This is a genomic window from Roseibium sp. HPY-6 (assembly GCF_040530035.1).
Taxonomy (GTDB): domain Bacteria; phylum Pseudomonadota; class Alphaproteobacteria; order Rhizobiales; family Stappiaceae; genus Roseibium.
The window spans coordinates 1,148,339-1,204,397 of the sequence record NZ_JBEWCD010000002.1 but is presented as its reverse complement, the minus strand read 5'-3'; the positions used below and the strand labels follow the sequence as shown (position 1 = coordinate 1,204,397).

The 56,059-nt window shown below is 56.9% G+C and carries 57 protein-coding genes and 1 riboswitch (2 of these 58 cut by a window edge); of the genes, 34 read left to right on the top strand and 23 right to left on the bottom strand.

From position 1 onward, the window contains the following. The 4 genes from ABVF61_RS16940 to ABVF61_RS16925 form a co-directional block, all read left to right on the top strand. On the top strand, window positions 1-1,214 hold the 3' portion of the coding sequence (locus ABVF61_RS16940) for a sensor domain-containing protein (RefSeq protein WP_353994711.1). 1,972 nt of this gene lie to the left of the window's left edge; the window shows 1,214 of its 3,186 coding nt (coding positions 1,973-3,186); its start codon lies off the left edge, out of view; the stop codon is at window positions 1,212-1,214. 125 nt (window positions 1,215-1,339) lie between these two features. Further along, on the top strand, window positions 1,340-2,206 hold the full coding sequence (locus ABVF61_RS16935) for a patatin-like phospholipase family protein (RefSeq protein ID WP_353994710.1): 867 nt from the start codon (window positions 1,340-1,342) through the stop codon (window positions 2,204-2,206). Between the two features lie 110 nt (window positions 2,207-2,316). Beyond that, on the top strand, window positions 2,317-2,655 hold the full coding sequence (locus tag ABVF61_RS16930) for a hypothetical protein (RefSeq protein ID WP_353994709.1): 339 nt from the start codon (window positions 2,317-2,319) through the stop codon (window positions 2,653-2,655). A 217-nt stretch (window positions 2,656-2,872) separates the two neighbouring features. After that, on the top strand, window positions 2,873-3,733 hold the full coding sequence (locus tag ABVF61_RS16925; protein WP_353994708.1) for an MBL fold metallo-hydrolase: 861 nt from the start codon (window positions 2,873-2,875) through the stop codon (window positions 3,731-3,733). A 16-nt stretch (window positions 3,734-3,749) separates the two neighbouring features. On the opposite strand, the gene rsmD is transcribed toward ABVF61_RS16925, so the two are convergent. Next, the gene (gene rsmD, locus ABVF61_RS16920) at window positions 3,750-4,310 is read right to left on the bottom strand and encodes a 16S rRNA (guanine(966)-N(2))-methyltransferase RsmD (RefSeq protein ID WP_353994707.1); all 561 of its coding nucleotides are present in this window, start codon (window positions 4,308-4,310) and stop codon (window positions 3,750-3,752) included. Beyond that, window positions 4,307-5,641, bottom strand: coding sequence for a pseudouridine synthase (locus tag ABVF61_RS16915; RefSeq protein WP_353994706.1), 1,335 nt, complete (start codon window positions 5,639-5,641; stop codon window positions 4,307-4,309). The genes rsmD and ABVF61_RS16915 overlap by 4 nt, the downstream gene beginning before the upstream one ends. 216 nt (window positions 5,642-5,857) lie before the next feature. Here ABVF61_RS16915 and ABVF61_RS16910 point away from each other — a divergent pair, with 216 nt between their 5' ends. Beyond that, a complete protein-coding gene (locus ABVF61_RS16910; protein WP_353994705.1) occupies window positions 5,858-6,286 on the top strand; it encodes a nucleoside deaminase in 429 nt (142 codons plus the stop codon). Between the two features lie 141 nt (window positions 6,287-6,427). Continuing rightward, window positions 6,428-7,612, top strand: a complete 1,185-nt coding sequence (locus ABVF61_RS16905) for a porin (protein ID WP_353994704.1) — start codon at window positions 6,428-6,430, stop codon at window positions 7,610-7,612. Between the two features lie 61 nt (window positions 7,613-7,673). On the opposite strand, the gene ABVF61_RS16900 is transcribed toward ABVF61_RS16905, so the two are convergent. Then, window positions 7,674-8,546 (bottom strand): alpha/beta hydrolase, encoded by an 873-nt coding sequence (locus ABVF61_RS16900; RefSeq protein ID WP_353994703.1) that lies wholly within the window; start codon window positions 8,544-8,546, stop codon window positions 7,674-7,676. 63 nt (window positions 8,547-8,609) lie between these two features. Next, complete coding sequence (gene mutL / locus ABVF61_RS16895) at window positions 8,610-10,517, bottom strand: DNA mismatch repair endonuclease MutL (protein ID WP_353994702.1); 1,908 nt, start codon at window positions 10,515-10,517, stop codon at window positions 8,610-8,612. 113 nt (window positions 10,518-10,630) lie between these two features. Here mutL and ABVF61_RS16890 point away from each other — a divergent pair, with 113 nt between their 5' ends. Then, window positions 10,631-11,506 (top strand): TIGR01459 family HAD-type hydrolase, encoded by an 876-nt coding sequence (locus ABVF61_RS16890; RefSeq protein WP_353994701.1) that lies wholly within the window; start codon window positions 10,631-10,633, stop codon window positions 11,504-11,506. A 52-nt stretch (window positions 11,507-11,558) separates the two neighbouring features. Here the strand turns inward: ABVF61_RS16890 and ABVF61_RS16885 are convergent, their stop codons facing one another. Together ABVF61_RS16885 and ABVF61_RS16880 are read right to left on the bottom strand one after the other, a co-directional pair. Next, window positions 11,559-12,233: a chemotaxis protein gene (locus ABVF61_RS16885; protein ID WP_353994700.1), complete on the bottom strand. Its 675-nt coding sequence runs from the start codon at window positions 12,231-12,233 to the stop codon at window positions 11,559-11,561. A gap of 174 nt (window positions 12,234-12,407) precedes the next feature. Beyond that, a complete protein-coding gene (locus ABVF61_RS16880) occupies window positions 12,408-12,791 on the bottom strand; it encodes a response regulator (RefSeq protein ID WP_029063701.1) in 384 nt (127 codons plus the stop codon). Window positions 12,792-13,041: 250 nt separating this feature from the next. Between ABVF61_RS16880 and ABVF61_RS16875 the strand changes: the two genes are divergently transcribed. Continuing rightward, entirely contained in the window at window positions 13,042-13,488 is a 447-nt protein-coding gene (locus tag ABVF61_RS16875) for a MaoC family dehydratase (RefSeq protein ID WP_353994699.1), read from the top strand. A gap of 50 nt (window positions 13,489-13,538) precedes the next feature. Here the strand turns inward: ABVF61_RS16875 and ABVF61_RS16870 are convergent, their stop codons facing one another. Next, window positions 13,539-13,661: a hypothetical protein gene (locus tag ABVF61_RS16870; protein ID WP_353994698.1), complete on the bottom strand. Its 123-nt coding sequence runs from the start codon at window positions 13,659-13,661 to the stop codon at window positions 13,539-13,541. Between ABVF61_RS16870 and ABVF61_RS16865 the strand changes: the two genes are divergently transcribed. After that, window positions 13,660-14,658 (top strand): bifunctional riboflavin kinase/FAD synthetase, encoded by a 999-nt coding sequence (locus ABVF61_RS16865; protein WP_353994697.1) that lies wholly within the window; start codon window positions 13,660-13,662, stop codon window positions 14,656-14,658. The two genes, ABVF61_RS16870 and ABVF61_RS16865, sit on opposite strands and share 2 nt — an antisense overlap. Continuing rightward, the gene (locus tag ABVF61_RS16860) at window positions 14,655-15,599 is read left to right on the top strand and encodes a DMT family transporter (protein WP_353994696.1); all 945 of its coding nucleotides are present in this window, start codon (window positions 14,655-14,657) and stop codon (window positions 15,597-15,599) included. Before ABVF61_RS16865 ends, ABVF61_RS16860 begins: the two co-directional genes overlap by 4 nt. Here the strand turns inward: ABVF61_RS16860 and ABVF61_RS16855 are convergent. Then, on the bottom strand, window positions 15,572-16,828 hold the full coding sequence (locus ABVF61_RS16855) for a glycosyltransferase family 87 protein (protein WP_353994695.1): 1,257 nt from the start codon (window positions 16,826-16,828) through the stop codon (window positions 15,572-15,574). The two genes, ABVF61_RS16860 and ABVF61_RS16855, sit on opposite strands and share 28 nt — an antisense overlap. Continuing rightward, on the bottom strand, window positions 16,825-18,021 hold the full coding sequence (locus ABVF61_RS16850) for a glycosyltransferase family 87 protein (RefSeq protein ID WP_353994694.1): 1,197 nt from the start codon (window positions 18,019-18,021) through the stop codon (window positions 16,825-16,827). The genes ABVF61_RS16855 and ABVF61_RS16850 overlap by 4 nt, the downstream gene beginning before the upstream one ends. A gap of 328 nt (window positions 18,022-18,349) precedes the next feature. On the opposite strand from ABVF61_RS16850, the gene ileS reads away from it, so the two are divergent. From ileS to ABVF61_RS16825, 5 genes are all read left to right on the top strand, one after another. Next, the gene (ileS, locus tag ABVF61_RS16845) at window positions 18,350-21,310 is read left to right on the top strand and encodes an isoleucine--tRNA ligase (protein ID WP_353994693.1); all 2,961 of its coding nucleotides are present in this window, start codon (window positions 18,350-18,352) and stop codon (window positions 21,308-21,310) included. A 19-nt stretch (window positions 21,311-21,329) separates the two neighbouring features. Continuing rightward, the gene (gene lspA / locus ABVF61_RS16840) at window positions 21,330-21,866 is read left to right on the top strand and encodes a signal peptidase II (protein WP_353994692.1); all 537 of its coding nucleotides are present in this window, start codon (window positions 21,330-21,332) and stop codon (window positions 21,864-21,866) included. Window positions 21,867-21,944: 78 nt separating this feature from the next. After that, the gene (locus ABVF61_RS16835; RefSeq protein WP_353994691.1) at window positions 21,945-22,655 is read left to right on the top strand and encodes a hypothetical protein; all 711 of its coding nucleotides are present in this window, start codon (window positions 21,945-21,947) and stop codon (window positions 22,653-22,655) included. Between the two features lie 263 nt (window positions 22,656-22,918). Next, window positions 22,919-24,238 carry a M16 family metallopeptidase gene (locus ABVF61_RS16830; protein ID WP_502950007.1) on the top strand — a complete coding sequence of 440 codons (1,320 nt, stop codon included), beginning with the start codon at window positions 22,919-22,921 and terminating at the stop codon, window positions 24,236-24,238. A gap of 3 nt (window positions 24,239-24,241) precedes the next feature. After that, entirely contained in the window at window positions 24,242-25,567 is a 1,326-nt protein-coding gene (locus ABVF61_RS16825) for a M16 family metallopeptidase (RefSeq protein WP_353994689.1), read from the top strand. A 168-nt stretch (window positions 25,568-25,735) separates the two neighbouring features. Here ABVF61_RS16825 and ABVF61_RS16820 read toward each other — a convergent pair whose 3' ends face one another. Then, window positions 25,736-26,323 (bottom strand): helix-turn-helix domain-containing protein, encoded by a 588-nt coding sequence (locus ABVF61_RS16820; protein ID WP_353994688.1) that lies wholly within the window; start codon window positions 26,321-26,323, stop codon window positions 25,736-25,738. 109 nt (window positions 26,324-26,432) lie between these two features. Between ABVF61_RS16820 and ABVF61_RS16815 the strand changes: the two genes are divergently transcribed. Beyond that, window positions 26,433-27,617, top strand: a complete 1,185-nt coding sequence (locus ABVF61_RS16815) for a benzoate/H(+) symporter BenE family transporter (protein ID WP_353994687.1) — start codon at window positions 26,433-26,435, stop codon at window positions 27,615-27,617. Window positions 27,618-27,699: 82 nt separating this feature from the next. Here the strand turns inward: ABVF61_RS16815 and ABVF61_RS16810 are convergent, their stop codons facing one another. Further along, window positions 27,700-29,322, bottom strand: coding sequence for an EAL domain-containing protein (locus ABVF61_RS16810; protein WP_353994686.1), 1,623 nt, complete (start codon window positions 29,320-29,322; stop codon window positions 27,700-27,702). A 522-nt stretch (window positions 29,323-29,844) separates the two neighbouring features. Between ABVF61_RS16810 and ABVF61_RS16805 the strand changes: the two genes are divergently transcribed. The 5 genes from ABVF61_RS16805 to groL all read left to right on the top strand — a co-directional run bounded on the left by ABVF61_RS16805 (window position 29,845) and on the right by groL (window position 35,101). Beyond that, window positions 29,845-30,504 (top strand): hypothetical protein, encoded by a 660-nt coding sequence (locus ABVF61_RS16805; RefSeq protein ID WP_353994685.1) that lies wholly within the window; start codon window positions 29,845-29,847, stop codon window positions 30,502-30,504. A 145-nt stretch (window positions 30,505-30,649) separates the two neighbouring features. Then, window positions 30,650-32,140, top strand: a complete 1,491-nt coding sequence (locus tag ABVF61_RS16800; RefSeq protein WP_353994684.1) for a sigma-54-dependent transcriptional regulator — start codon at window positions 30,650-30,652, stop codon at window positions 32,138-32,140. Between the two features lie 115 nt (window positions 32,141-32,255). Further along, on the top strand, window positions 32,256-32,825 hold the full coding sequence (locus tag ABVF61_RS16795) for a hypothetical protein (protein ID WP_353994683.1): 570 nt from the start codon (window positions 32,256-32,258) through the stop codon (window positions 32,823-32,825). Window positions 32,826-33,112: 287 nt separating this feature from the next. Continuing rightward, window positions 33,113-33,400, top strand: a complete 288-nt coding sequence (groES, locus tag ABVF61_RS16790; protein ID WP_353994682.1) for a co-chaperone GroES — start codon at window positions 33,113-33,115, stop codon at window positions 33,398-33,400. Window positions 33,401-33,457: 57 nt separating this feature from the next. Beyond that, complete coding sequence (groL, locus tag ABVF61_RS16785; RefSeq protein ID WP_353994681.1) at window positions 33,458-35,101, top strand: chaperonin GroEL; 1,644 nt, start codon at window positions 33,458-33,460, stop codon at window positions 35,099-35,101. 98 nt (window positions 35,102-35,199) lie between these two features. On the opposite strand, the gene ABVF61_RS16780 is transcribed toward groL, so the two are convergent. Further along, window positions 35,200-36,006 (bottom strand): helix-turn-helix transcriptional regulator, encoded by an 807-nt coding sequence (locus tag ABVF61_RS16780; protein WP_353994680.1) that lies wholly within the window; start codon window positions 36,004-36,006, stop codon window positions 35,200-35,202. Window positions 36,007-36,127: 121 nt separating this feature from the next. Between ABVF61_RS16780 and ABVF61_RS16775 the strand changes: the two genes are divergently transcribed. The 4 genes from ABVF61_RS16775 (at window position 36,128) to ABVF61_RS16760 (ending at window position 40,848) form a co-directional block, all read left to right on the top strand. Further along, the gene (locus ABVF61_RS16775) at window positions 36,128-37,729 is read left to right on the top strand and encodes an ABC transporter substrate-binding protein (protein WP_353994679.1); all 1,602 of its coding nucleotides are present in this window, start codon (window positions 36,128-36,130) and stop codon (window positions 37,727-37,729) included. A gap of 83 nt (window positions 37,730-37,812) precedes the next feature. Further along, on the top strand, window positions 37,813-39,366 hold the full coding sequence (locus ABVF61_RS16770) for a M81 family metallopeptidase (RefSeq protein WP_353994678.1): 1,554 nt from the start codon (window positions 37,813-37,815) through the stop codon (window positions 39,364-39,366). Window positions 39,367-39,527: 161 nt separating this feature from the next. Then, window positions 39,528-40,142, top strand: a complete 615-nt coding sequence (locus ABVF61_RS16765; protein WP_353994677.1) for a LysE family translocator — start codon at window positions 39,528-39,530, stop codon at window positions 40,140-40,142. A gap of 67 nt (window positions 40,143-40,209) precedes the next feature. Next, on the top strand, window positions 40,210-40,848 hold the full coding sequence (locus ABVF61_RS16760) for a 2-hydroxychromene-2-carboxylate isomerase (protein ID WP_353994676.1): 639 nt from the start codon (window positions 40,210-40,212) through the stop codon (window positions 40,846-40,848). Between the two features lie 4 nt (window positions 40,849-40,852). On the opposite strand, the gene ABVF61_RS16755 is transcribed toward ABVF61_RS16760, so the two are convergent. The 3 genes from ABVF61_RS16755 to ABVF61_RS16745 are packed head-to-tail and all read right to left on the bottom strand — an operon-like array spanning window position 40,853 to window position 42,937. Further along, a complete protein-coding gene (locus ABVF61_RS16755; protein WP_353994675.1) occupies window positions 40,853-42,046 on the bottom strand; it encodes an RNA polymerase sigma factor in 1,194 nt (397 codons plus the stop codon). Beyond that, window positions 42,043-42,396 (bottom strand): YciI family protein, encoded by a 354-nt coding sequence (locus ABVF61_RS16750; RefSeq protein ID WP_299484300.1) that lies wholly within the window; start codon window positions 42,394-42,396, stop codon window positions 42,043-42,045. Before ABVF61_RS16750 ends, ABVF61_RS16755 begins: the two co-directional genes overlap by 4 nt. 31 nt (window positions 42,397-42,427) lie before the next feature. Continuing rightward, entirely contained in the window at window positions 42,428-42,937 is a 510-nt protein-coding gene (locus ABVF61_RS16745; protein WP_353994674.1) for an SRPBCC family protein, read from the bottom strand. 144 nt (window positions 42,938-43,081) lie between these two features. Between ABVF61_RS16745 and ABVF61_RS16740 the strand changes: the two genes are divergently transcribed. Then, entirely contained in the window at window positions 43,082-44,008 is a 927-nt protein-coding gene (locus ABVF61_RS16740; RefSeq protein WP_353994673.1) for an NUDIX domain-containing protein, read from the top strand. Between the two features lie 21 nt (window positions 44,009-44,029). Here the strand turns inward: ABVF61_RS16740 and ABVF61_RS16735 are convergent, their stop codons facing one another. Further along, on the bottom strand, window positions 44,030-44,437 hold the full coding sequence (locus tag ABVF61_RS16735) for a hypothetical protein (RefSeq protein WP_353994672.1): 408 nt from the start codon (window positions 44,435-44,437) through the stop codon (window positions 44,030-44,032). A 136-nt stretch (window positions 44,438-44,573) separates the two neighbouring features. Between ABVF61_RS16735 and ABVF61_RS16730 the strand changes: the two genes are divergently transcribed. Further along, complete coding sequence (locus ABVF61_RS16730) at window positions 44,574-46,361, top strand: HTTM domain-containing protein (RefSeq protein WP_353994671.1); 1,788 nt, start codon at window positions 44,574-44,576, stop codon at window positions 46,359-46,361. 6 nt (window positions 46,362-46,367) lie between these two features. On the opposite strand, the gene ABVF61_RS16725 is transcribed toward ABVF61_RS16730, so the two are convergent. Further along, complete coding sequence (locus ABVF61_RS16725; protein WP_353994670.1) at window positions 46,368-46,880, bottom strand: GNAT family N-acetyltransferase; 513 nt, start codon at window positions 46,878-46,880, stop codon at window positions 46,368-46,370. Window positions 46,881-47,389: 509 nt separating this feature from the next. Here ABVF61_RS16725 and ABVF61_RS16720 point away from each other — a divergent pair. Continuing rightward, a complete protein-coding gene (locus ABVF61_RS16720; protein WP_353994669.1) occupies window positions 47,390-47,983 on the top strand; it encodes an N-acetylmuramoyl-L-alanine amidase in 594 nt (197 codons plus the stop codon). Window positions 47,984-48,115: 132 nt separating this feature from the next. On the opposite strand, the gene ABVF61_RS16715 is transcribed toward ABVF61_RS16720, so the two are convergent. Beyond that, window positions 48,116-48,820: a glutathione binding-like protein gene (locus ABVF61_RS16715; protein WP_353994668.1), complete on the bottom strand. Its 705-nt coding sequence runs from the start codon at window positions 48,818-48,820 to the stop codon at window positions 48,116-48,118. A gap of 167 nt (window positions 48,821-48,987) precedes the next feature. Here ABVF61_RS16715 and ABVF61_RS16710 point away from each other — a divergent pair, with 167 nt between their 5' ends. The 5 genes from ABVF61_RS16710 (at window position 48,988) to ABVF61_RS16690 (ending at window position 52,779) form a co-directional block, all read left to right on the top strand. Further along, window positions 48,988-49,200: a SlyX family protein gene (locus ABVF61_RS16710; protein ID WP_353994667.1), complete on the top strand. Its 213-nt coding sequence runs from the start codon at window positions 48,988-48,990 to the stop codon at window positions 49,198-49,200. 97 nt (window positions 49,201-49,297) lie between these two features. Further along, window positions 49,298-50,311, top strand: a complete 1,014-nt coding sequence (locus tag ABVF61_RS16705; protein ID WP_502950006.1) for an efflux RND transporter periplasmic adaptor subunit — start codon at window positions 49,298-49,300, stop codon at window positions 50,309-50,311. Continuing rightward, complete coding sequence (locus ABVF61_RS16700) at window positions 50,311-51,546, top strand: ABC transporter permease (RefSeq protein ID WP_502949975.1); 1,236 nt, start codon at window positions 50,311-50,313, stop codon at window positions 51,544-51,546. Before ABVF61_RS16705 ends, ABVF61_RS16700 begins: the two co-directional genes overlap by 1 nt. Beyond that, entirely contained in the window at window positions 51,543-52,265 is a 723-nt protein-coding gene (locus ABVF61_RS16695) for an ABC transporter ATP-binding protein (protein WP_353994665.1), read from the top strand. Before ABVF61_RS16700 ends, ABVF61_RS16695 begins: the two co-directional genes overlap by 4 nt. 58 nt (window positions 52,266-52,323) lie before the next feature. Further along, a riboswitch (SAM-I-IV-variant riboswitch) is annotated at window positions 52,324-52,447 on the top strand. A 44-nt stretch (window positions 52,448-52,491) separates the two neighbouring features. Next, entirely contained in the window at window positions 52,492-52,779 is a 288-nt protein-coding gene (locus tag ABVF61_RS16690; protein WP_353994664.1) for a hypothetical protein, read from the top strand. A 13-nt stretch (window positions 52,780-52,792) separates the two neighbouring features. On the opposite strand, the gene ABVF61_RS16685 is transcribed toward ABVF61_RS16690, so the two are convergent. The 3 genes from ABVF61_RS16685 to ABVF61_RS16675 form a co-directional block, all read right to left on the bottom strand. Further along, the gene (locus tag ABVF61_RS16685; protein ID WP_502950005.1) at window positions 52,793-53,131 is read right to left on the bottom strand and encodes an acyl-CoA thioesterase; all 339 of its coding nucleotides are present in this window, start codon (window positions 53,129-53,131) and stop codon (window positions 52,793-52,795) included. A 231-nt stretch (window positions 53,132-53,362) separates the two neighbouring features. Continuing rightward, window positions 53,363-53,584, bottom strand: a complete 222-nt coding sequence (locus ABVF61_RS16680; RefSeq protein WP_353994662.1) for a hypothetical protein — start codon at window positions 53,582-53,584, stop codon at window positions 53,363-53,365. Next, on the bottom strand, window positions 53,575-54,078 hold the full coding sequence (locus ABVF61_RS16675) for a group III truncated hemoglobin (protein WP_353994661.1): 504 nt from the start codon (window positions 54,076-54,078) through the stop codon (window positions 53,575-53,577). Before ABVF61_RS16675 ends, ABVF61_RS16680 begins: the two co-directional genes overlap by 10 nt. Before the next feature lie 97 nt (window positions 54,079-54,175). On the opposite strand from ABVF61_RS16675, the gene ABVF61_RS16670 reads away from it, so the two are divergent. Beyond that, on the top strand, window positions 54,176-54,598 hold the full coding sequence (locus ABVF61_RS16670; protein WP_353994660.1) for an RrF2 family transcriptional regulator: 423 nt from the start codon (window positions 54,176-54,178) through the stop codon (window positions 54,596-54,598). Between the two features lie 146 nt (window positions 54,599-54,744). On the opposite strand, the gene ABVF61_RS16665 is transcribed toward ABVF61_RS16670, so the two are convergent. After that, window positions 54,745-55,434: a Crp/Fnr family transcriptional regulator gene (locus ABVF61_RS16665; protein WP_353994659.1), complete on the bottom strand. Its 690-nt coding sequence runs from the start codon at window positions 55,432-55,434 to the stop codon at window positions 54,745-54,747. 217 nt (window positions 55,435-55,651) lie between these two features. Then, a protein-coding gene (locus ABVF61_RS16660; protein ID WP_353994658.1) for a ChbG/HpnK family deacetylase crosses the window boundary here: on the bottom strand, window positions 55,652-56,059 show its 3' portion. Its footprint extends 390 nt past the window's final position; only the last 408 of its 798 coding nucleotides appear in the window; its start codon lies beyond the right edge, outside the window; the stop codon is at window positions 55,652-55,654.

Here is a 56,059-nt window from a genome sequence, read left to right as displayed (position 1 = left end):
ACAAGCCGGCGTTTCTCGTGCATGTCGATATGGACAACTTCAAACGGGTGAACGACACGCTCGGTCACCTTGCGGGAGACTATTGCCTGGAAGAAACGGGACGCAGGTTGCGGGAAGTCTCGCGTGGTCTGGCAACAGCGTACCGCTGGGGCGGGGACGAATTCGTCGTCATCGCTGAAGCCAGCACCTCGGACCCTAACGAACTTTGCGAGCGCGCAAGGCGTCTCATGCGCCTGCCTATGGATTTCAACGGGCACAGGTTCTGGCCTACCGTCAGCATGGGAATTGCGCTGTGTCCCGACGACGCAACGAATTTCGAAGATCTTCTGTTCAACGCCGACCTTGCGCTTTACCAGTCGAAAGAAAACGGCAAGGACCGTTTCACGTTCTTCAGGCAAAGCATGAAGACGGAGAGTGAAACTGAAGCGAGGATCGAACGGGAACTCCAGAAGGCCGTGAAGGAAAACCAGTTCTTCATGGTCTATCAGCCACAGGTCAATCTGCGATCGCAAAGCATTACCGGCATTGAAGCGCTGATACGCTGGGACCACCCCGAACGGGGGATCCTGTCTCCTGGTGAATTCCTTCCGATCGTTGAGCGGACAAGTCTCGCGCCGCTCATGGGTGAAATCATCATCGATCGCGCACTTGCGGCAGCAAGATACTGGCTCGACACCGGCCTTGATTTCGGACGCATCTCTGTCAACGTATCGCCGTCGCACCTGGCTTCCGGTCTGCTCGTGGACCATTTCAAGGCCGGGATGAAGAAGTACAAGATCGAACCCAATCGGATCACCGCGGAGGTCCTTGAATCCGTTTTCCTTAGCGACAATCCGTCCGGTCATCTCGCCGCTCTTCGGGAATTGTTCGAACTCGGCGTTCATATCGAGCTCGACGATTTCGGCACCGGCTATGCGTCGCTCACGCATGTCGCCGACCTGCCGATCAACGGGCTCAAGATCGACAAATCGTTCACGAACCAGATGATCGACGACCCGAGAAAGGAAGCTGTGGTCAATCAGCTGGTTCATTTGGCGCGATCGCTCAACATTGCTGTCGTGTGCGAAGGCGTGGAAACGGAAGCGCAATACCACCGGCTGAGAATGATGGGTGACTTCTCGATCCAGGGATACCTGATCGCGGAACCGATGCCACTTGATCAAATGACCGAATGGATGACCGAAGCGTCCGACGACCTCTACTTTGTAATTTGAGTTTTCAGGGCTCCTGCCGTTCTGCCATTCCTCTGACAAAACCGGTTCGGATTTGGCAGCGTCTTGGCAAGCCGGGGGAAGACACCCATGTTCGGGACAGTCTGCCTTGAAAGGAATGCGGAAGAATGACCGCACTGTCTACTCTGCGAACTCACCCTCGTATCGGTCTTGCTCTTGGCGGCGGCGGAGCGCGTGGTCTCGCGCATGTTCCGGTTCTTGAAGCCTTCGACGACCTGAACATCAAACCCGCGCTGATCGCCGGAACTTCGATTGGCGCGATACTGGGCGCTGCTTACGCAAGTGGTCACAGCGGTGAGAAAATCCGGCAAATAGCCCTCGACACTTTTGCAGACCGCAACAATGTGCTTGCGAAGGTCTGGCAGCTTAGACCCAGACGGTTTTCTGAAGTGTTCCGGCCGGGTCTCGTCCAGTTCGACCCACTGCGTGTCCTGGAGGTCTTCGTTTCGGAACATCTGCCTGAGACCTTCGAAGAGCTGGACATTCCGCTTCGCCTGCTCGCGACCGACTTCTACGGCTGCGAAGAAGTCGACTTCGAACGAGGCCCTCTCCTTCCTGCCATGGCGGCCTCGATCGCAATTCCTGCCATATTTCGGCCTGTCAGACATCAAGGGCGGTTTCTCATCGATGGCGGGGTTGTCAATCCACTGCCCTTCGACGGCATGAGCGACACGTGTGACATAGTCGTTGCCGTGGACGTTGTCGGCGCACCGGTCCCTCACCCCGAAAAGCCGGATATCAACATGCTCGATTCGCTGTTCGGCTCCGCACAGATCCTCATGCAGACAATCACGGCACAAAAACTGAAACTGGAACAGCCCGATATCCTGGTTCGTCCGCCGCATGACAAGACGGGTGTTCTGGATTTCATGAAGGCAGAACGCATTTTGGACAATGCAGAATCACTTCGGGAGACGACGAGAGAGAAATTGGCTGACTTGCTGGAGGAAGTACCGAGAGTTACTTCAATATGACATAAGTATATTTTACCATTATGCCGTCTTTTATTGTAAATATCGGGCAAATTAATCCTTATTTAAGGTGATACCAAGATAGTATTCTTAAAAATGATATAGGTGGACACATGCACAGATCGGGATCTACAGATCTGGAAAATTGCCCGGTTCCAGAAGATCTACTCAAGAACATGCTTGATGCGACGCTCAACGTCGTGTCGGATATCGGGTCTCAATTGCCCGACCATCAAAGGGCTGCCCTCGCGGTCTATTGTTATCGCAGATCACACTTGCGCCAGTTGGGGCTCTCCCTGGCTGCCCTGTGCAGCAGAACAGCTCTGGTGATGGAAGCCGGTCATGCCGGTGAACTCATCCACGTTCAAGCACAGGCGCACAATGTCAACGAATTCGACGCAGGCATCCGTCCGAGAGGTGGAAAAGCTCCGGTCAGCCTCCACGTCGTCTGACAGTTCATCCGGGGCGGGTTCCTTCCTCCCTCCTGCCCCCACCTGTGGCAACCGCCTCCGCACATCATGACGCGCGGGCCGGTTGCCTTTTCTTTGCGCTTTTCCCTGCAAAATGCCTGCGAAGCCATCATCGCGTTCGTGCCGTGCTTAAACAGTCTTGCCACAGCCGCCGGGACCGCTACTCTTAAAAAGATCGCGATCAACTGGGACGAAGCACATGGCTACAGTCGGCGTTTCCGTATTCGATTTGCCTCTTGGCCGGGCTCTTAAACTGCATCAGATAGCAGCGTTCCTCCTGGCGCTGGCGCTCTTATTGGTGGCGCAACCGGCATTGGCCATCTGTCAGCTCATCGCACAAGCGCCCGTCAGCTCTCCGCAAGCTGGTGAAATGCGGGTTTGGCAAGCTGCCCTTGCTGCCGGAGAAGTACAAATCCGCTATATTGGCCACTCTACGTTTGAACTAGAAACACCCGGCGGTGTTCGCATTGCCACCGATTACAATGATGTCCATCGCCCGTTCCTTCCTCCGACGGTCGCGACGATGAATGGTGCGCATTCGACGCACTATTCCCTGTCACCGGACCCGAACATTGAACACTTGCTTTACGGCTGGAATCCTGAAGGCGGTCCGATGGACCACGACCTGACCGTCGAAGACGTCCGGATCAGGAACATCCAGACAAACATCCGCGGTTGGGACGGAGAGACACGGCGCCTCGGCAACTCAATCTTCATCTTCGAAATCGCCGACCTGTGCATCGCGCATCTCGGGCACCTGCATCACAGGCTTACAAAGGATGATTACCTGCGCCTTGGCCAGATCGACGTTGTTTTTGCAGCGATCGACAATTCGTCGACTTTACGGCTCGATAGCCTGATGGATGTCCTGGAAGGCATTGGTCCATCAATGATCATACCGATGCATTTCCACTTTGCCGGGGCTCTGCCTGCGTTCACCGAGCGTTCACTGGAAGCCGGATATCAGATCGTCAGAGCAGAGGTTCCCAAGCTTGTGGTGAGCCGATCGACGCTGCCAACGAAGCCAACGGTTTACATCATGATGCCCGGCGGCGCATGAGTTCAAAGACCATCGATCAGTCTGCGTGAAATTTAAGAAAAACAACCTGACTGTCACCGCTTCGACGCGTGTCCAGATGTGAAAACCCGTCGGGTAAGTCTATTTCAGCGGTCGCAGTTTCCTCAAGAACGCAAACCGCGCCGCTCTTCAGCCATCCGCCACCGGCAGCTGAGGCCAATGCCGCTTCGCCGAACCTCTTGCCGTATGGGGGATCTGCAAAGACAATGTCGAACGGATCAATCGTTCCGGCGCTGCCAAGCCGCCTCGCGTCGCGACGGAAAATTTTCGCAGCACCGTTCAATCCGAGCGTTTCCATGTTGCGCCGTATGATTCCGCGCGCTTCGCTTGCTTCTTCAATGAATGTGCAATGCTTGGCGCCGCGGCTCATGGCTTCGAAACCGAGCGCTCCCGTCCCGGCATAAAGGTCCAGCACGCGCGCATCGTCGAGATCCGCGTCAAGGCCATGCGCCAGTATATTGAAAATCGTCTCGCGCAACCGGTCGCTGGTCGGCCGTGTCGCCGACGAGCGCGGTGTCGCAAGCGCGGTCCCCTTAAAGCGTCCCGCGACAATTCTCACGAACGCCCGCCTCCGCGCGGCCGGCCGCCGCCCTTGGGTGGCTCGCGACGTTCACGCGTGGATCGGTCCGATCTTTTTTGCTGCTGTTTGTCTTCCAGAAGTCCGTCTTCGCTCCAGATGCGCCTTTGGGGTGCAGGACGCTCCTCGCCGAAATCCTTGCGTGGTCCAGGATCCCGGGTCATGCGAAACCGGGAGCGCGGTGACACTTTTTCCTGCCTTGGACCGGCATTGCCACGCTTGGACTGTTTCTGGCCGGGCCCGCCGGTTTTTCTAGCCTTGCGCTTGTCCGTCTCCGATTTGCCTTCCCGGGCAGTCAGCCACTTACCCTGGCCCTGATCACGCTTCCCGGACCCGTGCCCGGTGGCGCTTCCCGAAACGCGTTTCTTGTCAGATGGCTTCCTTGCGGTTTCCTGCTTGGGTTGATGCAGGATCGGCGCGTCAAAATCTGCGCCAGCCTCGCTTGCAAGCGCGTCTCCCAGTTGATCCCGCAGGACCCTGCCCCTGATTTCGCGCACGTCACCATCCGGCAGGTCCATCAATTGAAATGGCCCATAAGAAACTCTGATCAGCCTGTTCACCGCGAGACCGAGATGTTCAAGGACCCTTTTGACTTCGCGGTTTTTGCCTTCACGCAGACTGACGGTCATCCAGACATTGTTGCCTTGTTCCTTGTCGAGTACCGCTTCGATCGCGCCGTAAAGGACACCTTCAATGGCAACACCATCCTTCAATCCGTCCAGATCGGCCTGAGTGACCTTTCCGAAAGCACGCACGCGATACCGGCGCAACCACCCGGTAGACGGCAGTTCAAGCACACGTGCCAGGCCGCCGTCGTTCGTCAGGAGCAACAAACCTTCCGTGTTGATATCCAGCCGCCCGACAGTCAGGACACGCGGCAGATCCTTCGGCAAACGGTCAAAGACGGTCGGCCTGCCTTCAGGATCTTTGTTAGTGGTCACCAAGCCCTTCGGCTTGTGATAGAGCCAGAGCCGGGTGCGTTCTCGCGTTGGCAGTTCCTGTCCGTCTACCAGTACCTTGTCGTTGCCTGTGACTGTCACCGCCGGTGTTGTCAGAACCTTGCCGTTGAGCTGGACACGCCCTGCCTCGATCCAGGTTTCTGCCTCGCGCCGGGAACACAAACCGGCACGCGCCATGACCTTTGCGATACGCTCGCCACGCTCACCCTGGGTTTCGCTCTCATGGCGCTGAGAATTTGCGCCCATTTTTTTGGGCGCGGCAGGCCGTGTTTGCTTTTTGGCCTGCGCGCCTTTCGTCCACCCTTGACCCTTTGGCCGCTCCGGGTGCCGCTGATTTGGTTTTCTTGTCGTCATGGAGGCGTCATAGCAGAGCTTGAGCGTTTCGGAAATCGCCTGATGGCTGCCAAAAACGCAAGGGAGCCCTTTTCCTGACGCATGGCGCACACGGACACGCGGTCGAAACGGGTTTTGACAAAACCGGCCAATTACCGCACTGAGGCACAAACAACGGTTTCCTTGAAGTTGGACCTTATGACCGCATCGCCTTCCAAATCGGGCCAGATATCCTTCATGAGCATTGCACTTGAGGAAGCAGAGGCGGCTGCGGAGCGCGGCGAAGTGCCGGTCGGTGCAGTCATTGTCAAAGACGGTGAAATCCTAGCCCGCAATGGCAATAGGACCCTGGAGTTGAACGATCCGACGGCGCATGCGGAGGTCCTCGTCATCCGGGAGGCCTGCAAGCTTCTGAAATCGCAACGCCTGACCGGCTGTGATCTCTATGTGACGCTCGAACCGTGCCCGATGTGTGCCGGCGCGCTTTCATTTGCCCGTATCAGACGTCTTTACTACGGCGCCGGCGACGCAAAGGGAGGCGCAGTTGACCATGGAACGCGGTTTTTTTGCCAGCCGACCTGCCACCATTCGCCGGAGGTCTATTCGGGAATTGGCGAAACGCGCGCGGCCACACTTTTGAAGGACTTCTTTGCCTCCAAAAGGTAGAGACAATTCTGCGTTGCATTGAAGCAACAAGTCTATTTTTTCGTCCGCTGTTTCGCTTTCGGCGTGTTTTTCTGTTAGCGAACTGTCACGCCCTTCGCTCATAATTAGGTAACCCCCAACTGATTTGCGACGGAGAGAAAGATGGCACGTTTCGTTGCTCTTGGACTGCTTGCAGGCATTGCAAGCGCTGCCAGTTCGGCCCAGGCAGCAGATTTTCCCGTTGCGCCGGAGCCAGTAGACTACGTGCGGATCTGCGATGCTTACGGTTCGCGCTTCTACTATATCCCCGGCACGGAAACCTGCCTGCGCGTTCGGGGCCGGGTCAGAACCGAACTCAGGGTCCGCAATTTCGGTGAGGCGGAAAACGCCTGGGGTGATCGAGATGCTGACGGATATCAGTGGCGCTCACGCGGTTACCTTTACTTGGACGCCCGCACGCAGACCGAGTTCGGCACACTACGCGGCTTTCTCGAAATCTACATGCAGCAGACCAACGACAGGGCCGGCTTTTCGGTCGACAACGCCTACATCCAGTGGGGCGGCCTGACTGCGGGCCTGACCAATTCGAATTTTGACTTCTTCACGGGCTACGCCTTCGACGCCCAGATGGAGAGCTATTCCGATCAGTCTCTCAATCAGATCGCGTATACCCACGCTTTCGGCAACGGCTTCAACGCGACGATTGCCATTGAGGACCAGTCTGACCGCGAAGCCGGTATCGGATTGAACGGCAGCATTCTGGGTTATGGCGGCACGCGGATGCCCGATATCATCGGTGTAATCGGCGTCAACCAGGGCTGGGGTGAAGCCCAGATCATGGGGGCCTTGCACCAGGTCTATCCGGAGGCAGCCTTCAACGGCGCGACCGGGAGTTCCGAAGATGAACTTGGATGGGCCGTTGGCGCCGGTGTCGAAGTCGAGTTCGGAGGATTTGCGAACGGCGGCAGCATTGCGCTTCAGGGCGTTTATACCGACGGCGCCAGCGCTTACGGGTCAACGGGCTGGAACAGCCAGATCACGGATGCTGTGTGGGACGGCAACAGCACCGAGACCACCCGGACCTGGAACGTTTTCGGCGGCGTGCGCCTAGGCCTGACGAACACTCTGGAGCTGAACGTCGAAGGTGGTTATCACAACGTCGATGCTGCTACGAGTGCTTACGATTTCACCCAGTGGAGCGTAACCAGTAACCTGGTCTGGGAACCCGTAGCGGGCTTTATTCTGGGACCGGAACTGCAATACCGTGATCTGGATTTCAGCAATGCGTCCGGGCTCGAAGACACCTATCAGCTGTTCGGAACCTTCCGCATGCAGCGTTCGTTCTAAGAACGATCTTATCCCCAGACGCGCCTTATCCGGCGGGTCTGGGAAGCGCGAAAATACATCTCTAAGACTGCAGCGCTTGCCACTTGTCCTGAACGGTTTCCCAGAGACCGCGCTTCCACAAGTCGCTGTGGCCGGCACCATCAATAACCAAAAGCTCCTTCGGATCGGACGCGTCGTCGAACAACCGCTTGCCATGTTCGACGGGTATCACCGCATCTTCGGTCCCGTGCAGTATGAGGACCGGCGCCGCAACGTTTCCGATCCTCTCGCGGGTTTTCATAGGGTCCTTCATCAGGAGGTTCACCGGGAGCCAGGGGTAGCTTTCCGAGGCCATGTCAACCAGTGCCGTATAGGGTGCTTCGAGCACCACAAGCCCTGCATCGGGTCGCTCCGCACCAACGGCTGCGGCAAGACCGGTCCCAAGGCTCTCACCGTGAACGATTATCGGCGTACCGCCCGCAGCTACGCGGTCGTAATGTTCCAGCGCGTCTGAAACGAGTGCTGCTTCGGATGGACTTCCCTCGCTGCCTGCATAACCTCGGTGGGTCGGAGCATACAGGCCATAACCACTGTCGACGATCTGCTTGAAACGGGGTGAGCGGTTCGAGAGATTGCTGGAGTTGCCATGGAAATAGATGACTGTCGGGGCTCCTGGTTCGGTAGGCTCTGCAGTCCAGGCGGTTATTTTCGTGCCATCCGCCATTTCAATGATTTCGACGGAAACCGTATCAAGTCCCTTGTCGGCTGGTGTTTCCAGCTCGCCGCTTGGCACAAACACGAAACTGCGCTGGTTGAGATACATGTAACCGGCGGCCATCGTGTAAGCGATCGCAAAAATGACGATCAACTTGCCCAAAAATCTTAAAAGCTTGCTTCCTGCGCCGGATGAATCTTCCTGTACGCTTGCGCTACCGCCGGTCTCGGTCTCGGCCATGGCTTGCTCCTGTTCTTTCTTTTTCGCATACGCCAATCAGACCGCGACCGATCAGGCTTCGGCTTATTTCCTGCCGAAGAGCCTTTCGATATCCGTCAGCTTGAGTTCAACCCAAGTCGGCCGTCCATGGTTACATTGCCCAGATTTGGGTGTTGCTTCCATGTCCCGCAAGAGTGCGTCCATTTCTTCCGGACGCATGCGCCTGCCGGCGCGCACGGACCCGTGGCAGGCCATGGTCGCGGCCACATGATCGAGTTTTTCCTTCACACCGTCCGCCGTTTCCCACTCAGCGAGCTCGTCCGCGAGATTGCGCACCATCCCCTGGATATCCATCTCACCGAGCAATGCCGGTGTCTCGCGAACGGCGATCGCTCCCGGTCCGAAGGCTTCCAGCACGAGGCCGACTTCGGCAAGCGCGTCCGCCTTTTCGTTCAGGCGGATCGCATCTTCTTCAGGCAATTCAACGATCTCCGGGATCAACAGGATCTGACGGGCGACGTTCTTTTGCGCAAGCGCTTCCTTCAGCCTCTCATAGACAAGCCGTTCATGCGCCGCATGCTGGTCAACGATGACAACGCCATCTCCCGTCTGGGAAATAATATAAGTTTCATGCACTTGCGCGCGCGCAGCACCGAGAGGCAAGTCGGTCTTTTCAGTTTCGGCCGGGATCTGATGCGCTCTTGAATCTGCGGACGGAACAGCGATGCCGGTAAATCCGTTCTGTGGCTGATAGGGACTTTGCCCTGTTTCGGAAAAACCGGCGAGGGTCGCCTCGCTGCCTTCCAACGGCCTGAATGCTTCCGTTTCCCATCTGGCTTCCGGCCCTTGCCTTGCAAAGGTCGAAGCCGTCGATCGAGCGTTGCCCGCAGACGAATGGTTGCCGGAGCCGAATGAAGATGGGCTGTGCGTCTGTTGACCGGCCCCGTGCGCGCGTAGCGCATCGAGGGCGACTGCCGCATTAGAGGTCGAAGACCGGTGTCCAGCCTGAACCAGTGCGTGTTTGATCGCACCGACCAGCAGGCCCCGCACCAGCTGGGAATCGCGGAAGCGCACATCCGCCTTTGCGGGGTGAACGTTGACGTCCACCTGCGCCGGATCGAGTTCGATAAACAGAACCACGACCGAATGCCGGTCCCGTGCCAGAACATCGGCGTAGGCGCCTCGTAGTCCGGAGAGCAGCAGCTTGTCCTTGACCGGCCGGCCATTGACAAAGAAAAACTGATGCTGGGCGTTGCCGCGATGATGGGTCGGCAGACCGGCAAACCCCGTCAGCCGGACACCTTCGCGTTCCGCGTCGATTTCCATGGCGTTTTCAACGAACTCCTGACCGAGGATCTGTGCAATACGCGCCAGCTGTGGCTCGTCCCCAAGTGCAGCGGGCCAGGACTGTGGCTGACGGTCAGGGCCGGACAGTGAAAATCCGATTTCGGGGTAAGCCAATGCAATCCGCTTGACGATTTCGGTGATCGCCGCAGCTTCCGCGCGGTCCGATTTCAGGAACTTCAAACGGGCGGGCGTTGCAAAGAAAAGGTCGCGCACTTCGACCTGTGTCCCCTTCGCCCGCGCTGCCGGGGCCAATTGGCTCTGCCTGCCGCCTTCGACCGCGATTGCCCAGGCGTGGTCTTCATCTGCATGCCGGCTCTGGATCCCCAGCCGCGCGACAGAGCCAATGGACGGCAGGGCCTCACCGCGAAAGCCGAGTGTGCGAATATCGAAAAGGTCATCGTCGGAAATCTTGGACGTGCAATGACGCCGGATCGCAAGCTGCAGATCTTCTTTCCGCATTCCATGGCCATCGTCGGCGACGCGCATCAGCGTCTTGCCGCCGGCCGCCGTCACGATATCGATCTGGCTCGCGCCGGCGTCGACGGCATTTTCAACCAGTTCCTTGATGACGCTGGCGGGCCGTTCGATGACCTCGCCCGCCGCGATCTGGTTGATCACCCGCTCGCCTAGTTGCCTGACCTGCATGAAACTCCCTTTACTCGGTTTCGCACCGCGCCCTGTTCCTATATGGTCCGCGCCGAGTTTGTCTCGATTCTTTCCCAAGTTTACCAGATCAAGTCCAATCCAAGTGAGATGACATGACCGTTTCTGCACCACTTCTGATCGACGGGCTGCGCGCCGTAGCTCCCTTCTACAAAGGGATCCTGTGCGATGTCTGGGGGGTATTGCACAACGGGGTAGCAGCCTTCGACGGGGCGCACAAGGCGCTGCGCACATACCGTGAGGAGGCCGGTGGCAAGGTCGTCCTGATCACGAATGCGCCGCGCCCGGCCAAACAGGTCGGCGAAATGCTTGAGCGGCTGAGTGTTCCTGAGGAAGCCTATGACGAAATCGTCACTTCAGGGGATGTAACGCGCAGTATTCTCGAGGCTCAGGGAAGCAAAACCCTTTTGCATCTCGGGCCCAACCGGGATCAGCCGCTCTACTGGAACCTGGAAGCAACCTTCACCACCAATGACGAGGAAGCGGAGGCAATCAGCTGTACCGGCCTTGTCGATGATGAAAAGGAAACGCCTGACGACTACCGGGACCGGCTCCAGAAGCTCGCCGACAGGAACCTGCTGATGATCTGCGCCAATCCGGATATCGTCGTTGAACGCGGTGACCGGCTGGTCTGGTGCGCGGGTGCCCTCGCCCGCCTTTACGAGGACCTCGGCGGCGAGGTGGCGATCTTGGGCAAACCGCATGCACCGATCTACCATGCGGCCATGAAACGGCTGGAAGTTCTCACCGGCGCTCCAATTGCCAAGGAAGAAGTACTGGCGATCGGCGACGGTCTGCCAACGGACATTCGGGGAGCGGTTTCGCAGGATATTGATGTCCTCTTCATAACCGCCGGCATCCATGCATCGGATTTCGGTCCAAGCGATGCGCCGCAGGAACATCTGATCCGCAAACGCCTGATCGAGGAGGGTCTGCGCGCCCGTGCTGCGCTGCCGAGGCTCTGGTGGTAGGTATGAAAAAGGCCGCCCGGGGCGGCCTTGATCTCGGAATTATTATCCCTGTTCAGTCGAACAGCTTGTCAATATCGGCCTGAGCATCCATCAGCATTGAATCGATATCGTCCTGAGACACGCCCTCGCCATCATGTTGCGGGCCGTGCAGGATCAGTTCGCGTTTGCGGCGATCCTCGTCGCTTTCTTCCAGCTCCGCCTCAAGGTCCTCGGGAATACGCAGATGTTCGATGAACGATGAAACGCGTTCGTCGATGTAGTTCAGCGTGGTTACGACTTTCGAAATCCGCTGGCCGGTGATGTCCTGGAAGGTGCAGGCTTCGAAGATGCTGATCATTTTGTTGCTGACCAGCTCCTGATAGGCTTCCGGATCGCTCGTGTCAGCCCCCATGATGTCTTCGGCGGCTTCCATGATCGTGTTGGTGGCGTCTTCCGTCGCCTCGACAATTGCATCAAGCTCACGCCCGGCATCCGGTATCTTGCTGCCGGTCATGTCATTCGCACGTAGCTGGGAGATTTCATCCTTCATGCGCGAAATTTCTTTGCCGATCGCTCGAAGCTCGTCAGTTACCGTCGGCTGAACAGTCGACAGGAAATCGTGCATGGAACCGGACATGACCTCTGCAAGATGCATAACATCTGTCAGAGAGACGTCACCGTCACGGGTCTTGTTTTGTTCCAGGAAATCAATGACGCGTGCGACATTTTCCTGCTTTATATTTGCCATTAGGTTTGGCCCCCGCCTGTATGCCCCTCCGAATGCACGTCCCGTTTGCCGGGCGATCGCGCATTCTGCTTCCGGTATGACTCAGGGATCTGCCCACCCGGCAGGCCCCAGAACCGGAAATTCCGTGTGCGCCGGTGGAAGAGCCCGTTTGCAGGGCTCCACAGGCGCCGGAAATTATTCGGAGAAGACTGCCTCGATCTTGCCTTTCAACGTCTGTGCGTTGAACGGCTTCACGATGTAGTTGTTCACGCCGGCTTTTTTGGCGGCAATGACGTTTTCCGTCTTGGATTCCGCGGTCACCATGATGAACGGGGTTTTGCTGAGACCGGAATCGGAACGAACCTGTTTGAGAAGTTCGTATCCGGTCATCGGCTCCATGTTCCAGTCGGAAATGACCAGGCCATAACGGCGCTGCTTCATTTTCTCCAGGGCTTCGGTGCCGTCCGCGGCATCGTCGATGTCCTCGAAACCAAGTTGCTTCAACAGGTTCCGAATGATGCGAATCATCGTTTTGTAGTCATCGACCACGAGGACCGGCATCTGAAGATCAAGGGCCATTGTCTACTCCATACTGTCAATAAGCGCGGCCCCTGGCCGTGGGCCGGTGGAAACGCGATTTGACTCTGAAGGAGAGCGACACATTATTGTGTCCTCACCTCCCCACACTCGACACACTCTACGCGCCTCCCCTGAAAAGACCGTTAATAACGCGCGCTTTTTTCTTCGCCGAAAGCATAATTGCCAGAAAACCGCAGCGCGCCTAGCGTCCTCGGCCACGGGTAAAAAGAAATACTGGGCGGATTTTACAATGCTTGAGCTACGAACTCTTTATTTTGAAGACTTGGAAACCGGCATGCGAGAAGAGCTGGTCAAACATGTCAGTTCTTCCGATGTAGTCGGCTTTGCCGAAGTTTCCGGCGATCGTAATCCTATCCACCTTTCAGAGCATTTCGCGGCCCGAACCCCGTTCAAGACCCGGATCGCGCACGGACTCTATACAGCCAGCCTGATTTCGGCGGTCCTTGGAACACGCCTTCCAGGCCCGGGAGCGATCTATCTGTCCCAGACACTCAACTTCAAAGCGCCCGTGAAAATCGGTGATGATGTCAAGGTGACCGTAACCGTCGAAGAACTGATGGAGCGCGGCAAACGTGCAAGGCTGTCCTGCATCTGCAGTGTTGGTGACACCGTCGTGCTCGAGGGGGAAGCACTCGTTAAGGTTCCCGGCAAAGACGAAGACAGGTCCCTCGTCTGACATCAAACAGACAGACAGCCGCGTTCATCGAAGGGACCGGCCTTGACGTTTTACCACACAGACGGCAGGTTCCTCGCCAGCGTCAGCTTGCGGGCACCTTGCGTGCGCTTGCGCTGACTGCCACTTCCCAAGAAGCCGATCCGGCCGACACACAGCGCGAAGGTTTGCTGCATGAGCCCGTCTCAATCCTCCAGTTTCTTGCATGTCGAGGACCTGGACGCATTTCCGGAGGATCTCAAAGGCGGCATCGTTGCCATCGGGAATTTCGATGGTGTGCACCGGGGGCACAGAGCCGTTCTTGACGCGGCGCTCGGTCTCGGCCGCGGAACACACCATCCGGTTTTCGCGATGAGTTTCGAGCCGCATCCAAGGACGGTTTTCAATCCTTCAAGGCCGGTCTACCGGCTCACGCCGCCACCTCTCAAAGTCGAGATGCTGAAGGTGTGCGGACTTGACGGTGCGCTTATCCTGCCGTTCACGAAAGACTTTGCCGGCATCGAAGCCAACGCTTTCGTCCAGAATATCCTGATCGATACGCTCGGCATCTCTCACGCCGTAACAGGTTACGACTTTCATTTCGGCAAGGCCCGGCAGGGTACACCCGACTATCTGCGCACGGCTGGCGCCGAGCATGGATTCGGTGTCACGATCGTGCAACGCGAAGAGGACGAGGGAGCGGAAGTCATTTCTTCCACGCGCATCCGGGACAGCCTAGCGGAAGGCGACATTGCCCAGGCCAACGCATTGCTCGGATACCGGTGGTTTTTCGAGGCACGCGTGGAACACGGTGACAAGCGTGGCCGCGACCTCGGCTATCCGACGGCCAATCTCCATATGAGCAGTGATTGTCCGCTGCTACAGGGGATCTATGCTGTCAAAATAAAGACCGAGAATGGATGGTTTGACGGTGTTGCGAGTTACGGCCGCCGCCCAACCTTCGACAGCGGCGCCGTGGTGTTTGAGGTCTTTCTATTCGATTTTACCGGCGATCTTTACGGTCAGTCCCTCAGGGTTCATCTCGTCTCGCACTTGCGCGGCGAGGAAAAATTCGAGTCCGCCGAAGCCTTGATCGCGCAAATGGATCGTGACAGCGAAGAAGCGCGTGCAGCGCTTGGTTCGATGCAGCCGCTTTCTGAAATTGACATGAAACTGCTGGACCTGGCGTTGTGACAAGTTCATCGGCGGGAGCCTCCGTCGACCCAAACCCGATGTTCGCGATTTTTCTCATGACATCAGCCATGCTGATCGTGCCGATCATGGATATCATCGCGAAATATCTGTCATCAGCCCTTCCCGCGCTTGAGGTGACCTTTGGGCGGTTTTTCTTTCAGTTTCTGATCTGCCTGCTGATTGCGCTTGCCGCCGGCCGCATCACAAGGCTCAGATCGCGTCAGCCAGTTGTCAATTTCGTGCGTGGTGTTCTGCTCGCCCTGGCCTCCCTGAGCTTCTTCACTGCGGTGAAATACATGTCGGTTGCCACCGCGATTTCGATCTTCTTCATCGAACCGATGGTCCTGACGATCCTGGCAGCCCTGATCCTGAAGGAGAAAGTCGGCATCCGGCGGATAGGTGCAATCCTCGTCGGACTGCTTGGGGCAATTGTCATCTTGCGTCCGAATCTTGCAGAGATCGGACTGGTCAGCCTTCTGCCCGTTCTGACCGCTTTTCTGTTTTCGTTCTACCTCCTGATCAACAAGTTGTATCCCGTTGAAGACGACCTGCTCACCATCCAGTTCGGAGCCGGCCTTTCCGGCGCCCTTCTGTTAGGCGCCGCACTTATTGCCGGGACACTCGCGGATATCGAGGATTTTCGGTTTGTCGTGCCATCGTGGCCCCAAATCGGGCTGCTGGCGCTCATCGGCCTGATATCTTTCGCAGCCCACGGGCTCGTCGTTGCAGCGTTTCAAAGGGGCAGTGCCAGCACGCTTGCGCCCCTCCAATATGTCGAGATCGTGAGCGCAACCCTGTTCGGTTATCTTGTCTTTTCGGATTTCCCCGATGGTCCGACCTGGATCGGGATCGCACTGATCATCGCAAGCGGGCTCTATATTGCCCATCGCGAGCGAATGCGAAAAACAGAAACTCAGGCAGACACTGTAGCTGAGATGTGATTCCTCTCGCGGGTTTCATCCCGTCCGGCTTTGCCCGACAACATGCGCCGCATGCCAAGATAGAGAATAATCAAAGGCAATAGCGGAGCAACCGGCAGACCCAGCAGGATCGCCAGCGGCGGGGTGGACGCGGATAGACCGATCACCACCGCAAGCAAGATCTTCTCATAAGGCGGAAAACCGTCCTTGAGACCTTCACGGATCAGGAAAGCGCAGGGGATGACCAGCAGCGTCAGGTCATAGGACAAGGCAAATGGCGTCACCAGCAGTGTGCCACCGACCAGGACGGCAGATCGAACAGCCATGTCGCCGGATATGCGCCAGACCTTCCAGACACACACCAGCGCACCGAGCCCGATAATCACCTGGACCGCCATTGATGCCGCGTGGCCAAGTCCGAGCTGGCGCAAGCTGCCATAGACCGAGATCATCTTGCCCCATTCAACGCCGCCGATTTCCATCATCGCGGAGGCAACGGGCGCTTGTGCCCAGAAGATCTGCCACACACCAAATCCGAGAACAGCGACGCTGAGGAACGCGAAGGCAAGTGTCATTGCGGACGCGCTGACAAATGTGCGCCAGTTCAGGCTTGCAATCAGGGCGACCGGCACAAGGATCCCGAGCTGCGGCTTGATCGTCAAAATACCGAGCGCGATGCCCGCAAGCCACAATCTCTGCCGCTCGATACCAACCAGGAAGAACCCGTAAAGAGCAGCCGTGAGCGCCGCATTCTGACCGTGGAAAGCATTGTTCGCACAGGCAGGAATGATGATGAGACACGCAGCGAGCAACCAGTTTCCAGTAATCAGTCTGCAGGACAGGCAGAGCAATGCCGTTGTCGAAAGAACAAATGCTGCGAAGGCGGCCTTGTAGGGAAGCGCGGCAAACGCCGAAAGCAGCAATTGGAATGTAGGCGGATAGAAAAAACCGAAGACGGTTTCAGATCCGGATATCTCTGCCTGAAGCGAAGAAAACGCGACCGGGTTATAAACAATCTCGGGTGCGCCCAGAAGCACTTGCCGGCCTGCCAGCCAGAAACTGAAATAGTCCATCAGCACGGTACCGTTGGGAGCACCGAACGCGTTCGGCACCAACAAAAGCCACACAAGGCCGAGACTGAGGCCAATCGCTGAACACAGGCACGCAAAACCGATCCGATCCCAAGTCAGCCAGGCGCCGTCGCGGATACCCTTTTCCCAAAACACCGCGGTAAGTTTTCGATTGGTCATGCAACTGCCCGTTCGTGTCCGGTTGGAACCTGCTGGACGAGGCGCACGCTGACAAAGAGAACGATTGCCGGAGCCAGAAGGCCGAGCGGCATGCCGGACACCGCGCCGATGTAGCGTGAGGAGGCCGATACCAGCACCGCGATCGCAATCAGCGTCCACATGTAGGAAAAGCCCTGTTTGCCTCCTGTGCCCTGCACCAGAAACGCAATGCCGATCGCCAGGGAGGCCAGGTCATATGGCAGGACATAGGGTGTGGCGAAGAAACCGGCAGACACCAGAACGGCCGCCTTCAGAGCGAAGGCAGCGTAGGTGCGCCACACTTTCCAGATCAGCCAGATTGCCGCTACGGCCGCAACTGCCTGCACCGCATAAGCAAGTGGCGCGGAGAGCCCGAGCAAACGCGCCGATGCATAGACAGACGCCATCTTATGGAAACCCGCCATGCCCTGATCGGTTGCCTGGCCGGTGAACGCGGCCTGTTGCAGGAACGCCATCCATGTTTCCGATCCGAGTACGAGCCAACTGACGGCCGCAAAAACGATCGCGGTGACAGAGGCGGAGAAGAACGTCCTGTAATAACCGGCCGCCAGCAAAGCGACCGGGATCAATACGCCCATTTGCGGTTTGATCGTCAGCAACCCGATAAACACTCCGGCGAGAAGCTCGCGGCGTTCGGAGAGGGCGACCAGGGCAGCGCCCAGAAGTGCAGCACAGAGCAGCGCATTCTGCCCATGAAACAGGGAATTGAATGTTGCGGGCATTGCTGCAACGAGCAACGCACCGTGCCAACTGCGCAGGATCCGGGCGCCGACAGCCCCCGCGAAAGCAAGACTGACGGCCTGCGATGCCATATAGGCCGGAATGGCAGCCATCGCACCAAGGGGCGCCAGAACCAGCAGGAATGTCGGCGGATAGAAAAACGGATAGAAAGCGCCAGGTTCCAGATACGGCCTTTGCAAGGCAAGAAACGCCTCATTGTCGTAGGCCACGTAAGGCGTGCCGCGAGCGACTTCCGATCCCGCAAGCCAAAAACACAGGAAATCGTTGATCGGAACACCCTCGGGCGTCACGGCCGGTCCGGTCGGGGCGAAGAAAAAGACCAACACGGCCAGGTAGGCCGCCATCGCCATCAGCCCGGCAGGTATAAGGCGATCCGTCGTCGCCCAGCGCCCTTCTGAAAAATAGGCGGCCATTCAATCCTCACGATCAACACTCCCTCTTCATTAGCTGCTAGCCGTTAAAGAAAGCCTGCATTTTGACAAGGACCGGCCTCGAATTGCCGCAGACCTCTTTATTCGCCCGGCAAGTGCTGCTATGTCCCATGCGATGCACGACAAGAACCCCATATTCATCGGCCTTGAGATGATCGCGATTGCGCGAATTACTTGCCCGGCCTTCGGCTGACGCGACATACGCGGCGCCAGGGTCCGGGATATTCCTGTTCTTGCTGCCTGACCACAGGTTCGCAACACCCTGTAAAATTGACGGGCGACGTTCCCGAACGACCGGATCGAATTGACGATGACCGAGACAGACAAACGCGACTATTCCGAAACGCTCAACCTGCCGCAGACGGATTTTCCCATGCGCGCCGGCCTTCCCAAGAAGGAGCCGGAGATCCTTGCACGCTGGGAGAAGCTTGACGTCTACAAGAAACTCCGCGAGCAGGGAAAAACCCGCGACAAATTCGTGTTGCACGATGGCCCACCCTACGCGAACGGCAACATCCATATCGGGCACGCACTCAACAAGACCCTCAAGGACATCGTCACCCGGTCGATGCAGATGATGGGCTACGAGAGCAACTATGTTCCCGGCTGGGACTGTCACGGACTGCCGATCGAGTGGAAAATCGAGGAGCAGTACCGGGCCAAGGGCAAAAACAAGGACGAAGTCCCGATCAACGAGTTCCGCAAAGAATGCCGCGAGTTCGCAGAACACTGGATCGACGTCCAACGCCAGGAGTTCAAGCGCCTCGGCATTGAGGGCGACTGGGACAATCCCTATCTGACGATGCGCTTCGACAGCGAGGCAATCATCGCCAGGGAACTGATGAAGTTTGCCACGTCCGGACAGCTTTACCGCGGTTCCAAACCGGTCATGTGGTCAGTGGTCGAAAAGACAGCACTGGCGGAGGCAGAGATCGAGTACCAGGACCACAAGTCCGATATGATCTGGGTGAAGTTTCCCGTCGAAACCGCCGGCGGCAGTGATCAGGCTGCGGTCGAGCAGTTGCTGGACGCCGCCGTCGTGATCTGGACAACCACACCCTGGACCATCCCCGGCAACCGGGCGATCTGCTTTTCCTCGCGTATTGCCTATAGCCTTTATGAAGTGACCCAGGATGGACTGCCGGATGAAAACTGGGTGCAGAAGGGCGACCTTCTGATCCTTGCCGACGCGCTTGCCGAAGAGGTTTTCAAGAACGCCCGGATTTCGGACTTCAGCCGTGTTCGCGCAGTTACCGCGGACGAGTTGGAAACGATCACCTGCGCACATCCGCTCGCCGAACTTGGGCTTGGCGGGTACGAATTCGATGTTCCTGTTCTCGACGGTGATCACGTGACGGACGATGCGGGAACGGGTTTTGTTCATACTGCACCTGGCCACGGCGCGGACGACTTTGAAATCTGGATGGCGAAACGGGCCGATCTGGATGCGCGCGGCATCAATACCGCAATCCCCTTCACCGTTGCCGATGACGGGTTTTATACGAAGGACGCCCCCGGATTTGAGGGCTACGAGGTCATCACCCACAAGGGCGAAAAGGGCAAAGCCAACAAGGCGGTCATCGAAAAACTCAAGGAAAGCGGCAACCTGATCGGACTTGGCCGGCTCACGCATTCCTACCCGCATTCGTGGCGGTCCAAGAAACCGGTGATCTTCCGCAATACGCCGCAGTGGTTCGTCTATATGGACAAGGCGCTCTCAGGTGAAGGTGACACGTTGCGAACGCGGGCACTCGACGCCATCGATGCCACCCGCTTTGTGCCCGGAAGCGGCAAGAACCGTCTGCGCTCGATGATCGAGAACCGGCCGGACTGGGTGCTTTCCCGCCAGAGGGCGTGGGGCGTGCCGATCACGGTATTCATTCACAAGGACACTGCAGAGATCCTGAAGGACGAGGCAGTGAATGCGCGCATTTTCGACGCGTTCTGCGAAGAAGGTGCCGATGCCTGGTATGCGGATGGCGCCAAGGAGCGTTTCCTTGGCAACGACCATAATGCCGATGACTGGGACATGGTCACTGACATTCTCGACGTCTGGTTCGACTCCGGTTCCACACACGCTTTTGTTCTGGAACAGCGGGACGACCTCAAGCCAAAGCGGAAAAAAGACGGCGGCAACGACTACGTGCTCTACCTGGAAGGATCCGACCAGCATCGCGGCTGGTTCCACTCCTCCCTCCTGGAAAGCTGCGGTACGCGCGGCACGGCGCCATACGACGCTGTCCTCACACACGGTTTCACGATGGCCGAGGACGGGCGCAAGATGTCCAAGTCGCTGAACAACCAGGTGTTTCCGCAAGACATCATCAAGCAGTATGGTGCTGACATTCTGCGCCTTTGGGCAGCTTCAACCGACTATTGGGAAGACCAGCGTCTGGGCCAGGAAATCATCAAGACCAATGTCGACAGTTACCGCAAGCTTCGCAACACGCTCCGCTGGATGCTGGGATCACTCGCCCACGCCACTGGCGAAGATGTCGCTGTTTCGGATATGCCTGAACTTGAAAGGCTGATGCTGCACCGCCTCGCGGAACTCGACGAACTTGTCCGAGAGGCCTATTGGGAGTTCGACTACAAGAAAGTCGCTCATCAGCTCTTCACGTTCATGACTGTCGAGCTGTCGGCCTTCTATTTCGATATTCGCAAGGACGCGCTTTACTGCGATGCGGCGTCCTCCACGAGGCGCAAGGCGTCGCTCTGTGTCATCGACAAGCTGTTCAATTGCCTGGTAACCTGGATGGCCCCGATCATGCCGTTCACTATGGACGAGACCTGGGTGACCCGTTATGGCGAGGAGACATCCGTTCACCTTGAACAGTTCCCGGTCGTGCCAGCCGCGTGGAAGGATAACGATCTGGCGGAAAAATGGGCCAAAATCAGAACCGTGCGCCGCGTAATCACGGGCGCGCTTGAGATCGAGCGGCGGGAGAAGCGCATCGGCTCCTCCCTGGAAGCACATCCGATCGTTCACGTGACTGATCCGGATCTGATGGCAGCCCTTGAAGGGCAGAACATGGCCGATATCGCGATTACAAGTCTTTTGACCTTGTCATCCGATCCGGCGCCGGAAGGCGCTTTCACGCTCGACGACACCAAGGGGGTCGCCGTCATTCCGGCACTCGCCGACGGGCAAAAATGCGCAAGGTCCTGGAAGATCCTGCCGGAAGTCGGTTCTGATCCTGATTATCCCGAGGTGACATTGCGTGACGCGGAAGCCCTGCGCGAGTGGGACGCAGCGCACGCCGCTGCATAAAATACTAAAGATCGAACGCATGAACGAGCCACTTCAAAGCGCATCTTTAACCGACAAGCGGCCCTTTTTGTGGGGCCGCTTGAGTTCGCTTGTGCTCGGTATAGCTCTTGCCGGGCTTCTCCTGGATCAGGCAAGCAAATTGTGGCTTCTGTTCGTTTTCGATCTTGGAGCAAACGGCCCTGTCGCGTTGTTTCCGTTTCTCGATATCGTACTTGTCTGGAACCGCGGCGTGTCCTACGGGCTCTTCCAGCAGAACAGCGATCTGGGACGATGGCTGCTCGTCGTGCTGACGGTGCTCATCACAATAGGGTTATGGATCTGGTCAGCCCGCTGTCAGTCCAGGTTGATCGCCTTTGCACTCGCAATGATCATCGGAGGAGCGATCGGAAACGGAATCGACCGAATCGCCTATGGTGCAGTTGTTGATTTCGTCCATTTCCATGTCGGCGACTTCTCATGGTATGTGTTCAATCTTGCAGATGTGTGGATCGTTGCAGGCGTAGCTGCACTCCTGTATGACAGTTTCGGAAATGGTCCTAATTCAGCCGCAAAATGAAGGTTTAAGGCTGAAGAGGATGCATAGTGGGGATATTTGAACCCACACTTTCAACTTAATACCGGGGAGTCTGCTGTGGTGCGGACGAAACTTAACTGGGTCAAAAAGAGCGCTCTACTCGTTCTCATGGGAGGACTGGCGGCCTGTCAGGCGGCCGATGGAACCTCCCAGGCACCAGATGTGGCACTGGTGAATTCCTTCATGAGTGGCCTGGGCGCCGTCGACCCGAATGAAAAACCGATCGACTACAAACCGCGCGCGCCACTAGCTATGCCGGCCGAGCCCGGAAAACTTCCCGAACCTGAAACCGAGGTCGCCGGCACCGATGCCGCGAACTGGCCGAAGCAGGAAGAAAACACGCAGTTTGAAGAGCTTAAAGAGCTTTATGCCGGATCCGGCGGCGGCCTGAACAAACAGCCATTGACACCTGAGCAGATGCGTGGCTTCAAGATAACGGGTGTTACCGGCCAGGCGACACGGAACCTTGAGGCGGAACGGCGCGAAAACGATGTTGCCGAAGGCGAAGTGCTCAGCCGCCAGCAGCAGCGTGAGGAATGGGAACGGCTGCAGCAGATCAAAGCACAGCAGGCTGGCTATGAAGAGAGCGGCCTGGCATCACGCCGGTATCTGACGGAACCGCCGACAACTTACAGCACACCGTCACCCGACGCACCGATGCCGGACATCGTCAAAAAGACGAACAAGGGTAAGCCGACAAACTACGACCCTTACGCCAGCACACCGATCGATCCACGCTGTCTTGAAGGACAATCTGCATATTGTAACTGAACACGATTAATCGTGGATGACGAAATTGTAATGGGACCTTCGGGCTAACCTTCCTATATGGATGGTCTTGTCCGGAGGTTTTTTGTTTTAGGCCAGAACGGGAGACATACGTGAACCTTAGCCCCAAAACGCTTCGCCCATTCATTTCTTCCCCGCTTCGCAAATTAGTTCGGTTTATTGTGTTGCCCGCGGTCCTCGTTGGAACAGCCACCTTGGCACAGGTTGCCAGTGCTGAAGTCGACACGACGGGTTCCAGCGGACTTATGATCGCCCCCAACCTTGAGAGCTTTACGCTTGAAAACGGTCTGCAGGTGATTGTCATTCCGGACCGTAGAGCGCCGGTCGCCACGCACATGATCTGGTACAAGGTCGGTTCGGCGGATGAACCCGAGGGCCAGTCGGGGGTCGCCCATTTTCTTGAACACCTCATGTTCAAAGGAACGGAAAACTATCCCGACGGAGCCTTTTCCAAAATGATCGCCGAGCGCGGCGGTCAGGAAAACGCTTTCACTAGCCTCGACTACACCGCCTACTTCCAGAAAGTCGCAAAAGAGCATCTTCGACTGATGATGATGCTCGAGGCAGACCGGATGGAAAACCTGGTTCTGACCGATGAGATCGTCGACCCTGAACGCGATGTCGTTCTGGAAGAACGCCGGAGCCGCGTCGATAGCGAGCCAGGTTCCCGCCTGCGGGAAGCCATGAACGCCATCACTTTCGTGAACCACCCCTATGGTTCGCCCGTCATCGGCTGGCAAAGTGAAATTGAAGCGCTCAATAAGGAAGCAGCTATCGCATTTTACGACCGCTTCTATACGCCCAACAACGCAGTCGTGGTGGTCGCAGGCGACGTCGAGGTGGACGAGGTTCGCAAGATGGCCGCCGAAACCTATGGCGAGGTGCCACGACGCGCTGAACCGGGTGAACGCGTACGTCCGACCGAACCGCCCCTTTCCGGCGAACGCCGCATTGCTGTTTCGGACCCCCGTGTCCGGCAGGAAACCATTTCCCAGACCTGGGTTGTTCCGAGCCGCTCGACTGGCGGAGGCCGGACGCCGGAAGCACTCGATGTCCTCTCGTACATTCTTGGCGAAGGTCCCTCGAGCCGGCTTCACAAGTCTCTTGTCCTCGAACAGGAAGCCGCGATTGGAGCCGGTGCCTACTACCAGAGCCAGGCGCTCGATGACGGGCGTTTCGGTATCTATGCCGCACCACGCCCGGGCCGCACATTGATGGATATGGAACGCCTCATATCCAAGGAGTTGGAGAAACTTCTCGAAACGGGCGTTACGGAAGAAGAAGTTACACGCGCAAAGAATACGATGATCGCGAGCGCCATCTACGCGCAGGACAGCCAGTCCGGTCTTGCCCGCCTCTTCGGAGGAGCATTGACGACCGGTCAGACGGTCAAGGATGTGCAGAGCTGGCCCGCACAGATCAATGCCGTAACACCGCAAGACGTTCTCGACGCGGCCCGGACCTATCTGACCGGGACGCCGGTTTTTGGCGAGTTGCGGTTCGAGCAACCGACCGAGCCGGAAGCCGCCCTGACAAATGCAGCAAAAACAAACGACAAGTCCTGACCCATGGCCCAGAGATTCCCTTTTCACAAAACTGCGGCCATAGCCGCTGCCGCACTCGTCGCGTTTCTTGCGTTTTCTCGTATCGCGCAGGCCGTTGAAGTCCAGAAGGTTATCAGCCCCGAAGGCATTGAAGCCTGGCTTGTGGAAGACCATACGGTTCCCATCATTGCGATGAATTTTTCCTTCGACGGAGGCTCTACTCAGGATCCGGTCGGAAAGGAAGGGCTGACACGTCTCTTGGCTGCGTCTCTTGATGAAGGCGCCGGCGAGCTCAGTTCGGAAGAGTTCCAGGGAAGAATGGAAGAGCTTGCCGTCAGCATCGGTTTCAACACCGGGCGGGACCGTTTCTACGGTAGCCTCAGAACACTCAGCCCGACGCTTACCGAGGCGTCGGATCTGCTTGCGCTTGCGGTCAACGAACCACGTTTCGACGAAGCGCCTGTCGATCGCATGAAGACTCAGCTCAAAACCCAGATCAAGCGGAACGAAAGCGACCCCAACGCAATCGCCGGCCGTTCGCTCGCAGGCGCCATGTTTGGGAATCACCTTTACGCAAGGCCAACCTTGGGGACCGCCAAAACGCTTGCGGCCCTTGAGAAGTCCGACCTACAGATGCAGCACGGCAAGCTTCTGTCGAAACAGGGCCTGACCATAGGTGTCGTCGGGGCGATAAACGCTGAGACGCTTGCCCCAATCCTCGACAAGGTGTTTGCTGGCCTTCCCGAGCAAACCGACCTCACGGCAGTATCGGACCTGGAACTGCTCTCCGGAGAGACCATCCACCGGGAACTTTCCGTACCGCAAACGACCATTCTTCTGGCCGTGCCCGGCCTCATGCGCGATGATCCGGATTACCAGGCCGCTTATGTCATGAACCACATTCTCGGCGGTGGTACATTTACCTCCTGGATGTATCAGGAGGTGCGCGAAAAACGCGGGCTCTCCTACGGCGCAAGTACCTCGCTTTCGCCCTATCGACACACGGGCTTGCTGATCGGCTCGGCGGCGACGAAGACCGAGCGCGCGAAGGAGACGGTCGGCGTGATGCTTGAGCAGCTTGAGCGCATGGCAACGACAGGTCCTTCCAATGCCGAACTGGATGCGGCCAAGCGCTTCATCACAGGATCTTATGCCCTGCGCTTTGACAGTTCCGGCAAGATTGCGCGTCAGCTGGTAGCCCTGCAAAATGCGGGCCTAGGGATTGACTACTTCGACCGCCGCAACAGCGAGATCGACGCTGTTACGCTGGAAGACGTGCAACGCGTTGCCAAAAGGCTGCTGGCGGAAAACAAGCCGACAATCATCACCGTCGGTCAGGAGCAAGGCTAAGCAAGCCGGGAAACAGGCGCGCAGCCTTGGCGTTAATCAGACGTATGACGGCTGCACGCTGCACATGAAGGGACCGAGCCTGTCGGTCCTTTCCACTCTTTGCCGATTGACCTGTTGCCACGAGGCGCTTCACTGCTCTTGCAAGCAAGGTCGTCAGCGCTTTAAGCCTCAGGGCTTGCCTTCGGTTTCCGTGTCGGTTCCAAACAGGCTCGTCTTCGGATAGTGCAATGTATTGTGAAACTGGGCGGTCGCACCGCTCAAGTTGCGGTATCCGTGAGGCTGGTCTGCTGGAAACCTGATTCCATCACCGCAGCGGCACAGCTTCCATCGACCTTCCGACAAGACCTCCATTTCTCCCGTTACCACATAGACATCCTCGACCACACCGGCATCGTGCGGATTTGAAGTATGGGTTTGCCCCGCTTCAAGCGTGACAACAAACGTTTCCGAACCAAACACCGGGTCGAAGGGAAATATCGTTTGAAATCCGACGCTTCCCGGGAACCGAATGAGGTCGCTCTGTGCAGGGGTGAAGGTTTCAATCGGCTGAACAAGGTCTTCGATGAATGCCGTGAGGGGCAGATGAAACCCCTTTGCCAGCTTCCAAAGGGTCGCAATCGTCGGACTGGAATCACCACGCTCGATCTGATGAAGCATTGCCTTGCTGACGCCGGTCATTTCCGCGGTCTGCGACAGGCTTAGTCCCGCGTTTTGCCTGGCTGCCTTGAGCTTGATTTGAATTTTCTTTTCGGTCATTCGCCTGTTTCTCTTGTTCGTTATAACGAACGTACGTTATAACGAACAAACTGCGGAGCCTGGTTTCAGGCCAAGCTTAGCTTTCCAGAACGGCAAAGGCACGGGCGATATGATTGCAGGTCTGAAACTTTCACACCTTGTCTCCGGTTTCATCGCGGTTCTGGTCGGATATACGGGCAGCGTCGCAATCATTTTTCAGGCCATAGACACGCTTGGAGCGACACAGGCGCAAGCCAATAGCTGGATGCTGGTCCTGGGACTTGGAACGGGTCTGAGCGGCTTGTTCTTGTCGCTTCGCTACCAGATGCCGATCCTGACGGCGTGGTCGACGCCGGGGGCGGCGTTGCTTGTCATTGGTGCCGAAGGTCTCCCAATGAGCGAAGCCATTGGTGCATTCCTGTTTTGTGGTGCCCTGCTCACACTGACAGGCGTGACAGGCTGGTTTGAAAAGGTCTCGCGCCTTATTCCCGATGCGATCGCCAGCGCAGTGCTGGCAGGCGTCCTGTTTCGTTTTGGATTGGGCGTCTTTTCGTCGATGGAGGAGGACTTTCTGCTCGTCGCGGTCATGTGCATCACCTACCTTGCCGGAAGACGATGGTTTGCGCGGTATGCCATCCTGTCGGTGCTTCTTTCAGGAAGTCTCTTTTGCTGGATCACGGGCGCTTTCCAAACAGAAGTGTCTTTTTCGTTTTCAGCCGCACAGCCTGTTTTCGTCATGCCGGAATTTTCACTGATCGCACTCATCAGTGTCGGTCTTCCGCTTTACGTCGTCACGATGACTTCGCAAAACATGCCGGGCGTGATTGCCTTGAAATCCGCCGGTTACAAGCCACCGGTCTCCGCCAGTCTGACCGTTACGGGTCTCGCGTCGCTCCTGCTTGCGCCATTTGGCGGCTTTGCCTTCAATTTCGCTGCAATTACGGCCGCGATTTGTGCAGGGCCGGAAGCGGACGAAGATCCTAAGACGCGGTACAAGGCGGCGGTCATTGCCGGCATTTTCTACTGCGGTTTCGGCATGCTGGGCGCTGCGGTCATCAGTCTGTTTCTGCTCGCGCCGAAAGCACTGGTGATCACCGTCGCCGGTCTCGCCCTCCTGAGCACGATCGGCGCAAGTCTCAACGCGGCATTGCTGAGGTCTGACGATCGCGAAGCAGCTCTGGTGACTTTCATGACCACGGTTTCAGCCGTTTCTTTTTTCGGCATCGGCGCACCCGTCTGGGCCCTGCTGTTCGGAACAGCAACCAGTTTTGCCTTGTCCAGGTCCAGAACACTTCATCTAACGCGAACATCCTGACGGTCACACGGCGTTTCCCGGCCAAAACGATAGATTTCACGTTGAGTGAGGGTCAAAAGCAAAGGCAGAGGTCGAAGCCGCGTTATCCTGCCGCGGTTTTTCTGGCACCTGGAGCCGGGGCTCCCTGCAGGACCTCGGCTCTCACGGGACGCGGTGGCGAAAACAGATTGCCCTGTGCCAACTTCACATCATAATCGAGGAGTTCCAGAACCTGCGATTCCGTTTCGACGTGATCGGTGATCAGTTCCATGCCGTAGCGGTTAAGCAAATCACCGAAATCGGACGGGTGGATGTGCCCATGGTTCGCTTCGCGGCGTCCGATGAGATAGTCGGCGTGCAACTTTCCGAACTTGAAGCCCCGGCCTGCAAGCGAATTGAAATCCATCTTCATGTCTGAGATGCGGTCAATCGAGAAACGGAAGCCGACTTCGTAGAGCGCATTCAGGCTTTCGAGTTCCATCGCGCCCATGCTGGCCACATCGCTTTGCGAGAACTCGAATATCAGAACATCGGAATAGGACTGGTTGGATTTCACGAATTCAAGGAACCCGGGGAAGAACGTCTCATCGACAAGCGAAACCGACGAGATATTGCAGAAAAGCATTGCGTTGCGGTTCCGGGACGTAAGCCGCTTTATCACCTGAATGGAACGGAACAACAGCAGATTGTCGATACGGGCGATTTGCCCGGACAGAACCGCTTCAGGTAAAAACGCTGCCGCCTCGACAGCGTTGCCCTCGGCGTCGCGCAGGCGCGTGAATCCCTCGTAGTATTTTACCTGTCTTTGGGGAAGCGTGACAATCGGCTGCAGGTGCAGCTCAACCCTGTTTGCATTCAAGGCTGACGTAATCAGGTCCCGCATCGCAAGGTTCGGCTGCTGACGTTCCGGCGCTGGCGGCTCCGGCTGCACAAGCCCCTCATCATCGAGTGGAAACTCGTCTACGGACAAGGGCGCTTGACGAAATTCATCGTGCCGCTGAGGTGGCGGCGTATCAGGTATCGGCGGCTGGTTGACGGCGGGCCGGGGCGGTGTAACGCCATATCTGCGGTCCCACTCGGCCATGTCACCCCGGCCGGTGCTCTCCTGAAGCGGCTGACTTGCAGGCTGGTTTAAGAACGGATTGACGGGCGCCTCCGCTGCCTGCCGGAACCCTTGAGACGCCATTGCTTCCTGGCGCGGTTCGTTCACCTCGACCGGCATCGCGCTCAATGGCGCTGCACCTGCCTGCGCCATTTGATGAGGTGGACGCAAGGCTTCCGGTCTTTCAGCGAGTGACTGTGCCTGGTTTGGCTGCGCATAATGCGGCAGTGCGCCCGCATGCGACGGCGGTGCCAGTGCTTGTTGATCTTCGACCCTGGTTTCCAGATCCGACATGGCTTCCGCCATTTGCTTGACCAAGGTGCCCAAGACTTCGACTTCGGCAAACAGCGGGTCAATTTCAGCACGCGTGCGGCGGGGCATGGTGTGTTCCATCCCCGTCAGCCGACCTTCAAGATTGCCGACATCTTCATCGAGGTCAGCCATCTTGTCTTCCAGGCGATCGACCGCCTCACTGACCGCCCCACGATCGTGCACACGGCCAATCAGCAGATGAATGAGGATCATGGTGCACATCAGCGCCAGCGAAAGCGAAACCGCTTCACCGAACGGGCGTCCGAACTGAAAAATCAGCACGGTTGCCGACGATGCTGCGATGATCGCCATACATATCGCTACAAAGATGGTCCCCGTCCGGCCCATGGCGTTTAAAAGTTCCGACCCGAATCAAATATCACCGGCCAATCATGCCTTAAGAAGCAGTCTCCTCCGAATCCGCAAGCTCGATTCATGCATGAATTGCATCACTTGTCCCCGACTAAGCACCGCCAAACCCGGTGTTTTTCCATTTGACGGGTGAATTTGAGCTCCGTACCGCCCTGCACACGACCTTGTCTGATCAGGCTACCAAACCGCGGTGGAGGGATGACTTTTGTCATTTGCAATCACCTGCGACTTGGTTAAGATCACGTTAGGGCAATTGTCGTGGTGCGTTTAAGAACCGGTTACCATAAGGGGACTGGCATGCACGCGGCCGTACACTCAGGACGGAATACGTCACAAAAAAAGGCCCAAAACGAGCGAAAAGACCTCCGTTCGAATATTCAAACAACGGGTAACTCAGGTTCTGGGGCTGACAGCTCCGGGCATTCGAAGGGCTCTGACGACCCAGGATGCACGGACGAGCAAGTGACATCAGCGCTGGTCAAAACGCTCAAAAGCCCGGAATTCGCATCCGCGCCGCAATTGCGCGCCTTTCTGGAATTCGTGGTGCGGGCATCGCTCGAAAATCAGCACGAAAAAATCAAAGGGTACACGATCGCGGTTGAAGCGCTCGGACGTGGGGAAGACTTCAATCCGGTAACTGATCCGATCGTCCGCGTGGAGGCCGCCCGTCTTCGTCGCCGGCTCGCCAAATACTACGGAGGCAGCGGCGCTTCGGACCTTATCAGGATTTCAATTCCAAAAGGCAGCTACGCACCAGCCTTCAAATCTGCGACAGACCTGGATGGCCCCGAGAATTTCAAAAACCCGCAGGACGGGGACGTCCAGGAGGCTTTTGCCGTCACTGGCCCGGCTGCGGTTGAAGATCTTCTGATGCCTGCAGCGGAAGACATCCCGCAAGCGCCATCCTCAGCGCGGCCGACCTGGTCTGACCAGGTCCAAAGCGCTCAAGGCGCAGCGGCAGAACAACTGCAGGACACTTTGGCCGAGACGCAAGTTCTTGCGGGGCCGCAACCTGCAAAGCCCACACAGCCACTCTTTCAGAAACGGGTATCGATCTCCGTTGTTGCCGTCCTCTCCGTTGCCTGTTTCCTGGCCGGTCTGCTGGCAGGTTCTTTCCAGTAAGAACCGCCTCTCGTCAGTTTTCTCCGTAAAAACTGCAAAATGCGTCATCTGACAACGCTTTGTTTACCCTGTTCGGAGAATTATCAAATTGACGAATCTTTCGATAGTCGAATGACCCAGCTCAAGCGACGGGAGTTACCCAGCAATGGGGAGTAATGAGGGCAAAGAGTTGCCTGTGATTGTCCGTGTTCTCGACGCATCGGCTTCAGAAGCCGCCCGCACTTCTGCCGTTTGCGCCAAGTTATCCTCATCTTGTGCCGATCCGATCCTCTACACAGATTCCGCATCCTGTCTTCAGGACCTGGCGGATAAGTCGACAGATATTCTTATTATCGATCTGGAGACAATTGGAGGCGACGAAGCGCTGGAAGCCTATGCAGTACGCTGCCCCAAAGCCGTTATCATCGCCGTTTCTGCCAAGGGATCGGTTTCGCGCGCGGTCAGCGCAATGCGGGCAGGCGCACATGATTTCCTGACTAAACCGTTTTCACTGGATGCGCTTGCAACGAAAATCTCGTTTCAGCTCAAACAGCGCCGACCGGTGCTGCCTTCAGCTGTTGTGGACTTCCCGGCACCCCATCAGCCCGGGGCCCCAGCAGAGCGACCTGAACGCCCGACATTTTCCGAAGCATCGCCAATTGATCAGACAGGACTGAACAGACTGGTTGGCGTTTCCCTCCAAATGCGCGAGATCCATGACCAGATTGCCCGTATGGCACCGTCGCAGGCTCCTGTTTTCATTACAGGTGAATCCGGCACAGGCAAGGAACTGTGTGCGAACGCTATACATGACCTGTCCGATCGTCAGCCCAACCGGTTTGTCACGCTGAATTGCGCGGCAATTCCGCGAGATCTCATCGAAAGCGAGATTTTCGGCTATATGCGTGGAGCCTTCACCGGTGCCACCGAAAATCGGCCAGGCGCTGCCGAGCAGGCCGACGGGGGCACCCTGTTCCTGGATGAAATCGGCGAAATGGACCTGTTGCTTCAAAGCAAGTTGCTCCGGTTCCTGCAGACAGGCACTTTTCAAAGGCTGGGCGACACGCAGTCCCGCAAGGTGGACGCGCGCATCATATGCGCGACCAACCGGAACCCGGTCGCCGAAATTTCTGCCGGGCGCTTTCGCGAAGATCTCTACTACCGCCTGCACGTCCTGCCGGTCCACCTGCCGGCGCTCCGGGAACGGCGCGATGACATTCTACCGCTCGCGGAGGCATTTCTCACCCGGTATTCCGGGGAAGAGCGGCGGGGTTTCAAAGGCTTCGACGCTGATGCCGAAACCCGCATCCTGTCCTATTCGTGGCCCGGCAATGTCCGGCAGCTTGAAAACACGATCCGACAGATCGTGGTCATGAACGACGGCGCAGCTGTCACCTTCGACATGCTGCCGATGGTTATCCGTGATCAGAGTGGCCGCCCGAACGCCGTTATCGATCTGTCCCGGGAACGCTCGCGTACCAGCGCACCCAGCCGGCCATTCGGCGCAATCGAACCACTTTGGGCCCAGGAGCGCCGGATTATCGAAGATGCGCTGGATGCCTTTGACGGGAATATTGCCATGGCTGCGGCCGCACTGGAGATAAGTCCCTCGACAATCTACCGGAAACGTCAGTCCTGGACAGCGCGAAGCCTTTAACCGGCTATCGTTTACTGCATCGCACACATTCTCTTGTCTAACGTCAAAAGTCAGTCTATATCGGCAAAAATCCGCCAAGAAACGAAAAGACATAAAGGCGTGCTGGGAAGAGAAGATGCTGACAGGAAAACGCTTATCCAGGCAGACTGCATCCGCCATCCTTATTGCAACAGGGATCTTGGCCGGCATTTGTTCGCCGGCCGTCTCTTCTGAGAACGTCCCTCTTCCGTCTGACGCTTTCAACGACGCAAAAGCTGCATACGATGCGGCCTGGGATGCCAACGGCCTCGCCTTTGCGGTAGCCACTTTTACCAGGGACGGTGGCACCGCGTACGGCCAGTACACGCCGCGCAGCGATTCCGTCTTTCAAGACGATGACGTGCTTTCCATTTACGCTGAACCGGTCGGCTATTCCTTCACACAATCGGACGGGCTTTATGCCTTTGAGTTGACGGCAAGCTACCGACTGCTCAACGCATCGGGACAGGTGCTCGCGGAACAGGACGATTTTGCGGTGTTTTCAGGTCAAGGCCGCTCGAAGCAAAGAGAGCTGGCAGCCGCGCTGTCTTTCCAGTTCACCGGCCTTCCCGCGGGCGCTTACACACTTGAAACACGATTTACCAATGAAGCTGACGGAGAAACTGCCGGTTTCAGCTTGCCTTTTTCGATTGCCGCCCCTAATTGAGCGTCAAGGACAGGATCGTCCAAGGCCCGACTTCGACGATCACCTTCCCTTTCGTTAACCATAGCGAAGCCTGATAAAGCGTTTTGCGGCGCTTTTGAGATTAAATTCTCCTCATAAAGCATTGACAAGAACGGCGCTGCTGCATAAATCCAAGGCGCTGTTAGCACTCGCCTTGAGGGAGTGCTAATTGGCGGCAGATGCCGACCGCATCTGCCTCATTCAACCTAATAATCATGTCTCGCGCGCTGCCAATTGCGTGGGGCGCGCTCATGAGAGGAAACAGTCTTATGGCATTTCGTCCACTGCACGACCGTGTCGTAGTTCGCCGAGTAGACTCGGAAGAGAAAACTGCTGGCGGCATCATCATTCCGGACACCGCAAAAGAGAAGCCGCAGGAAGGCGAGATCATCGCTGTTGGCACCGGTGCCCGCAAGGACAGCGGTGAAATCGTTGCTCTCGACGTCAAGGCAGGCGACCGCGTCCTGTTCGGCAAATGGTCCGGCACCGAAGTCAAGATCGACGGTGAAGACCTCCTGATCATGAAGGAATCCGACATCATGGGCGTGATCGCTTAACTCGACAGCGAACCGCTTTTGATTTCCCCTAATTCCAAGTTTATGTGAGACGACTCTATGTCTGCTAAAGAAGTAAAATTCTCCTCCGACGCCCGTGAGCGCATGCTCCGCGGCGTGGACACACTCGCAAACGCTGTCAAGGTAACCCTCGGCCCGAAAGGCCGTAACGTCGTTCTCGACAAAGCCTTCGGTGCACCGCGCATCACCAAGGACGGTGTATCTGTTGCCAAGGAAATCGAACTGGAAGACAAGTTCGAAAACATGGGCGCCCAGATGGTGCGTGAAGTCGCTTCCAAGACCAACGACATCGCTGGCGACGGAACGACAACTGCAACCGTTCTGGCTCAGTCCATCGTCAAGGAAGGCGCCAAGGCTGTTGCTGCCGGCATGAACCCGATGGACCTGAAGCGCGGCGTCGACATGGCTGCTGCTGAAGCCGTCAAGGCTCTGGAAGCTGCTTCCAAGACCATCACCACTTCGGAAGAAGTTGCACAGGTCGGCACCATTTCCGCAAACGGCGACGAGCAGGTCGGTCAGGACATTGCCGAAGCCATGCAGAAAGTCGGCAACGAAGGCGTGATCACCGTCGAAGAAGCCAAGTCTCTGGAAACCGAGCTGGAAGTCGTCGAAGGCATGCAGTTCGACCGCGGCTACCTGTCCCCTTACTTCGTCACCAACGCCGACAAGATGCTGGCTGACCTGGAAAAGCCGTTCATCCTGCTGCACGAGAAGAAACTCTCCAACCTGCAGGCCATGCTGCCGATCCTGGAAGCTGTTGTTCAGTCTTCCCGTCCGCTTCTCATCATTGCTGAAGACGTCGAAGGCGAAGCTCTGGCAACTCTCGTTGTCAACAAGCTGCGCGGCGGTCTGAAAATCGCAGCCGTCAAGGCACCGGGCTTCGGCGATCGCCGCAAGGCCATGCTGGAAGACATCGCGATCCTGACCGGCGGCACCGTGATCTCCGAAGATCTCGGCATCAAGCTGGAAAACGTTTCCCTCGACATGCTCGGCACCGCTGAGAAAGTTGCGATCACCAAGGAAACCACCACCATCGTTGACGGTGCCGGTTCCAAGGAAGACATCGACGGCCGCGTCGGACAGATCAAGGCACAGATCGAAGAAACCACTTCCGATTACGACCGCGAGAAGCTCCAGGAGCGCCTGGCCAAGCTCGCCGGTGGTGTTGCCGTTATCCGCGTTGGCGGTGCGACGGAAATTGAAGTGAAAGAGAAAAAAGACCGCGTTGACGATGCTCTGAACGCAACCCGCGCTGCCGTTGAAGAAGGCATCGTTCCAGGTGGTGGCGCAGCGCTGCTGCGTGCAAAAGACGCTGTATCCTCGCTCTCTTCCGGCAACCCGGACATCGAAGCCGGCATCAAGATCGTTCTGCGCGCTCTGGAAGCTCCGATCCGCCAGATCGCCGAGAACGCGGGTGTCGAAGGCTCCATCGTGGTTGGCAAGGTTGGAGAAAGCGGCGACGCTTCCTTCGGCTTCAACGCCCAGACCGAAGAATACGTCAACCTGATCGAAGCCGGTATCATCGACCCGACCAAGGTTGTGCGTACGGCTCTGCAGGACGCAGCTTCCGTTGCTGGTCTCCTGATCACCACCGAGGCCATGGTTGCCGAGCTGCCGAAGAAAGACGCAGCCCCTGCAATGCCGGGTGGCGACATGGGCGGAATGGGTGGCATGGGCTTCTAAGAAGTCCAAACCTCAACTGCTTTACGGAAAGGGCGGCTCTCGGGCCGCCCTTTTTGCATCTCGCGCCGCCCATATCTGTGGGCCCGAGCCACAGGAACTTACAAGCGAACGCTTTCCTCGCTGAAGTCTGAAGCCAGATATCTTCGGATCACCGGATCGAGCCGCAGGTTTTCGGCACTATAGACACCGCAGCTTTTGAACAGATCCTTCACAGACCGGTAGGCCTCGAACTTTCGCCAGACCACTTTGGATGCGTAAGGCATTCGTCTCGGCATCGATGCCATGAAACACATCGTGCCAAAGAGATAATGCCGCTTCTGTCTTGGGGGCGGCGTCAGGATGTGCATGCTCAGGGCGTTTTCGTTCTTGCGCTCGCTGTCGACAACGAACAGCCTGCCATTCTGATAAGACACCTTGCCATCACACCTGGTCCATCGTCGGCGCTTGAACGTAGTGTCGGTCAGTGCTTCGATCAGCCGGCTGTAGACAACACCGTTGCGCTCGTCGAGAAAGACGGAGTTCACCACATAACCGTTCGGATCAACCGGCGCCTGGAAATAGACCTGATACGCACCGAGAAAAGGCCGCAGCTGCGCCAGGTCTCCTGGAAAGACGTTGGCCAAAGGATCCTGGCGATGCTCGCGCAAGGTGGCGGTCTTTGCACGATAGGACCGCACCAGCTGCGCATGCGCCCCGAGCAACTCCGTGTCCTCGACACCAAAATATCTGGCTATCCGGCGCAGATTGTTCGCCGACGGGTTCGAGCGCCCCGAGAGGTATTTGCTGAACTGCTGCTGATTGATGCCAATGTCGCGGCATACCTGCGCCGTGGATTGTCTTTCCGCGCACAGGAAACGCAGGTTCGCCCTCAAATCGTCGGTCATCATTGTCAACCAGTTCGGCACATGCATCTCTGAGAGAGCTTATACTCGCTTATAAATGCATACAAATGCGCAATTGTCTCTCGTCCGGGAGATGTCGATTGTTGGGCCAGTTTGAAAGCTGTTCATCAATCGGAGGATCGCAATGGACAAGCAGACCTATTTGCGCGTGATGGAACACCGGCTCATGTCTCGCAGCATAGACCGGCGCCAGTTCATGCGGGGTGTTCTCACCACCGGGCTGACTGTTGCAGCAGCAAGCACCTGGGCGGACCGGGTCGAGGCTGCGACACCAAAGAAGGGCGGTGTTCTGACGGCGGGTCTCGGACATGGTGCAACCAGCGATACGCTCGATCCTGGCTTACTGGCAGCGGGGTTCCTCATTCCGCTGGGGATTGCGATGAACGGTTATCTGACCGAGATCGATGCGAACAACACGGTTCAGCCGTCTCTGGCAGAAAGCTGGGAAGTCTCCGGCGATGCCGCTGTCTGGCGGTTCAAGCTGCGGCAGGGTGCCGAGTTCCACAACGGGAAAACGATCACAGCGGATGATGTTGTTGCCTCCGTGAACCACCATCGCGGCGACAAGACAACGTCTGCCGCCGCACCGCTCATGGCCGGCATCAAGGACATTCGCGTCGACGGCAGCGATGTCGTGGTGTTCGAACTTGAGGCGGGCAACGCTGATTTTCCGGCCGCGCTGAGCGACTACCACATCGCGATCATGCCGGCGGTCGACGGAAAGATGGACTGGCAATCAGGCATTGGCGCAGGTGCCTATCGTCTCGATGAATTCGACCCCGGTGTTGCGGCGAAGCTTTCGCGGCATGCGAATTACTGGACTGATGCTGCGGGACATGTCGACGAATGGCGTCTGCTGGTGCTTCTCGACACCAATGCCCGCATGACCGCCGCCCTTACCGGGGATGTGGACGTCGCCGACAAGATCGACGTTAAAACGGCCGGACGCCTTGCCGGGAACCCCAATCTGAACGTTCACTCGGTCGCCGGAACACAGCACTACAGCTTCCCAATGCTTACCGACCGAGCACCGTTCAACGACAACAATATCCGCCAGGCGATCAAATGGGCCATCGACCGCGATGAGTTGGTCGAGAAGATCCTCTTCGGCTACGGCTCGGTCGGAAATGATCACCCGATCGGCTCCGGTCAGACCTATTTCAACGCGGATCTGGAACAAAAGACCCTGGACCCGGACAAGGCGAAATTCTTCCTCAAACAGGCCGGGCTCGACAGCCTCGATGTGGAACTTTCGGCGTCCGACGCCGCCTTCCCCGGGGCCATCGATGCGGCGCTTCTGATCCAGAACTCGGCAGCGAAATGCGGCATCAATGTCAAGGTCGTGCGCGAACCCAATGATGGCTACTGGTCGGATGTCTGGCTGAAGAAGCCCTGGTGCGCAAGTTACTGGGCCGGACGCCCGGTGGAAGACCTGATGTTCTCGCTCGCCTTCAAGTCGGGCGTGTCGTGGAACGAATCGCTCTGGTCGCACGAGAAGTTCGACAGCCTGCTGGTCGAGGCGCGCGCGGAGCTGGATCCGGAAAAGCGCCGCGGAATGTACGGCGAAATGCAGGACATCGTGTCCAATGAGGGCGGTGTCGCCATTCCGATGTTCGCATCCTACGTTTTTGCCACGAGGCCTTCGGTCGGAACACCTGAGGTTATGGGGTCCAATCTTGATCTTGATGGCAGCAGCTTCATGCAACGCTGGTGGAAAGAGAGCTAGACTTGCCGCTGGCGCGCGCAAAGCATGCAAGGGCGATCACACACCGCATCGGACCACTTTTGCCGATGCGGTGAAGCCGTTTTGTGAGCGTTTCCGGCACCCCGACGCAGAAGAAAAAAGCGACCCTGACGACCATGCGACTGTTCATCGCGACGCTGTCCACCGAGACAAACACATTTTCCACCATGCCCACCGGCATGTCCGGATTTCGGGAATATTTTCTGCGTCACGGCACAGCGACGCAGGAGCCGCCCAACCTGATGACGGAAGCACTTCATGTGTGGCGCGCCCGCGCGGAGCATCACGGATGGGACGTGATTGAAAGCCTTGCGGCAATATCCGAACCTGCCGGACCGACAACAAGCGCGTGCTACGAGGCCTTGCGTGAGGAGATTCTTTCCGACCTCCGCAAGACAGGCGGTGTCGACATCGTGCTTCTGCAACTCCACGGTGCCATGGTTGCAGAAGGTTTTGACGATTGTGAAGGAGACATTCTGGAGCGGGTCAGAGCCATCTGCCCCAACGCAGTCGTTGGGACGGCTTTGGACCAGCACTGCCACCTGAGCCAGAAGATGATGCGGAATTCCGACCTGATTGTCTGCTTCAAGGAATATCCGCATGACGATGCATCTGACCGCGCGGAAGAGCTTTTCGAACTGGCGCACAGGACGGTTCGGGGAGACATCCGCCCCGTCATGCGCGCGTTCGATTGCCGCATGATCAATCTCTATCTGACGAAGACCGGAAAGATGCGGGACTTTGTCGGTCACATGCGCGCACTTGAGACGCGCCCCGATATCCTGTCGGTCTCTCTCGCCCACGGTTTTCCCTGGGCCGATGTTGCAGATGTCGGAGCGAAGACACTTGTGGTCACCGACGACAATCCTGCACTTGCTCTTCAAACGGCAGAGACTCTCGGACGCCGGTTCTTCGACCTCCGCCATGAAGTCACAAGCAGTTTTTCCTCCTTGCACGACGCCATCGAAGAAGCCGCAGTTTCCGAGGATAGTCCTCTCGTGCTAGCCGACATGGGAGACAATTCGGGCGGTGGTGCACCTGGCGATTCAACCTTCATGCTCCACGCGCTGCTTCGGCGTCCCCTTACGAATGTTGCGACGGGCATATACTGGGATCCGGGAGCGGTCCGCATCTGTGAAGATGCTGGGTGTGGCGCAGAACTGCGCCTGAGGCTGGGTGGAAAAACCGGTCCGGACTCAGGCACGCCGGTGGACCTGGATGTTCAAGTGATGAACATTCAGACCGGCCTCGGACAGCACCTGGGCAAAGGGCTTGAACCGCTTGGCACATTGGTCTGGCTGCGGACCGGTGATGAAATCGATATTCTGATAAACGATCTCAGGACGCAGGTCTATCACCCCGAAGCGTTCGAACAGCTTGGAATAGAGCTTTCGACAAAATCAACAATCGTGGTGAAATCCCTGTTTCACTTCTATGCGCCGTTCGAAAAGATTGCCTCGAGGATCATCCAGGTGGCAACGCCTGGCGGGACTTCTCCTGACTTCAAGACGTTGAGGCTGTCAAAGCGGCAGGTCCCCTACTGGCCTCGGGTTGATGACCCGTTCAAAGAAGAGGCGCTTCGCAACCTGAGCGCGCCGACGCAAGCCTTTGGCGCTTAAGCCAAGCGCGCTGATTGTCCGACCGGGGCATCGGCGCACGAGACCATCACATCAGCTTTTACGCGCGCCGCAGGGAACCTAAGCCCCGGAACCAGCTTTGAACCGCGGCAGCCGGCAGGAGCGTCATTTGCGCGGCCGTCCGCTTCTGCTAGAGATACGTCATGGATCTCACGTCAGCCTTTCTCCTGGCAACTGCGACTGCAGCGCTCGTTGCCATTCCCGGACCGAATGTTGCCCTGTTTATCGCAAACACGCTGGCCCACGGCGCCCGTTACGGCTGCGCAACCGTGGTTGGCACCTCAATCGGTGTCGGCATCCAGCTGGTCATCGTGGTTCTCGGGCTTTCGACACTTTTGCAGGTCGCGGCGAGCGCACTCGTCTGGCTAAAATGGGCCGGCGTTTTGTATCTGATCTATCTGGGCATCAGTGCATGGCGGCAGGGCCTGGACGAGCTTGATCAACCCCGTGCCACCGGCGGATCGATGAAGCGTTTGTTCCTGCAAGGTCTCCTGCTTGCCATTGCCAATCCGAAGACACTGATATTCATCGCGGCCTTCATTCCCCAGTTCACAGGCAGCAGCCCAACGGTGGCAGGTGTGGCGCTTGCAGCTGCAATCTATCTGTCGATCGTCTTTGTCGGCGACATGTTGTGGGTCGCATTGGCCAATGTATCAAGGCCGGCTGTCATGAAGCTTGGGCGGCTCAGGCACAAGCTGACCGGCATCTTTTTTGTCGGTGCCGGCGTCGGCCTGGCTCTTGCCCGGGTCGAGCGTTGAAACCTCAATCAGCGAAAACCAACCGACGACAACATCTACCTCAGCCAGACGAAACTGAAGGAACCGCATGTCCGTTATCGAGTATGTCTATTCCGCGCATTCCGCCTACGCTTATCTCGGCTCCGCGGAACTCATGCGAATTTGCAAGGACCATGGTGCCAAGCTTGTCCACCGGCCAATCCTGCTGTCGCCCGTCGTCGAAGCGCAACGCGGCAAGCCATTTCGCAAGCGGACACAGCAGCATGTCGACTATTTTTTCGGCCGGGAAATCGAACGTTGGGCGGAATACCGGTCTGTCCCAATCATCAGCCGGCGGCCCAGCACACATGATGCGGACTACAGCATTGCTTCAGGCATGATCATCGCGCTTGGTGAGAGCGGTCCCGAGACCGACAAATTGGCGCATGCACTGTTGGAAGCGCATTGGCGCGACGATGCCGATCTGTCCAACACGTCCACACTGCATGGTATTGCAACCGCCATCGGTCTCGATGCCGACAGACTTCTTGAAGAGGCCTCTTCCGAGTCGATACAGAACACTTTCCAAAAGAACACGGACTGGGCACTCGCCAACGGTATCTTCGGCTCACCGACCTACCTTGTCGATGGCGATCCGTTCTACGGGCAAGACCACCTTCCCCTGGTTGAACACGCGCTTCAAACGCCCTTCAAACCGGGTGGATGGTCAAACCCGGCCGTGGAATAACACGTCACGCCACCAGCGCCCGTTTATTCGTCAGCAGCTTGATTGTCGGCGTATCTGTCGCAAGCGAGATCGCTTTTTCGTAGCTTTTTCTTGCGTCTGCGAAGCCTCCCGCTCGAGAGTGCATATCCGCTCTTGCTGCCCAAAGCGGCTGGAACCCGGAGCCGATCTGTTTTTCCGCGGCCTCAAGCGCTGCCAGACCCGCCTTCGGTCCGTGGAGCCGCCCAGTGACCACGGCTTGCGCGACCAGCGCGCCGGCAGATGGTGCAAGCTTCAACAGTGCGAAATATAGTTTGTTCAACGCTTCCCAGTCAGTCCGGCCGGTCTCCTTGCGCAAGATATGGATCGACTCAATTGCCGCCTCGATCTGGTACCGGCCGATAGCCGATTTCGAATAGGCGCGACTTAGCTGGTGTTTGCCGTATCCGATAAGATCATCGTCCCAAAGCCGTGTGTCCTGTTCGTCGGTCGGCACAAGGACGCCTTCCCTTATCCGAGCACGCGTCCTGGCATGACTGAAGGCAATCAAGGCTGCAAGACCAAGAACCTCGGCATTGTCCGCCATCAGCCGGCTGAGCAGGTCGGCAAGATAAAAGGCTTCATCTCCGAGCGTGTCCTCCGGCTCCAACCAGTCATGGGCATGCAGCGCATAAAGCGCTTCCAAGAGCTTTGCACTCCTTTCCGGCAGTCTGTCCTCGTCGGGCAGCTCAAACGGTATCCCCGCATCGCGGATTTTGGCTTTCGCGCGCACAAGACGCTTTGCAAGGGCCGCAGGCGAAACCAGAAAGAGCCCGGCAATGGTCTTTGCTTCCAGACCAAGAACGGTTTGCAGCATCAGCGGGACATGCAGATCCGCCGCGATCGCCGGGTGGGCGCACACCATCATGAGCGACAGCCGCTTGTCCGGAACGTTCTCTTCAAAGGCTTCACCGGTTGTCATTTCAGGTATCTCGCTGTCAGTGGGAAACCGGGCCTGATGGCGTTGACGGTCGGTGAGCCTGTTCCGGGCCGTTGTCAGCAACCAGGCATCCGGATTGTCCGGAATGCCATGTTCTTGCCAGTGCGTCAGCGCCTTCACAAAGGCATCCGCGAGCATGTCTTCGGCCATAGCGATATCGTGTGTTCTTGAAGACAAGAAAGCCAGAAGCCGTCCATAGGACTCTCGCGCAGCCATTTCGGCCGCGCGAGCCGGGTCGATCATTCAGCCCCCATGGCGGAGGTGCGGATCTCGACTTTTCCGGTTTTGGCGGCCGGGCATTTTTCGGCCCAGGCCATGGCGGCATCAAGGTCCGGCACATCAATGACGAAATAGCCGCCAAGGGTTTCCTTGGTGTCGGCAAACGGTCCATCCTGAACCTGCTTCGTGCCGCCCTTCAATGACAGGGTGGTCGCGGTCTCCACCGGTTGCAGCCAATCTGTATCGACAAAGACGCCAGCCTTTTGCAGCGCGCCGATATAAGCGCCATAGACTTCTTTTTCTGCCGCCCAGTCCTCGGCGGTCATATCGGCCAAATCGGCTGGATCGGTGTAAAGCAGAAAAGTGTAACGCATTTGGAATAGTCCTTCGTTTTCAAAAAGCTGGTCAGGTGGCGGCGGCAAGATTATCGAGACCTTGCTCGAAAGTCTTCCCCACCATGCCGTCCATGAAAAGACCAAAGACGCGGGCAACGGGGTTGAAGCCAAGATCCATGTCCATAGACCAGACAACCTGCGTGCCTTCCGGCGTCGATGCCGTTGAAATTGTCTGAACCGGACGGCCCATGGCACCAAGATCGATATCGTACCGGACGCTGTCAGCCGTCACCGACGCGACAGTCTGACTTCCTTTGCCTTCCTTGCCGTCAAAGCGAAATCCAGCGCCGACGCCTGAAACCGGACCAAAGGGCGTAATTTTCAGATCGGGATCCGAGGTCCGGTAAGGATTGAATGACTGGTAGCCTTCACTGGATGCTGCGAGTTCCAGTATTGTTGCAGGTGCGGCCGAGAGAGTTGCTTGCCGTTCCACATGCACCGTCTTCGGCAAAAGAAGTGTTCCGGCACTCAAGAGAGCTACCACGCCAACGCTGCCCGCAAGTATCGTCCAAATCGTCATGTCTTTCTCCTTCAAATCACTGAAAGGCAACAGCGCCTTCATTGACATGACGAACGGGACGAGCTGCGGTGGACATGAAGCGTCATTTTTTTTTGAGCGGTTGCCAGCTGGCGGCCATGACACGCGCTTGCCGAGGACATATGATTGACGCGAACCCTTTTAGTGCTCGACATGATAACGAGCCTTTTGGGAGGCTTCATGGAACTCCTGATGCTGTGTGCAGGTGCAGCCGACCGGTCTTGGACAGGACCCGCGCGAGAGCGGCCGCTTCGCACCAAAGGCAAGCGCCGTGCACAGAAAGTCGGTGCCTGGATGGGCCGACACAGCCTGCGGCCGGACAAGGTGCTGTCAGCTTCCGGCGAAAGATCACTGGCAACCGCCGAAAAAGCGCTTAAGGCAGGCGGGTGGACCGCTCAGGACATTGCCACATCAGACCCGCTGACGAAGGGGACCTTGGCGAGCCTGCCGGAAGCAAAGAGGGTGTTGCTTGTTGCCCCGTCCAAGACCGTTCAGTCGCTCGCCAATCACCTCCGCTTGCAGATTGAGACCCGGTCAGGCGTGTTGATCGTCCTTTCCCTAGAGAACGGAAAGGCAAGCCTGAGGCACCGTATCGATCCACGGGAACTTCCGGACCACTTTCCTTTTCCTTCACCGGACGGGCCAGAGTTGCGGCTGCGCCCCGCATATTACTACACGCAGTCAGCCGTCATTCCGTTTCGCCGGACGGAAAGGAGTGTTGAAATCCTGATTGTCAGATCCAGCAGCGGACGCCACTGGGTCGTGCCGAAAGGGATCGTCGAACCCGGTTTCAGCCCGGCCAGATCTGCAATGATCGAAGCAAGCGAAGAAGCCGGGGTAGAGGGTTTGATCCGCGAAAAGCCCCTTGGTTCATACACTTATGAGAAGTGGGGTGCGATCTGCAACGTTGAGGTCTATGCCATGGAAGTGACCCGTGTTCTACCTGGCGATGACTGGGAAGAGAGCCACAGGGAGCGCCAATGGATCGATGCGGCAGGAGCTGCAAACTTGCTCGACCAGCCGGCGTTGAGGCGTCTGATCGCCTTGATTTAGGCGCGCATCAACAGGCGAAAATCAGGCCCAGTTTATCCGGACACCCGCACTGAACATCACAGTCAGGCTGACCGCAGTGGCTACGACTCCAGCTGATGCAGCCTCAATCCATTCGCTTTTCGGTGGACCAAGACGACCCAAAGCCCGGCCGGTATATGGACTTTGATATTCAGGGGTGGGCTCCAGCGGCCAATCATCTTTTTGAAGTCCATTGCTGATCGTTTTGTCGGCCGGAGCTTCAACGCAAACGCTCTGGACAACCAACGGCACCACGCGCTGCGGAATATTCTCTGCATAGACTGTTCCATAAGAGACCGACGGAAGCGACAAGCTGCTACTGGTGACCGAAGACGCGGTAAACAAAGCCGCGAATAACAGAAAAATTGCAGCCGACAGCACCTTCACCCAACCTGCTTGACCAAAAGTCATTTCGCCCTCCGACCATCGCAGCCGTGCATCACCGAAAGCGCCTGCCGGCTTGATCAAAATCTTTACGATAGGTCGCTATGCTCGTGAGGAATTCAAGATCCTGGTATGACGTTTGTCGCCAGCAGCGGTGGATCACTTGGCGGTTAGATTGGCGTCCTTTCGGACGGTTTTTGGGATAGACCTTCGTACGCTGGCTTTGTTCCGCGTCCTGCTCAGTATTTGGATTCTCATCGATCTCGGCATGCGGGCGCGTGATCTCGTCGCTCATTACACCGACTTTGGCGTGATGCCGCGGGCCGTTCAAATCGAGCATCTTTATGCCACCACCTGGTCTTTTCATCTGGCAAACGGATCGGCTTGGTTCCAGGCCATTCTGTTTATCCTGGCCGGACTTGTCGCTGTTGCCCTCATGTTTGGCTGGCGCACGCGCGTGATGACCGTGCTCTCTTGGGCGTTGCTGCTGTCGCTTCAAAACCGAAACACATTCATCCTGTCCGGTGAAGACAATCTGGCGCTCCTGTTGTTGTTCTGGGCAATGCTCCTGCCACTCGGCGCACGTTATTCGGTCGACGCAGCCTTGACACGATCGAACCCGTTTCCCGCAAACGCGTATTTTTCCATCGCGACGACAGCTCTGTTGATACAGGGCATGTCGATGTATTTCTTCAGCGCCCTCCTGAAAACCCACCCCATCTGGGTTAGCGAAGGCACAGCGGTATATTACGCGCTCCAGCTAGACTATCTGGTCACGCCGTTTGCGCTCTGGTTCCGCCAATTCCAAGACCTCATGACGGGACTGACCTACTACGTCTACCTTCTGGAACTGATCGGGCCGATCCTCATTTTTTCTCCTGTTTTTCACCGGACATTCCGCACGGTCTTCATGCTGGCCTTTATCAGCATGCATGTTGCTTTCGCGCTCTTTCTCGAGATCGGATTCTTCCCATACATCTCGATCACCATGAACTTGTTATTCATGCCGGCCTGGATGTGGGACAAAATCGCGGAACTTTTGCCAGGCCGCGCGCGCGCACCGGTTGCCATCTGGTTCGACCGTGGTTGCGATTTTTGTGAAAAGACATGCAACTTGCTGAAAGTCTTCCTGTTTCTTGCAAAAACGCCAGTCCGTCCGGCACAGGACGAGCCAGAAATCGGCAAAGAGCTCGAGGCCAGGAACTCATGGGTCCTGACAATCGGCGACGAGCGCTTTTACAAGTTTGAAGCACTCGGCAGGCTTGTGTCGGCTGCGCCTTTCTTCTGGCCGTTAGGCTGGTTTATGAGACGCCCATTTCTACAAAAGGGCGGAAACACATTCTACGATTGGGTCGGGCGGAACCGCTCCCTTTTCTCGCGCGTTACCGCTTTTTGCCTTCCCTGGCAAAAAACGCCACCCCGCTATGGCGCGATGACGCAGATCGTTGCCGCACTGTCTCTTTTCTTTGTAACGATGCAGAATGTGTCGACGCTGCCAGCACTCGGCGTGTCGCTTCCAAATCAGTTCGTTGCAGTGCGCCAGGCATTAGGCCTTTATCAGAACTGGACCATGTTCGCGCCCTATCCTGAGATGACCAGTCCGTGGCCTGTCATTGAAGGAGAACTTACCGACGGGACGATGGTGGATGTCTACACTGGCAACATCGGACTTGCGGATTTCAACAAGCCGGATGTCGTTTCACTTACCTACGCGAACTACCGATGGCGTAAGTTTCTCTCCAATCTGGAAGACCAGACTTACGAGGACAGGACGCAGGTGCTCGCTCTGAACTACGCTCGTTTTCTGTGCCGGGACTGGACAGCGAATGCCGCAGAGCGAGCCGGCTTGTCAAACTTCGTCATCTTTTTTCAGATTGAGCGCACGCCCCCGCCCGGCGAGACAAAAAATATCGAGACGCGGCAAGTGTGGACCCATGACTGCCACGCCTAGAGCAGCCTATGTCACATCCTGACCAGCAAGCCGCAGCGTCATGAAGTAGTCGTCATGCGAGACCCCATCGATCCGCACGCTGTCGCGGTAGGTTGCGGCGCGCTCGAAGCCATAGCGCTCATAAAACCGGATTGCCCGGGCGTTTTGCGTATCGACAAAGAGTTCCAGTTGCTCGACCCCTACTGACCGTGCTTCCTCGATAACGCCGGACATCATTTGACTGGCGGCACCCGTTCCCTGATATCCTGACGTGACGAAAAACGGACCCAGTTCAGCGCGGTGGCGCATACGCTGCAATAACGCGCGCCGAAACCCGCAAAACCCGACCAGCTTGTCCTGTTCGAAAACACCACGTTGGCCGCCCGCTTTGAGAATCTCGCCAGCGCGCTCCAGGCTCGTCATCTCTGTCTCTTGCAGCGTCACCAGAAACCCGAGCGGAAAGTCGCGAGCGCCTTCGAGCCGGAGCTCCTGCCATTGCGCAGCGTCGTCTGCGTCCAGTCGTCTGTATTCAAAAGCCATGGGCCCATCGGTGCTCGTGAAAGACGGCGGCATTGTGGTTGACTGGAAGAAACCGGCCTTCTGTGTTCGTGAAACACAACCGATTGTTCCCGGGATCGAAAAGCAGTTTGGCTGTGACGAACGCCTCCCAAGCCGTATTCCGAGATGGGTTGCCTCTCTTCGACAATTTGACCAATCACCCGGGTTTTGGTGCTATTGAAAGAGAGAGCCCCCAGACAAGATTTAACCAAAAGATCTTCGACCAGTATCGCCGTTTTTCACCGATGGTTATTCCATTCGCTCGTCGCACCATTAATCCAATTGCGATCTATAATTTACGCATATGATGTAGACAATTTCCGCCAACAAATCTTTGATTGGCGATTTCAACCTCGAAACTGTACCGCATCTGCGTCACTTTTTACCATACGAAACTGATTTCGAATTTTTAGAAGTATAAACTTGCTCAACCTGGAGTTTATGCTACTTTTAGTAGTTGTTTCTACAAGGATCTATTTGGGGGACGTTTAATGGCAGTTTCAAAACCACAAAGAATTGTGATGCATTGGACAGCTGGAAAATACGAAATGTCCGCCAGCGACTTCGAAAAATATCATGAAGTCGTGGAAGGTGACGGCACGCGGCGGCTATGCAAACGGCGGCCGGAAGCCAACAACGATGTCAACGATGGTGACTACGCCGCACATGTTCGTGCGAAAAACACGGGATCTATCGGCCTTGCAATGTGCTGCATGGAAGGGGCGAAAGAAAGACCATTCCGGCAAGGCAAATTTCCCATGACTGAGGGACAACTGGACGTCTTCGTTGAAATGGTTGCCGAGTATGCGGAGACCTATGACATTCCGATCGATCGACGCCATGTGCTGTCGCATGAAGAAGTCGATGTTACGCTTGGCGTCTCACAGGACAAATGGGACATCATGTGGTTGCCGCACATGTCAAAACCGGACGATGTCGTTGCAGTTGGCGATCATTTGCGCGAACGAATAATCAACGCGCGCGATAAGAAGTTCCGTTCGCGCGGTCGTGATCGAGAGGCAATGTATGACGACGACTCTCTTATCGACCGGATCGTTGAGCGTTTGAAAAACGAGCTCGGCTAGTGTTCTGGTCGATCGTTTTCGCTTGCATGGCAAAAAGGAAAGGAAACAATCGATGTCCGAGGCATATCTCGGACACCGCCGCGCGATTAAATTTCTAGTATTGCAGAGAACCGCGCGGCGTTACGTCAAGAACTAGTCCCGTGCAGGGATATTGATTGCCTTCTGGCTTGCAGGCCGCGCCATGCACGTGTCGACCCAACGCACCACATTCTTGAAATCGTGATAACCGACAACATCCGCAGCTTCATAGAAGCCGTTGATGTTTCGGGCCCAGGTCCAGGATGTGATGTCGGCGATCGTGTAGTCGTCCCCCATGATGAAAGTGCGGCCGTCGAGCTGTCCGTCGAGGACTTTCAGGAGCCGTTTAACCTCATCCCGGTAGCGTTCGAATGGTCGGCGATCCTCATACTCCCTGCCGGCAAACTTGTGAAAGAAACCCAGCTGGCCGGTCATGGGTCCGAAGCCGCCCATTTGCCACATGACCCACTGGATCGCCTGATATTTTTCGGCCGGATCTTCGGGCAAGAATTGTCCGGTTTTCTCGGCAAGATAAATCAGGATCGCGCCCGATTCCCAAAGCGCCAGCGGTTTGCCGCCGGGTCCATCCGGGTCGACAATGGCGGGGATCTTGTTGTTCGGATTGAGTGAGAGGAATTCCGGTGTCATCTGGTCGTTGGTGCCAAAATCGACCTTGTGTGCCTCATACGGCAGTCCGGTCTCCTCCAGCATGGCCGAGACCTTGATGCCGTTCGGTGTCGGCAACGAGTACAATTGAAGCCGGTCGGGGTGTTCTGCAGGCCATTTCTTGGTGATCGGGAAATCGGACAGGACGCTCATGGTGATCTCTCTGTTTTTTGCCCCGGCACCTCCTGCCAGGATCCCGAAGCTCATATAACACTCAACACTTCAGTTTAAACCCATCGCCGAGTTGCGATGAATAGAATTGTTCTTCAAACGCAATGCGCCTATACCTGCCGCTGCCGCAGACGCAAAGGAACACTCCCATGACACAGGATCACGAGGCGCGGATCGAGCAGCTTGAAATCGATCTGGCTCATGCCAACCGCACGATCGATGATCTGAACACCATGGTTGTCGAGCAAGGCAAGCAAATCGATCGTCTGACGCGGCTGGTATCCCAGATGACGGATCAGGTAGAAGAACTGGCAGAACAGGTTCTTCCCGCCCACCAGATCGACAAGCCGCCGCACTATTGAGCCGGCGAAATGCGCAAACGTCCTTGTCGTCTTTGATCCATGACATGGATACCGCACCGCGAGTGTCTAAACTTGGGGCAACTCACTCAGGTGCATGATGCGTTCCCTTCGATATCCCGCTCTCTTTCTTTTTCTTGCTGCATGTGTTGCAGCACTCGTTTTTTGGGGAACCCGTCCACCTGAAGCGACATTCGCTCAGCCTTTCAAGGGACGCGCCGCGGAGATTGTGTATGCAACCGCTGTTGTGGAACCGGTCAGATGGGCAAAAGTAACGAGCATTATCCGCGAACGCGTTATCTCGCTTTGCGGCTGCGAGGGCATGGAAGTCAAGCAGGGTGACCAGATCGCGGAACTGGACAGCGGTGATGCACGGGCAACGCTTGCAGAACTTGAGGCGCGGCTGGCGTTGGCACAATCGGATCAGGAGCGCGCTTTTCAACTTCTTGAGCGACGCGTTGTCAGCCAGCAGGTTTTCGACAAGGCACAAAACGAGGTGATCCGCATGAATGCGATGATTGCCGCTCAGAAGGAAAGGCTGCGGGACTATGTGATCACCGCACCGATGGATGGCATCGTTCTGCGTCAGGACGGTTCTGTCGGGGAGGTTCCCGAGCCGGGTGAAATCCTGTTCTGGATCGGACAACCCACGCCGCTTCAGCTTGTGGCGGAAGTCAATGAAGAAGACATTCCGAAGGTGACGAAAGGCCAGCTTGCACTCATTCGATCAGACGCCTTTCCGGACGAGGACCTCGCGGCAACGGTGTCGCGCATCACGCCCAAGGGTGATCCGGTCCTGAAAAACTACCGTGTCTATCTCGATCTGCCGGATGACACACTTCTTCTGATCGGAATGACAACGGAGATCAACATCGTCACAAACGAAAAAGACGATGTGCTGCTGGTGCCGCTGGCTGCCTTTGACGGTTCGACCGTTCAAGCACTGGACGAGCAGGACCGCGTAACCTTTGTCACTGTCAAGACCGGCATTCGCGGAACAAGATCGGTCGAAGTCCTTGAAGGGTTGAGCGAAGAAAGCCGCGTCCTGCTCCCATTCCGGGGGGACCTTGCCGAGGGCGACAAGGTCGCACCGGTAAGCGGAGGTTCGGGCTGATGATGCTCCTGAAAATCGCTGCAACGCACGTTCGCAACCGGATGCGGCAAACCGTGGTGTCGACGCTGGGTGTCGCGCTCGGTGTCGGTTTTTCGGTTGCGATGGCAAGCCTCATGGAGGGTTCCCAGCGGGATTTCATGACAACGCTGATCGAGGCGATACCGCATGTGGAGATCCGGGATGAGCAGCGCGCGCCCGCCCAACAACCGGCAACCGCGCTTTACGATGCTGTCGCGTTTCACGGATTGCGGCCGCTGGAGGATCTGCGTGGCATTCGCAACCCCACCGAAGCAATAGCTTCCTTACGCGAATGGGTGCAGGGCGAATTCGCGCAACGGCTGAGTGGTCAGGCGGTTCTTCGCTACAGCGGCCAGGACATCGGCATGACGCTTGTTGGCGTCGTTCCCGGACGTGAACTGTCGGTCTCCAAAATCAGCGAAGATATGCGACTGGGGAGTTTTAAAGCGCTCGATACGACTTCAAACGGCCTGGTGATCGGACGCAAGGCCGCCGACCGCCTCGGTGCCGATCTGGGCGATACCGTTATTCTGACGTCTGCGGGCGGGATTGCAAAGCGGTTCAAGATTGTCGGGTTGTTTCACACAGGTGTTACGACGAGCGACGAAGGGCTCGCCTATGCACCTCTCAAGGCCGTTCAGATCCTGCTTGAAAAACCCAATATTATCAATGGCATTTCCATCCGCCTTGCCGATATCGGACAAGCGAATGCCATCGCAGCACGTGCAGAGCGTCAGTTGGGCTACAAGGCAGTTTCCTGGGAGGAAGCGAATGAAGGGCTCATGGAGGCTTTCGTCGTTCGCAACGCCATCATGTACACGGTCGTCGGCGCAATCCTCGTTGTTGCCGGGTTCGGGATCTTCAACATTGTGTCCACGATCGTCCACGAAAAGGCTCGTGATATCGCGATCCTGAAGTCCCTCGGGTTTCCTGAAAGGGACATCCAGCAGATTTTCGTGCTGGAAGGTCTCGTCATCGGCATTCTTGGTGCGATTGTCGGATGTCTGCTCGGGTTTGGTTTGTCGAGTTATCTGGCCACCGTGAAATTCGAGGTCACAACGGACATCGAGATGACCAGACTTCCGATCCACTTTTCCTATCTTCATTATGTGCTTGCGTGTTCCTTGGCTTTGTTTTCCTCGGCGGTAGCGGGTTTCATTCCTGCCAGAAAGGCGGCAAAGCTCAACCCGGTGGACATCATTCGAGGCGCGACATGACTCCCGCCGCAGCGCTACAAAGCGAAACTGACGGTAGTCTTCTGGAAGCCAAGGGTCTGACCAGAATTTTGCCCGCTGTCGTTCCGGTCACGCTCGTTGAAGACGTCAACTTCAAGATTGAACAAGCAGAGTTTGTTGCGATCACAGGCCCATCCGGCTCCGGAAAATCGTCCCTGCTCTACCTGCTCGGATTGCTCGACCGCCCGACAGCTGGAGACATGCTGATCGAAGGCACCCGAACCGCAGATCTTTCGTCTGCCGATTTGGCCAAGTTGCGACTTCAGAAAATCGGCTTTGTCTTTCAGTTTCACTTTCTGCTGCCGGAATTTACGGCGCTTGAAAACATCCTGATCCCGATGCAGAAACTCGGTGCCCTTCCCGTCAGGAGCCAGATTGACCATGCAAAGGGTCTCTTGGCCGATCTCGGCCTGGAAGATTACCTCAACCGCCGCCCGGCGCAGCTATCGGGCGGCCAGCGCCAACGTGTCGCTGTCGCGCGCGCGCTTGCCAATTCGCCGGACCTTATCCTGGCCGATGAACCGACCGGAAGTCTGGATTCCAAGGCCACCGAACAGGTTTTTGACAGCCTGCAATCGATCGTCAAAAGGCAAAACACAACGGTTGTTGCCGTCACACACGATATGGAGCTGGCGTCACGGATGAAGCGAAGAATTCATCTCGTGGATGGGCGCGTGGACTATGATCGCCGTCAGCCGTAAGGACGAAATCAACTTTTTGCGGGTAGCTTGCAAAGCAGAAAAAGTCATGTCATAAGCCCCTCATCATCAAGAGAAGGGCTGGCGCCCTCGCCAACCTGCCAAACCGGGCAAGGTGGTTTCCGCAACAGGGATGCGGCCGGATGGAACCTCAAAGAGGCGTTCCGGCAACAAAGCGGTTTGATTGCATGCGCCAGTCCTCCTCGGGAAACCGATGGAGGATTTTTTGTTGAGTGAGCCTATTTCCGGACGAGCGGCGTTCCTTGTCGAACACCACCAGGCGGTGAAAGCAACTTTCGCCGATACGACTGTCTGGCTGAAGGCTGCTGAAGACTGCGTGATGATGCGCATCAAGAGCCGGAGGATCATTGGCGGTCTTCCGAGGCACAAAGCGCCCTTGTCGCGGGAGCAGCGGATCGACCGCCTACAGAACCTGTTACAACTTTGGGCTTGCGGCTGCACCAGTGCGCTCGACGAAGACCTGTTTGCAGATATCCTGAACAGACGTGAGCCTTGATCTCAGCTCGTGCTCAATTGGGCACGGGGCGTGGCCGCCCGCCATCGTCAACCGATACGAAGGTGAAATGAGCTTCCGTTACCTTTTCACGGTGGCCGTAGCGGTGCCGAAGCGCCCAGGCTTCGAGCCTGATTTCCATTGATGTGTTTCCAACCTTGACGACATCGGTGTAGACGCACAAAACGTCTCCGACGTGAACCGGGCGGATAAACTTCATCCGGTCGACAGCGATGGTCACCACCCTGCCCTCGGCCCGCTGACCGGCAGCGATCCCTCCGGCAAGGTCCATTTGCGACAACACCCAACCTCCGAAGATGTCTCCGGCCGCGTTCGTGTCAGCCGGCATCGCCATTGTGCGAAGGGTCAATTCGCCCGACGGCTTGTCCTCTTCGTTGCTCACGCTTACTCCTCCGTTACAAGTCATGAAAAGACTAACGGGAGACAGGCAGATCACAAGCTCTTCTTGTCAGATCACCAGCATCAGGATCGCCATGATCCACAGCGGAAGTGGCGCGGCAATCCAGATCAGGAGGATCGGCAGGCCGCGTGGTAGGAATTTCGAGACCGACATACGTTTTCCTTTCTAGCTGAACACCGGCATCTCAAACACGGTCAGGACGACGAGTGCTGCCATACCGGCGAAAAAGGCAAGTTTAGCGCTGCCGATCAGTGTCCGTCCGGCAATATCGAGTTTCGGCAGGGGCAGGTCTTTGGAATCCAGATACATCGATGTCAGCATCAGCGTGAACACGGTGAACCAGACGACCACGAGGGCTTCCGCCAAAAGAACAATTGCTACCAGCATGCTCCGCTCCATTCAGAGTGTTGCGATGTCAATTCAGGAGGAGGCATGGAACCCGCATGCCCGAATGTCGCGAGCCAGAGGCTCTGTGCGATCCGTTCGGCAACGGCAATAATCTCGTCGGCGATTTCCGGTACGAAGAGTTCGCGCACAACCGGACGGAACACAGACAGCCAGTCCGCATAGTCCGAACTGACGACCTCTTTCAGTTTCAAATGAGCAGGTACCGGTTTGCCTTTGTACGCGCCGTTCTTCAGCAGAACCGACTGCCAGAAGGCCTCCATCTTCGGCAGATGATCTTCCCATTTGCCATCCAGCCGCTTGTTGAAGATGTCACCCAGCCGCGGATGCTCACGAATGCATCTGTAGAACGTATGAACCATGACCTGGATCGCGTGCACATCTACCGTCTCATACCGGCGCAGCCGATCTCCTGTATCTGAGACCGGACGAGGGCTGAGCTTGTATCTGTCGGCACCGGATATGGGACTTTCCATCACTCTCTCCATAACATTCATTTAAAATGCATCTTTTAAATGCCACATGCCGCAGTTAAAATCAACATCTCAAATGAATGTTTTATGGGACCCTGCCATGCGCCTCAGTCAGGCCAGTGATTTTGCCTTGAGAATTCTGATGGCCACAGGTCAGTCGGAGAGCCCCCAGACCGTCGACAGGCTCAGCACGGAACTTGGTCTGGCCAAGTCGCATGTCATGAAAATCGTCGCGCAGTTGGGACGCAATGGCTACCTCGAAACAACGCGCGGTCGTGGAGGCGGCATCCGTCTGGGCCGGTCGCCGGATGCGATTCGTCTCGGCGATGTCGTCCGGCTGATCGAACCGGACCTGGGCGTGGTCGCCTGTTTGAAGCCGGAAGCGACCGTTTGTGCGTTTCTGCCGCGCTGCGCACTCAAAGGGGCCATGGCGCGCGCCTCCGACGCTTTTCTCGACAGCTTAAACACGGAAACACTGGCAACGATCCTGGCGGGAACGCAGCGCGCGGCTTTGCCCGGATAGTTTTCAGGCGTTCCCGCGACTGGACGGAAGAAAGCGATATCCGGCAATTCCGCCGGTCGGGTATGTCACCCCCGTGGAGATGACACGTTCGCAACCGGCACTTGTCATTGCCGGTCATAACAGCACGTATTTTCGAAAACAGCAGATCAAAGCGTTGCCGCCTGCTCCAGAAACGCGAGATCCTCAAGGCAGTAATAACCGGATATCCGGCTGATGGTGCCGGACCGTTTCCAGTCGTTCAGGACACGGCTGACGTTTTCGCGGGCTGCGCCGGCCATGTTGGCGATATCCGCCTGGCTGAGCTTGTAGTGAATGAGGGTTCGTCCGTCGTCCAGCGGTTTTCCGAAGGTCTCGGACAACTGCAACAGGGTCTGCGCCACGCGCCCGGGCAGCGGCAGGAACGATCTGGCCGCCAGAACGTCGTTGGCATGCCGCAAACGTTTGCCGACAATCGACAGCATGTGCCGGTAAACGGCAGGGTGTTCATCGGAAAACCTCTGGAATGCAGCCTTGTCGATGAATGCAAGCTGCGCTTCCTTCAAGGCGCTGACCGTCGCCGAGCGTGGACGGCCGTCCAGCAGCGCCAGTTCTCCCACCAGATCACCCGGCCCCAGAACCGCCAGAAGCTGTTCATCACCCTCGACGGAAAGCAGAGACACTTTCAGCGACCCTTCCAAAACAGCATAACAACCATTCCCGGGATCGCCGTTTTCGAACAGGATCGTCCCGGCCGCGATCTTCATGGGACGGGCAAGACGCGATAGCCCAACTGCCAATTCCGGCTCAAGCCCTTCCAACGAAAAGCTGTTTTTCAAGAAGTCTTTTATTTCTGCCACACCTACCCCCTGCCAAGGACGTTCACGACATAAAATTGATCCCACACGCAATCCTGTGATTTCCATCACGTGCGTTCAAGAAAAAAATACCTATATCATAAGTCATGGAAGCGGGGCCGCCCCTCCCCCCTTCCTGACCTCCACGAAAAACGGCTCTGTTCCCCGCAGAGCCGTTTTTTCGTTCCGCAGTTCAAATTCGCGCGAAGTCAGCCGATTTTCAGTTCAAAAACACGTCTTTCCGATCGAGCGTTTGAAAAAACCGCGTGCTTTTGAGCACTTCATACTGACATTCACGTATGGCAATTTTTTTGCGAGGCTCGTTCCGCATCAGCCTGTCATCCGATTTTCCCGGGATCGCCGCAACAAAACTCCGGTCGCTCATGCCGTCGAAATGGTTGAGCAACAAACCCTGCAGTTCTTCAACATCACTGGTCTGCGGCAACGGGTTGCCCTTGGGCAGCACTTGCAGATTGTAGGACTTGGCAACACGCGCCAGCCGCAAGGTCTTGAACCCGGACCGCACCGGAGAAATCACCAGTGGCGGCGTTTCGAAATCTGCGCGATCGATTGCCTTGAACACGATCCTGGCAAGTGACATTCGAGCCAAAAGACCCTCGCGAACGGC

Bases quoted from the DNA above. Each gene is read 5' to 3' on its own strand.
- ABVF61_RS16935 (WP_353994710.1), top strand. From the start codon at position 1,340: ATGACCGCACTGTCTACTCTGCGAACTCACCCTCGTATCGGTCTTGCT.
- ABVF61_RS16930 (WP_353994709.1), top strand. From the start codon at position 2,317: ATGCACAGATCGGGATCTACAGATCTGGAAAATTGCCCGGTTCCAGAA.
- ABVF61_RS16925 (WP_353994708.1), top strand. From the start codon at position 2,873: ATGGCTACAGTCGGCGTTTCCGTATTCGATTTGCCTCTTGGCCGGGCT.
- ABVF61_RS16915 (WP_353994706.1), bottom strand. From the start codon at position 5,641: ATGACGACAAGAAAACCAAATCAGCGGCACCCGGAGCGGCCAAAGGGT.
- ABVF61_RS16910 (WP_353994705.1), top strand. From the start codon at position 5,858: ATGAGCATTGCACTTGAGGAAGCAGAGGCGGCTGCGGAGCGCGGCGAA.
- ABVF61_RS16905 (WP_353994704.1), top strand. From the start codon at position 6,428: ATGGCACGTTTCGTTGCTCTTGGACTGCTTGCAGGCATTGCAAGCGCT.
- ABVF61_RS16900 (WP_353994703.1), bottom strand. From the start codon at position 8,546: ATGGCCGAGACCGAGACCGGCGGTAGCGCAAGCGTACAGGAAGATTCA.
- mutL (WP_353994702.1), bottom strand. From the start codon at position 10,517: ATGCAGGTCAGGCAACTAGGCGAGCGGGTGATCAACCAGATCGCGGCG.
- ABVF61_RS16890 (WP_353994701.1), top strand. From the start codon at position 10,631: ATGACCGTTTCTGCACCACTTCTGATCGACGGGCTGCGCGCCGTAGCT.
- ABVF61_RS16885 (WP_353994700.1), bottom strand. From the start codon at position 12,233: ATGGCAAATATAAAGCAGGAAAATGTCGCACGCGTCATTGATTTCCTG.
- ABVF61_RS16880 (WP_029063701.1), bottom strand. From the start codon at position 12,791: ATGGCCCTTGATCTTCAGATGCCGGTCCTCGTGGTCGATGACTACAAA.
- ABVF61_RS16875 (WP_353994699.1), top strand. From the start codon at position 13,042: ATGCTTGAGCTACGAACTCTTTATTTTGAAGACTTGGAAACCGGCATG.
- ABVF61_RS16865 (WP_353994697.1), top strand. From the start codon at position 13,660: ATGAGCCCGTCTCAATCCTCCAGTTTCTTGCATGTCGAGGACCTGGAC.
- ABVF61_RS16870 (WP_353994698.1), bottom strand. From the start codon at position 13,661: ATGCAGCAAACCTTCGCGCTGTGTGTCGGCCGGATCGGCTTCTTGGGA.
- ABVF61_RS16855 (WP_353994695.1), bottom strand. From the start codon at position 16,828: ATGACCAATCGAAAACTTACCGCGGTGTTTTGGGAAAAGGGTATCCGC.
- ABVF61_RS16850 (WP_353994694.1), bottom strand. From the start codon at position 18,021: ATGGCCGCCTATTTTTCAGAAGGGCGCTGGGCGACGACGGATCGCCTT.
- ileS (WP_353994693.1), top strand. From the start codon at position 18,350: ATGACCGAGACAGACAAACGCGACTATTCCGAAACGCTCAACCTGCCG.
- lspA (WP_353994692.1), top strand. From the start codon at position 21,330: ATGAACGAGCCACTTCAAAGCGCATCTTTAACCGACAAGCGGCCCTTT.
- ABVF61_RS16830 (WP_502950007.1), top strand. From the start codon at position 22,919: ATGATCGCCCCCAACCTTGAGAGCTTTACGCTTGAAAACGGTCTGCAG.
- ABVF61_RS16825 (WP_353994689.1), top strand. From the start codon at position 24,242: ATGGCCCAGAGATTCCCTTTTCACAAAACTGCGGCCATAGCCGCTGCC.
- ABVF61_RS16820 (WP_353994688.1), bottom strand. From the start codon at position 26,323: ATGACCGAAAAGAAAATTCAAATCAAGCTCAAGGCAGCCAGGCAAAAC.
- ABVF61_RS16815 (WP_353994687.1), top strand. From the start codon at position 26,433: ATGATTGCAGGTCTGAAACTTTCACACCTTGTCTCCGGTTTCATCGCG.
- ABVF61_RS16810 (WP_353994686.1), bottom strand. From the start codon at position 29,322: ATGGCGATCATCGCAGCATCGTCGGCAACCGTGCTGATTTTTCAGTTC.
- ABVF61_RS16800 (WP_353994684.1), top strand. From the start codon at position 30,650: ATGGGGAGTAATGAGGGCAAAGAGTTGCCTGTGATTGTCCGTGTTCTC.
- ABVF61_RS16795 (WP_353994683.1), top strand. From the start codon at position 32,256: ATGCTGACAGGAAAACGCTTATCCAGGCAGACTGCATCCGCCATCCTT.
- groES (WP_353994682.1), top strand. From the start codon at position 33,113: ATGGCATTTCGTCCACTGCACGACCGTGTCGTAGTTCGCCGAGTAGAC.
- groL (WP_353994681.1), top strand. From the start codon at position 33,458: ATGTCTGCTAAAGAAGTAAAATTCTCCTCCGACGCCCGTGAGCGCATG.
- ABVF61_RS16775 (WP_353994679.1), top strand. From the start codon at position 36,128: ATGGACAAGCAGACCTATTTGCGCGTGATGGAACACCGGCTCATGTCT.
- ABVF61_RS16765 (WP_353994677.1), top strand. From the start codon at position 39,528: ATGGATCTCACGTCAGCCTTTCTCCTGGCAACTGCGACTGCAGCGCTC.
- ABVF61_RS16760 (WP_353994676.1), top strand. From the start codon at position 40,210: ATGTCCGTTATCGAGTATGTCTATTCCGCGCATTCCGCCTACGCTTAT.
- ABVF61_RS16755 (WP_353994675.1), bottom strand. From the start codon at position 42,046: ATGATCGACCCGGCTCGCGCGGCCGAAATGGCTGCGCGAGAGTCCTAT.
- ABVF61_RS16750 (WP_299484300.1), bottom strand. From the start codon at position 42,396: ATGCGTTACACTTTTCTGCTTTACACCGATCCAGCCGATTTGGCCGAT.
- ABVF61_RS16745 (WP_353994674.1), bottom strand. From the start codon at position 42,937: ATGACGATTTGGACGATACTTGCGGGCAGCGTTGGCGTGGTAGCTCTC.
- ABVF61_RS16735 (WP_353994672.1), bottom strand. From the start codon at position 44,437: ATGACTTTTGGTCAAGCAGGTTGGGTGAAGGTGCTGTCGGCTGCAATT.
- ABVF61_RS16725 (WP_353994670.1), bottom strand. From the start codon at position 46,880: ATGGCTTTTGAATACAGACGACTGGACGCAGACGACGCTGCGCAATGG.
- ABVF61_RS16720 (WP_353994669.1), top strand. From the start codon at position 47,390: ATGGCAGTTTCAAAACCACAAAGAATTGTGATGCATTGGACAGCTGGA.
- ABVF61_RS16715 (WP_353994668.1), bottom strand. From the start codon at position 48,820: ATGAGCGTCCTGTCCGATTTCCCGATCACCAAGAAATGGCCTGCAGAA.
- ABVF61_RS16710 (WP_353994667.1), top strand. From the start codon at position 48,988: ATGACACAGGATCACGAGGCGCGGATCGAGCAGCTTGAAATCGATCTG.
- ABVF61_RS16705 (WP_502950006.1), top strand. From the start codon at position 49,298: ATGCGTTCCCTTCGATATCCCGCTCTCTTTCTTTTTCTTGCTGCATGT.
- ABVF61_RS16700 (WP_502949975.1), top strand. From the start codon at position 50,311: ATGATGCTCCTGAAAATCGCTGCAACGCACGTTCGCAACCGGATGCGG.
- ABVF61_RS16695 (WP_353994665.1), top strand. From the start codon at position 51,543: ATGACTCCCGCCGCAGCGCTACAAAGCGAAACTGACGGTAGTCTTCTG.
- ABVF61_RS16685 (WP_502950005.1), bottom strand. From the start codon at position 53,131: ATGGCGATGCCGGCTGACACGAACGCGGCCGGAGACATCTTCGGAGGT.
- ABVF61_RS16680 (WP_353994662.1), bottom strand. From the start codon at position 53,584: ATGCTGGTAGCAATTGTTCTTTTGGCGGAAGCCCTCGTGGTCGTCTGG.
- ABVF61_RS16675 (WP_353994661.1), bottom strand. From the start codon at position 54,078: ATGGAAAGTCCCATATCCGGTGCCGACAGATACAAGCTCAGCCCTCGT.
- ABVF61_RS16670 (WP_353994660.1), top strand. From the start codon at position 54,176: ATGCGCCTCAGTCAGGCCAGTGATTTTGCCTTGAGAATTCTGATGGCC.